The 52,960-nt window shown below is 57.6% G+C and carries 45 protein-coding genes and 1 pseudogene (1 of these 46 only partly in view); 15 read left to right on the top strand and 31 right to left on the bottom strand.

What is annotated here, in order from left to right; translation table 11 throughout:
• The 4 genes and pseudogenes from MDG893_RS20895 to pntB all read left to right on the top strand — a co-directional run.
• A pseudogene (locus MDG893_RS20895) lies at nt 1-109 on the top strand (AAA family ATPase); the annotation flags it as partial.
• Nucleotides 110-126: 17 nt separating this feature from the next.
• A complete protein-coding gene (locus MDG893_RS07150) occupies nt 127-759 on the top strand; it encodes a TetR family transcriptional regulator (protein WP_007153076.1) in 633 nt (210 codons plus the stop codon).
• 144 nt (nt 760-903) lie between these two features.
• A complete protein-coding gene (locus MDG893_RS07145) occupies nt 904-2,481 on the top strand; it encodes a Re/Si-specific NAD(P)(+) transhydrogenase subunit alpha (RefSeq protein WP_007153075.1) in 1,578 nt (525 codons plus the stop codon).
• A gap of 12 nt (nt 2,482-2,493) precedes the next feature.
• Complete coding sequence (gene pntB / locus MDG893_RS07140) at nt 2,494-3,885, top strand: Re/Si-specific NAD(P)(+) transhydrogenase subunit beta (RefSeq protein WP_007153074.1); 1,392 nt, start codon at nt 2,494-2,496, stop codon at nt 3,883-3,885.
• On the opposite strand, the gene MDG893_RS07135 is transcribed toward pntB, so the two are convergent.
• The 4 genes from MDG893_RS07135 to MDG893_RS07120 form a co-directional block, all read right to left on the bottom strand.
• Nucleotides 3,874-5,025 (bottom strand): patatin-like phospholipase family protein, encoded by a 1,152-nt coding sequence (locus MDG893_RS07135; protein WP_007153073.1) that lies wholly within the window; start codon nt 5,023-5,025, stop codon nt 3,874-3,876. The two genes, pntB and MDG893_RS07135, sit on opposite strands and share 12 nt — an antisense overlap.
• 31 nt (nt 5,026-5,056) lie before the next feature.
• Complete coding sequence (locus tag MDG893_RS07130; protein ID WP_007153072.1) at nt 5,057-5,599, bottom strand: hypothetical protein; 543 nt, start codon at nt 5,597-5,599, stop codon at nt 5,057-5,059.
• Nucleotides 5,600-5,727: 128 nt separating this feature from the next.
• Nucleotides 5,728-6,039, bottom strand: a complete 312-nt coding sequence (gene bamE, locus MDG893_RS07125) for an outer membrane protein assembly factor BamE domain-containing protein (protein ID WP_007153071.1) — start codon at nt 6,037-6,039, stop codon at nt 5,728-5,730.
• A 129-nt stretch (nt 6,040-6,168) separates the two neighbouring features.
• Complete coding sequence (locus MDG893_RS07120) at nt 6,169-7,281, bottom strand: NADH:flavin oxidoreductase (protein WP_040474384.1); 1,113 nt, start codon at nt 7,279-7,281, stop codon at nt 6,169-6,171.
• A 90-nt stretch (nt 7,282-7,371) separates the two neighbouring features.
• Here MDG893_RS07120 and MDG893_RS07115 point away from each other — a divergent pair, with 90 nt between their 5' ends.
• Nucleotides 7,372-7,860, top strand: a complete 489-nt coding sequence (locus tag MDG893_RS07115) for a winged helix-turn-helix transcriptional regulator (protein WP_007153069.1) — start codon at nt 7,372-7,374, stop codon at nt 7,858-7,860.
• 53 nt (nt 7,861-7,913) lie between these two features.
• Here the strand turns inward: MDG893_RS07115 and MDG893_RS07110 are convergent, their stop codons facing one another.
• The 4 genes from MDG893_RS07110 to MDG893_RS07095 all read right to left on the bottom strand — a co-directional run bounded on the left by MDG893_RS07110 (nt 7,914) and on the right by MDG893_RS07095 (nt 15,940).
• Entirely contained in the window at nt 7,914-9,239 is a 1,326-nt protein-coding gene (locus MDG893_RS07110; protein ID WP_007153068.1) for a DEAD/DEAH box helicase, read from the bottom strand.
• Between the two features lie 323 nt (nt 9,240-9,562).
• Entirely contained in the window at nt 9,563-10,924 is a 1,362-nt protein-coding gene (locus MDG893_RS07105) for a DUF1329 domain-containing protein (RefSeq protein WP_007153067.1), read from the bottom strand.
• A gap of 29 nt (nt 10,925-10,953) precedes the next feature.
• Complete coding sequence (locus tag MDG893_RS07100) at nt 10,954-12,843, bottom strand: DUF1302 domain-containing protein (protein ID WP_007153066.1); 1,890 nt, start codon at nt 12,841-12,843, stop codon at nt 10,954-10,956.
• A 130-nt stretch (nt 12,844-12,973) separates the two neighbouring features.
• The gene (locus MDG893_RS07095) at nt 12,974-15,940 is read right to left on the bottom strand and encodes an MECDP-synthase (protein WP_007153065.1); all 2,967 of its coding nucleotides are present in this window, start codon (nt 15,938-15,940) and stop codon (nt 12,974-12,976) included.
• 281 nt (nt 15,941-16,221) lie between these two features.
• Here MDG893_RS07095 and MDG893_RS07090 point away from each other — a divergent pair, with 281 nt between their 5' ends.
• The 4 genes from MDG893_RS07090 (at nt 16,222) to MDG893_RS07075 (ending at nt 19,377) form a co-directional block, all read left to right on the top strand.
• Nucleotides 16,222-16,800, top strand: coding sequence for an RNA polymerase sigma factor (locus MDG893_RS07090; protein ID WP_007153064.1), 579 nt, complete (start codon nt 16,222-16,224; stop codon nt 16,798-16,800).
• Nucleotides 16,801-16,813: 13 nt separating this feature from the next.
• Nucleotides 16,814-17,497, top strand: a complete 684-nt coding sequence (locus MDG893_RS07085; protein WP_040474395.1) for an anti-sigma factor family protein — start codon at nt 16,814-16,816, stop codon at nt 17,495-17,497.
• Nucleotides 17,494-17,958 carry a hypothetical protein gene (locus MDG893_RS07080; protein WP_007153062.1) on the top strand — a complete coding sequence of 155 codons (465 nt, stop codon included), beginning with the start codon at nt 17,494-17,496 and terminating at the stop codon, nt 17,956-17,958. The genes MDG893_RS07085 and MDG893_RS07080 overlap by 4 nt, the downstream gene beginning before the upstream one ends.
• A 102-nt stretch (nt 17,959-18,060) precedes the next feature.
• Nucleotides 18,061-19,377, top strand: a complete 1,317-nt coding sequence (locus tag MDG893_RS07075; protein WP_007153061.1) for a tetratricopeptide repeat protein — start codon at nt 18,061-18,063, stop codon at nt 19,375-19,377.
• Between the two features lie 43 nt (nt 19,378-19,420).
• Here the strand turns inward: MDG893_RS07075 and MDG893_RS07070 are convergent, their stop codons facing one another.
• Complete coding sequence (locus tag MDG893_RS07070) at nt 19,421-19,876, bottom strand: DUF302 domain-containing protein (RefSeq protein ID WP_007153060.1); 456 nt, start codon at nt 19,874-19,876, stop codon at nt 19,421-19,423.
• Nucleotides 19,877-20,022: 146 nt separating this feature from the next.
• On the opposite strand from MDG893_RS07070, the gene mltF reads away from it, so the two are divergent.
• Both mltF and MDG893_RS07060 read left to right on the top strand, forming a co-directional pair.
• Nucleotides 20,023-21,399, top strand: coding sequence for a membrane-bound lytic murein transglycosylase MltF (gene mltF / locus MDG893_RS07065; protein ID WP_083797672.1), 1,377 nt, complete (start codon nt 20,023-20,025; stop codon nt 21,397-21,399).
• A 24-nt stretch (nt 21,400-21,423) separates the two neighbouring features.
• A complete protein-coding gene (locus MDG893_RS07060; protein WP_007153058.1) occupies nt 21,424-22,491 on the top strand; it encodes a transporter substrate-binding domain-containing protein in 1,068 nt (355 codons plus the stop codon).
• Nucleotides 22,492-22,512: 21 nt separating this feature from the next.
• On the opposite strand, the gene MDG893_RS07055 is transcribed toward MDG893_RS07060, so the two are convergent.
• The 13 genes from MDG893_RS07055 to urtA all read right to left on the bottom strand — a co-directional run bounded on the left by MDG893_RS07055 (nt 22,513) and on the right by urtA (nt 37,306).
• The gene (locus MDG893_RS07055; RefSeq protein ID WP_007153057.1) at nt 22,513-23,433 is read right to left on the bottom strand and encodes a lysophospholipid acyltransferase family protein; all 921 of its coding nucleotides are present in this window, start codon (nt 23,431-23,433) and stop codon (nt 22,513-22,515) included.
• A 93-nt stretch (nt 23,434-23,526) separates the two neighbouring features.
• Nucleotides 23,527-25,053: a flavin-containing monooxygenase gene (locus MDG893_RS07050; RefSeq protein WP_007153056.1), complete on the bottom strand. Its 1,527-nt coding sequence runs from the start codon at nt 25,051-25,053 to the stop codon at nt 23,527-23,529.
• Between the two features lie 170 nt (nt 25,054-25,223).
• Complete coding sequence (locus tag MDG893_RS07045) at nt 25,224-25,841, bottom strand: flavin reductase family protein (protein WP_007153055.1); 618 nt, start codon at nt 25,839-25,841, stop codon at nt 25,224-25,226.
• A 269-nt stretch (nt 25,842-26,110) separates the two neighbouring features.
• Nucleotides 26,111-28,258, bottom strand: coding sequence for a methyl-accepting chemotaxis protein (locus MDG893_RS07040; RefSeq protein ID WP_007153054.1), 2,148 nt, complete (start codon nt 28,256-28,258; stop codon nt 26,111-26,113).
• Between the two features lie 367 nt (nt 28,259-28,625).
• Nucleotides 28,626-28,979 carry a zinc ribbon domain-containing protein gene (locus MDG893_RS07035; protein WP_007153053.1) on the bottom strand — a complete coding sequence of 118 codons (354 nt, stop codon included), beginning with the start codon at nt 28,977-28,979 and terminating at the stop codon, nt 28,626-28,628.
• Between the two features lie 5 nt (nt 28,980-28,984).
• A complete protein-coding gene (gene fmdA / locus MDG893_RS07030) occupies nt 28,985-30,217 on the bottom strand; it encodes a formamidase (protein ID WP_007153052.1) in 1,233 nt (410 codons plus the stop codon).
• 101 nt (nt 30,218-30,318) lie between these two features.
• A complete protein-coding gene (locus tag MDG893_RS07025; protein WP_007153051.1) occupies nt 30,319-31,362 on the bottom strand; it encodes an AAA family ATPase in 1,044 nt (347 codons plus the stop codon).
• A 15-nt stretch (nt 31,363-31,377) separates the two neighbouring features.
• Nucleotides 31,378-32,424 carry an aliphatic amidase gene (locus MDG893_RS07020; RefSeq protein ID WP_007153050.1) on the bottom strand — a complete coding sequence of 349 codons (1,047 nt, stop codon included), beginning with the start codon at nt 32,422-32,424 and terminating at the stop codon, nt 31,378-31,380.
• 14 nt (nt 32,425-32,438) lie between these two features.
• Nucleotides 32,439-33,128, bottom strand: coding sequence for an urea ABC transporter ATP-binding subunit UrtE (gene urtE, locus MDG893_RS07015; protein WP_007153049.1), 690 nt, complete (start codon nt 33,126-33,128; stop codon nt 32,439-32,441).
• Nucleotides 33,129-33,130: 2 nt separating this feature from the next.
• Nucleotides 33,131-33,889 (bottom strand): urea ABC transporter ATP-binding protein UrtD, encoded by a 759-nt coding sequence (gene urtD, locus MDG893_RS07010; protein ID WP_007153048.1) that lies wholly within the window; start codon nt 33,887-33,889, stop codon nt 33,131-33,133.
• Entirely contained in the window at nt 33,889-35,088 is a 1,200-nt protein-coding gene (gene urtC, locus MDG893_RS07005) for an urea ABC transporter permease subunit UrtC (protein WP_007153047.1), read from the bottom strand. Before urtC ends, urtD begins: the two co-directional genes overlap by 1 nt.
• Before the next feature lie 9 nt (nt 35,089-35,097).
• The gene (gene urtB, locus MDG893_RS07000; RefSeq protein ID WP_007153046.1) at nt 35,098-36,024 is read right to left on the bottom strand and encodes an urea ABC transporter permease subunit UrtB; all 927 of its coding nucleotides are present in this window, start codon (nt 36,022-36,024) and stop codon (nt 35,098-35,100) included.
• 82 nt (nt 36,025-36,106) lie between these two features.
• Complete coding sequence (gene urtA, locus MDG893_RS06995) at nt 36,107-37,306, bottom strand: urea ABC transporter substrate-binding protein (protein WP_007153045.1); 1,200 nt, start codon at nt 37,304-37,306, stop codon at nt 36,107-36,109.
• 382 nt (nt 37,307-37,688) lie between these two features.
• On the opposite strand from urtA, the gene MDG893_RS06990 reads away from it, so the two are divergent.
• The 3 genes from MDG893_RS06990 to MDG893_RS06980 all read left to right on the top strand — a co-directional run bounded on the left by MDG893_RS06990 (nt 37,689) and on the right by MDG893_RS06980 (nt 42,947).
• On the top strand, nt 37,689-41,069 hold the full coding sequence (locus MDG893_RS06990) for a hybrid sensor histidine kinase/response regulator (protein ID WP_007153044.1): 3,381 nt from the start codon (nt 37,689-37,691) through the stop codon (nt 41,067-41,069).
• On the top strand, nt 41,056-41,961 hold the full coding sequence (locus MDG893_RS06985) for a response regulator transcription factor (protein ID WP_007153043.1): 906 nt from the start codon (nt 41,056-41,058) through the stop codon (nt 41,959-41,961). The genes MDG893_RS06990 and MDG893_RS06985 overlap by 14 nt, the downstream gene beginning before the upstream one ends.
• 95 nt (nt 41,962-42,056) lie before the next feature.
• Nucleotides 42,057-42,947: a carbohydrate kinase family protein gene (locus tag MDG893_RS06980; RefSeq protein WP_007153042.1), complete on the top strand. Its 891-nt coding sequence runs from the start codon at nt 42,057-42,059 to the stop codon at nt 42,945-42,947.
• On the opposite strand, the gene MDG893_RS06975 is transcribed toward MDG893_RS06980, so the two are convergent.
• Entirely contained in the window at nt 42,920-43,480 is a 561-nt protein-coding gene (locus MDG893_RS06975) for an LOG family protein (RefSeq protein ID WP_007153041.1), read from the bottom strand. The genes MDG893_RS06980 and MDG893_RS06975 overlap by 28 nt on opposite strands.
• 112 nt (nt 43,481-43,592) lie before the next feature.
• Here MDG893_RS06975 and MDG893_RS06970 point away from each other — a divergent pair, with 112 nt between their 5' ends.
• The gene (locus MDG893_RS06970; RefSeq protein ID WP_007153040.1) at nt 43,593-44,627 is read left to right on the top strand and encodes a histone deacetylase family protein; all 1,035 of its coding nucleotides are present in this window, start codon (nt 43,593-43,595) and stop codon (nt 44,625-44,627) included.
• On the opposite strand, the gene MDG893_RS06965 is transcribed toward MDG893_RS06970, so the two are convergent.
• From MDG893_RS06965 to ahpC, 8 genes are all read right to left on the bottom strand, one after another.
• Nucleotides 44,622-45,176, bottom strand: a complete 555-nt coding sequence (locus MDG893_RS06965) for a YgjV family protein (RefSeq protein WP_007153039.1) — start codon at nt 45,174-45,176, stop codon at nt 44,622-44,624. The two genes, MDG893_RS06970 and MDG893_RS06965, sit on opposite strands and share 6 nt — an antisense overlap.
• A 45-nt stretch (nt 45,177-45,221) precedes the next feature.
• Entirely contained in the window at nt 45,222-45,431 is a 210-nt protein-coding gene (locus MDG893_RS06960; protein ID WP_007153038.1) for a hypothetical protein, read from the bottom strand.
• A 40-nt stretch (nt 45,432-45,471) separates the two neighbouring features.
• The gene (locus tag MDG893_RS06955) at nt 45,472-46,689 is read right to left on the bottom strand and encodes a hypothetical protein (RefSeq protein WP_007153037.1); all 1,218 of its coding nucleotides are present in this window, start codon (nt 46,687-46,689) and stop codon (nt 45,472-45,474) included.
• 226 nt (nt 46,690-46,915) lie between these two features.
• Nucleotides 46,916-48,601, bottom strand: coding sequence for a choline dehydrogenase (gene betA, locus MDG893_RS06950; protein ID WP_007153036.1), 1,686 nt, complete (start codon nt 48,599-48,601; stop codon nt 46,916-46,918).
• Between the two features lie 21 nt (nt 48,602-48,622).
• The gene (betB, locus tag MDG893_RS06945) at nt 48,623-50,089 is read right to left on the bottom strand and encodes a betaine-aldehyde dehydrogenase (RefSeq protein ID WP_007153035.1); all 1,467 of its coding nucleotides are present in this window, start codon (nt 50,087-50,089) and stop codon (nt 48,623-48,625) included.
• A 31-nt stretch (nt 50,090-50,120) separates the two neighbouring features.
• Nucleotides 50,121-50,714: a transcriptional regulator BetI gene (gene betI / locus MDG893_RS06940; protein ID WP_007153034.1), complete on the bottom strand. Its 594-nt coding sequence runs from the start codon at nt 50,712-50,714 to the stop codon at nt 50,121-50,123.
• A gap of 197 nt (nt 50,715-50,911) precedes the next feature.
• Complete coding sequence (gene ahpF, locus MDG893_RS06935; protein WP_007153033.1) at nt 50,912-52,504, bottom strand: alkyl hydroperoxide reductase subunit F; 1,593 nt, start codon at nt 52,502-52,504, stop codon at nt 50,912-50,914.
• A 221-nt stretch (nt 52,505-52,725) separates the two neighbouring features.
• Nucleotides 52,726-52,960, bottom strand: the final stretch of a protein-coding gene (gene ahpC, locus MDG893_RS06930) for an alkyl hydroperoxide reductase subunit C (protein WP_007153032.1). 329 nt of this gene lie beyond the right edge of the window; only the last 235 of its 564 coding nucleotides appear in the window; its start codon lies beyond the right edge, outside the window; the stop codon is at nt 52,726-52,728.

Here is a 52,960-nt window from a genome sequence, read left to right as displayed (position 1 = left end):
CCTTTCGCCCCGGGCAGGCCTCGGCCTGGTCCGCGCTGCGCGGGCGTGGGCATTGAGGGACGGTCGCCGCCATGTCTTGCCGGACGACATCCAGCCAATTACCCCTTCGAACTTTGGTGATGCTTCATGAATGTTTTAAGTGGTGGAAAACTGAAGCTGATTCAGGCGGCGCTCAGGTTGATTACCCAGAGCCGCAGCCTGACATCTCTCGGTCTCCGGGAACTGGCCCGTGAGGCCGGACTGAATCCCAATACTTTTTATCGGCACTTCAGGAATCTGGACGAGTTCGGTCTGCAGGTACTTGGGTATATTGCCGAGGACATGAAATCTGGCGTGCGGGAGTTGCGGCGGATGGCGGAGTCGTCGGAGCAGGCGTCCCACGATACGGTAACGTTTGTTTACCATTACTTTCTGGCCAATCCGGCGGCAACTACCGTGGCGGTGCGGGAGCTTCACGGGCCGTCGGCTTTGTTGCGCAGGGCGCTTGAGGCGCAGTTGGACGCCAGCGCGCGGGAGATGGCGGAGGATATTATCGAGCGGCGGCTGGTCAGTGCTGTGCCGACGGAGACGATTCATGAGATCTCCCGAATGACCATTCGCTATATCCTGTTCCGGGCCATGGATTACATCGAGAAACCGGCGCAGCGGGCAATGATCCAGCATGAAACCGAGCGGTTTATCAACCGTCAATTTCGGGGGGCGATGCTGGATGGGATGGCCGAAAGTGAGGTACAGGCGCTGTTAGAGAAGGACCTCTAACGGGCTTATTATTTTTTTCGTTTTACCTTTCCGTTTTTTCGCTTTGTTCGTTTTTAGGAAAAACTTCGTAAATCTGTTAGCGTCTACCTATAAGTAAAAACCGAGATTTTCAGTGAATCGGTCATTCCGGAGGACGTACTTACAATGAAGATCGGTATCCCCAGGGAGATTTTCGAGGATGAACGACGGGTAGCGGCAACGCCGCCCTCGGTGCATAAGCTGATAGGCCTTGGCTATGAGGTGATGGTCGAAGCCGGTGCGGGTGAGGCCGCGAATTACACGGACGACGCCTACGAAAAAGTGGGCGCTACCATTGCGGCGGACACCAAATCGCTTTGGCAGGACGCGGATTTTATCCTCAAGGTCCGCGCGCCGATGAAGAACCCTTCGCTCAAAAAACACGAAGTGGATCTGATGAAGGAAGGGGCGTTCCTGGTCAGCTACCTGTGGCCAGCGCAGAATCCCGAGCTGTTGGAGAAGCTGGCGGCCAAAAAGATTACCTCCTTTGCCATCGATAGCCTGCCCCGCATCAGTCGCGCCCAGAAGATGGATGCGTTGAGCGCCATGGCTAATATTGCCGGCTACCGCGCCGTGATTGAGGCGGCCAACAACTTCGGGCGGTTCTTTACCGGCCAGGTGACGGCGGCTGGCAAGGTGCCGCCGGCGAAGATCATGGTGATTGGGGCCGGTGTCGCAGGTCTCGCCGCGATCGGTGCCGCGAACAGCATGGGCGCCATTGTGCGGGCCTTTGATACCCGTCTGGAAGTGAAAGAACAGGTTGAAAGCATGGGCGCCGAGTTCCTGGTGCTGGATTTTGACGACGAGGACGGCAGCGGTGGCGGCGGCTACGCCAAGCAGATGAGCGACGAGTTCATCAAGGCCGAAATGGCGCTGTTTGCGGAACAGGCCGAAGAGGTGGATATCATCATCACCACCGCCCTGATTCCCGGCAAGCCCGCGCCCAAACTGATCACCGCCGACATGGTGAAATCCATGAAACCCGGCAGTGTGATTGTCGATCTGGCGTCGGAACGCGGAGGCAACTGCGAGCTGACAGAGCCCGGCAAGGTCGCTCACCATCATGGCGTGACGCTTATTGGCTACACCGACCTGCCCAGCCGTATGGCCAAGGTGGCAAGTGATCTCTATGCCACCAACCTGGTACACCTGATCACTGAACTGACACCAGAGAAAGACGGCCAGCCCCAGGTCAACATGGAAGACGATGTGATCCGTGGCCTGACGGTGGTGCGGGAGAACGACGTTACCTGGCCACCACCTCAACCAGAAGCGCCGGTCAGCCCCAAGCCGGCGCCCGGCACTGAAGAACCCACGGCTGCCGATAAGGAAGCGGCGAGGCAAGACGCCAAACGCCGCAGCCTGTTCGGCAAGGTCGCGTTGCTGGTGGTGACAGCCCTGGCGCTCTATGGCGTTGGTGCCCACGCGCCAGAAAGCTTCCTGCAGCACTTCACGGTTTTTGTGCTGTCCTGCTTTATCGGCTGGCAGGTCATCTGGAACGTGACCCCGTCCCTGCATACGCCTCTGATGAGTGTGACCAACGCCATCAGCGGCATCATTGTGATCGGTGCCATTCTTCATCTGGCCCAGGCGGAGAATCTGGCCGTTGGCATTATGGCCTTTTTCGCGGTGCTGATCGCCAGCATCAACGTGGGGGGCGGCTTTCGGGTCACCCATCGCATGCTCAAAATGTTTCGCAAGTAGGAGGCGCCCGATATGAGCACAGGATTGGTGAGCGTGGCCTACGTGGTCGCAAGTATCTGTTTTATTCTCAGCCTGGGTGGCCTTAGCCATCAGGAATCCGCCCGGCGCGGCAACCTTTATGGTGTCGCCGGCATCATCATCGCTGTTGGCGCCACCCTGGCCAGCGTGGACGGTGGTGTTATCGCGATTGTGATTGCGGTGCTGCTGGGCGCCGGTATTGGTATCCCCCTTGCCAACAAGGTGGAAATGACCCAGATGCCGCAACTGGTGGCCCTGCTGCACAGTTTCGTGGGCCTGGCGGCGGTGCTGGTCGGCTTCTCAGGCTATATTGAGCCCCTGGTAGCCACCACGGGTGCCGAACACACCATCAAACTGGTGGAAGTGTTTGTCGGTATCTTTATTGGCGCCGTGACCTTCACCGGGTCGCTGGTGGCCTGCGGCAAACTGGATGGCCGCATCGACAGCAAAGCCCTGACCCTGCCAGGCCGGCACCTGATGAATCTGGTGGCCATCATTGCCTGCGTATTGCTGGGCGCCTGGTTCCTCGGCACCGACAGCATGGCGCTGGGGCTGATTTCCCTGGTCATCATGACGGTCATTGCCTCGGTGCTCGGCATTCACCTGATCATGGCCATCGGCGGCGCCGATATGCCGGTGGTGGTGTCGATGCTCAACAGTTATTCCGGTTGGGCCGCGGCCTCCATCGGGTTCATGCTGGGTAATGACCTGCTGATTGTGGTGGGTGCCCTGGTAGGCAGCAGCGGTGCCATCCTCAGCTACATCATGTGCAAGGCTATGAACCGGTCATTTATCAGCGTCATCCTGGGTGGCTTCGGCCAGACCACCAGCAGCTCAAGCGCGGCCGATACCGATCAGTCCGTCTACGAATCCTCCGCGGATGATGTGTGCGAGGAACTGCGCAATGCCGATTCAGTGATCATCGTGCCGGGTTACGGCATGGCTGTGGCGCAAGCCCAGAACGGCGTCAGCGAAATGACGAAAATCCTGCGGGACCGTGGCGTCAACGTGCGTTTCGGCATTCATCCGGTGGCTGGTCGCCTGCCCGGACACATGAATGTGCTGCTCGCCGAGGCCCACGTGCCCTATGACATCGTGCTGGAGATGGACGAGATCAACGACGATTTCCCAAGTACCGATGTAGTGCTGGTTATCGGTGCCAATGACACCGTAAACCCGGCCGCCGCCGAAGACCCGGGCAGCCCGATTGCCGGCATGCCGGTTCTGGAAGTGTGGAAAGCGCGCCAGGTGGTTGTCCTCAAGCGGGGCATGGCCACGGGTTATTCCGGCGTGGAAAACCCGCTGTTCTTCAAAGACAACACCCGCATGCTGTTTGGCGATGCCAAGGAAAGCATCGACAAACTGGTTGGTGGTTTAAGGGGCTGATTCTTCAGCCCCGGATTCCTTCGCAAAAAACCGCTCAATCTGCCGGGACTGGCTCTGGCCGTCCCGGTAGCCCAGTTCAATCAAATCGCGACAGAAGCGTTTGTCGAACAGCAGGAAACTGGCGAGGTTGGCGCTGGAAAAAGGCGCGTTGTCTGAAGCACCGGTCAACCGACGCAACACCAGCGGCATGGCGTCAATGTATTTCATGGCGATTTCATTGATGGGCTCGGAGGGAGAGATTTCCAGAATATCCACCGGGTTCAGGTCCAGCCCGGATTCCTTCAGTTTCTTCTCGGGAATCAGTTCCAGCAACTGGTTGATCAACCGCGAGCGATCGATGTCGTAATCCAGCGTATCCAGAAACATGCCATTAAACACATGGGCCAGTACCTGGGTCAGCGTTGGCATCCCGGGCTTTTCCGGACGTCTGGACGGGCACATGGCATTGGCACTAACCCCGATCACCAGTACCTTGCGCGCACCCAGTCGCAATGCCGGGCTGATGTGGGCCATCTGACGAGTCACGCCGTCACCGAAGTACTCGCGGTTGATCCTCACCGGCGCAAACAGGGTGGGAATAGCCGCAGACGCCATGATGTGGTCCACTGCCAGCTCTGTACGGGTGCCGCCACGCTGTCCGACTGACCAGCCTTGCAATCCCTCAATCCCTTCAAAGAAACAGACATTCTGGCCAGTCGCGTAACCGCAGGCATTCAGGCCTACAGCGTCGATGTGGCCCTCCTGGATCGTTTGCCGAATGCTCTGCAGGTCAATCTCCCGCTCCAGCAGTTCCCGCAGTGGCGAATTATCCAGAAAGGAAACCGGCCCGCTCTCAATGGGGCGGCTGATCATCTTACGGGCGATGGCGCTGAAGCTGCGCATCAGGCTAATGGTATCCGCCCTGAATACCCGGTCCATGGTCAGTTCCGACCAGACTTTATCGAGATGATCAATACTGTGGCGAAACAGCCCCCGGTTACCGGCAAGCGCCATGGCATTGATCGCCCCGGCCGAGGTACCGATAATGACATTGAACGGGTGACTCCAGTCCGGATACATGTCAGCGATAGCGCGAAGGACGCCGACCTGATACGCCGCCCGCGCGCCACCTCCGGTGAGAATGACACCGTTCTTTGTCATAAAGCCATTCCGTTATGAACAATGCCCCTCATCAGGCCTGTTTGATCTTATGCCGACGCCGGCCGGCAAACGGATTGTTAATGCTGGAATCCTTGCCCTGCAACTTGGCTTCGGGGTGGTTCTTCGCCATCAGTTCCTTGACCTTCGGAATGTGGTCCTTCGGCGCGTCTACCATGATCAGGTACTTCCCTGCCTCAATGTCATGATGGAACGGCTCGATACGGTAGTTTTCGTTCTGGATACCACCAAAGCCACCAACCCAGGCGCCCGCTACCACCACAAAGATGAACAAGGCAATCCAGGCGGCCGCTGGCATGTTCAGAACCTCCAGCAAGGCCAGGGGCACAAGGAAGGCCAGCGCCAGCACAAAGCCGGCTATGGCGCCACGCTCCACATACCTGGGCAGATCCGTTCGATCCAGGATGGACGCAGTGTGTAGCTGGTGGGTGTAGAGGCCGGCCTCGTCCTTGCTGACAATGTGGAAGCGCCAGTCAGTGACGTCATGCTCGTGAAGGTCGTCGGAGATTTCTTTTGCACTGTCAATCGAAGATACCAGATAGAATAAACGTATCATGGCGTTTCTCCTCTTTCGCCTGTGAATGAGGCGTTCTTCTACTGACAATCTAGCTCAAATTTCACGATTTTACGTAGTATGACTCTCTTCCCGGTGCTTCCATTGAGGTTTATTTGCTGAGCCGAGCTTTACTCGGTGGTGTTGTAGACGTAGGAAGACACCGTGCCGTCTTCATTGAAGCGCACCACCAGATCCGTAGTTTCAGCTTCGCCAAAGGCCGACCAACGATATTTACCGTAGGTCCAGGTGCGCTTGCCATCTTCGATACCGGTGCGCCAGGGCTCGCCAAACATCTCCTGGATGTCCGAGCGGGTGGTGTCACCGATCTCGATCTGGTCAACGTTGTGGGTGGCAAAGTCCTGGCCGACCGTGGCACAACCGGCCATAACCATGGTCAATGCAAGTACAACAACGGCGGATAGTGAGGTAACAGACTTCATGGTGTAACCCTTCTGTTGTGAATCAGTACATCAATCATACGGGTTTTGGCAGAAGGTTAAATTACAGACCGGACAGACACAAAAAAGCCCCGGTGTGTCGCCGGGGCCTATCGTCAACGCCTTGTCTGATCAGTAGAGCTTTGCCAGCGATTTTTTCGCAAACGGCTCGACCTCACCGATACGGCCGTCCTTCACTTTCACCAGCCACTCAGGGTCCTGCAGCAGTGCACGGCCCACGGCAATCAGTTCGAACTCGTTGTTGTTCATGCGCTCAACCAGTTCGTCGATGCCGGACTGCTCCACCGCTTCTTTCTTGCTGGCAAAGGTGCCGCTGATGAAGTCCTCGGTCAGGCCCACACTGCCCACCGACATCGTCGGCTTGCCGGACAGCTTCTGGGTCCAACCCGCCAGGTTGAGGTTCGAGCCTTCGAATTCCGGCTCCCAGAAGCGACGCGTCGAGGCGTGGAAGATATCCACACCGGCATCCACCAACGGTTTCAGAAACCGCTCCAGTTCCTCGGGTGTATTCACCAGCTTCGCTTCGTAATCCTGCTGTTTCCATTGGGAAAAACGCAGCATGATGGGGAAGTCCGGGCCTACCTGATGGCGGACTGCCTCAACGATTTCAACCACGAAGCGCAGACGGTTCTCCATACTACCGCCGTATTCATCGTCACGCTGGTTGGTGCCTTCCCACAGGAACTGATCCAGCAAATAGCCATGGGCGCCGTGAATCTCCACACCATCAAAGCCCAACGCCTTGGCATCCTGAGCTCCGTCCGCGAACGCCTTGATGACGTCGTCAATGTCGTCCTTGCTCATCGCCTTGCCGTTGGGTTTGCCCGGTGCAAACAGGCCGGACGGGCTGTAACCGGGTACGGATGGGTCCGGCTCGGTGCCTTCCTTACGTACGGCACCCACGTGCCACAGCTGGGGGAAAATGGCCCCGCCAGCCTCGTGGACCGCATCGACCACGTCCTTCCAGCCGCCGAGGGCTGTGTCCCCATGAAAGAACGGCACGTTCGGATAACCGTTGGCGCCAGGATGATTCACGGTGGTGCCCTCGGTAATCAGCAAGCCAACGCCGCCTTCAGCACGGCGGCGATAATAGTCCACCACATCCTGGCTCGGGGCATTACCCGGCGAGAAGTTGCGGGTCATCGGCGCCATCGCCACGCGGTTGCGCAGGGTCAGGTTGTGGAGTTCAAAGGGTTCAAACAAAGGGCCAAGATTCATGCTCATGATAGATCGCAACCTCATTAATCTGGTTTCTTTAAGCAACCATATTGAATCTGGTTTTAAAATGCAACCCTATTAGGTACACTCCGTACCATGGCCAGAAAACGTTTTGATGACTCCAATTGCTCCGTCGCCCGCGCCCTTAATGAGGTGGGTGACTGGTGGTCCCTGCTGGTGGTGCTGCACGCGATGTATGGCATCCGCCGCTTTGTGGATTTCCAACAAGAGCTGGGTATTGCCCGCAACATTCTCTGCGACCGGTTGGCGAGGCTGGTAGACAACGAGGTATTGAAGAAGGTGGATGTGGGCGAGCACGGCTCACGATTCGAGTATCGGCTGACCGAAAAAGGCCGCGACCTGTTTCCGATTGTGATCGCCCTTCGCCAGTGGGGCGACAAATGGAATCCGGCGCCAGATCAGACCCCACTGGACCTTCGGGACCGGGAAACCGGGCGTGCCATTTTGCCGGTTGAAGTTCAGGATGCCGACGGCAAACCCCTCACCGTACGTGATGTGTTTGTGCCGGAAGGCTCCGACACCGGCATCGAGAAAAAGACACCGGACGGCAAAAAGTCAGCCTGAGCCAATCGCCAGAACGGGGCCCTGGAGCCCCGTTTTCTATGGAGTAGGCAGGATTACGCGTTTTCGCGTTGGGGTGAGCGCCTTGCCTGACCGCCGTTGCCATTCTGACTACGGCCACCGCTACGACCACCCGGCTTGCCACCAAAGCTGCGGCCATTGCCGCCTGGCTTGCCATTGCCACCACCTTTACCGCCCCGACCACGGGCCCGGCTCGGATCTGCCTTGGCTTTTGGCTTCAGCGGCAAATTGTTGGTGGGTTCAAACCCCTCAACAGACTTTCGCGGCAACTGCTTCTTGATCAGCCTCTCAATACCGGCCAGCATCTTGCCCTCATCGGCGCTGACCAGCGACAGTGCGTGGCCACTTTCACCGGCACGACCGGTACGGCCAATACGGTGAACGTAGTCTTCAGGCACGTTCGGCAATTCGAAGTTCACCACCTGGGGCAGCTGTTTGATGTCCAGGCCGCGGGCCGCGATGTCGGTTGCAACCAGCACGCGCACTTCACCCTGTTTGAAATCGGCCAGGGCGCGGGTACGAGCACCCTGTGACTTGTTGCCATGGATCGCAGCAGCGGTAATGCCGTCACGCTCCAGCTTCTGGGTCAGGCGGTTGGCGCCGTGTTTGGTGCGGGTGAACACCAGCACCTGCTCCCAGCCATTGTCCCGCACCAATTTACTCAACAGGGCGGTTTTCTGGCTCTGATCGACCGGGTAGACGGATTGCTTGATGCTTTCCGCAGCGGTGTTGCGGGCTGCCACTTCCACCTGCACCGGGTTATCCAGCAGGCCTTCGGCCAGGGTGCGGATCTCGTTGGAGAAGGTGGCGGAGAACAACAGGTTCTGGCGCTTGGCGGGCAACAGCGCAAGAATCTTGCGAATGTCGCGGATAAAGCCCATGTCCAGCATGCGGTCGGCTTCGTCCAGCACCAAAATTTCCACTTCGTTGAAGCGAACCGCGTTCTGCTGATACAGGTCCATCAGACGGCCAGGGGTCGCCACCAGCACGTCCAGACCTTTGCGCAGCTTCATCATCTGCGGATTAATTTTTACGCCACCAAAAACCACGGCAGACTTGGTAGGCATGTATCGGCTGTAAAGGGCCACACTGTCGTGCACCTGGGCCGCCAGCTCGCGGGTGGGCGCCAGAATTAGTACACGCGGGCCTTTGCCGGTGCGGGGATTTTCCGCCAGGCGTTGCAGCAATGGCAGGGTAAACCCTGCGGTTTTACCGGTGCCCGTCTGGGCAGCCGCCATCACGTCTCTGCCGGATAAAACAGCGGGAATAGCCTTGGCCTGGATGGGGGATGGTGTTTCGTAACCCTGGTCGGCTGTGGCACGGACCAGTTGCTCGGACAAACCGAGTGAAGAAAAACTCATAGTGGATCAACTCTTGATTAGTCTGCCTCCACGAACACCGTTCTCGGCGAATGCGGGCAGATGCCATGAAGATTCATGGAGTAAAAGACGACTACGGCCACACACCGTTAACGGGGTGACGTCCTCTGACAGGTCGTATGGATGGTTCGCACGGGCTTGAAGCCTTGAATTGCGGAAATCCCTAGAGGCAGGATGCTGGGCACACTAACAGAGTGATCCGGGAATAGCTATAAGGAACTTTCCCGGGCAGGAGTCTTTAACGCGGCTCCCGGTCGGGGATAACCCTGCCGGCTCAGGCAGGGTTATCGGTCCGTCGTTAACGATTAACGCACACCGTCCCGGCGTAACGCAGCCGGCGTGTATTCGCGGGAGCGACGTCCGGTGCCGTACTGGTATGGCTCATCTTCCTCGTTGGTCAGCCCCATCACCAGATAGCGCCCTGACAACAGGTCATACAGGGTTTCAAAGGCATAGGCTGGAATATTGGCATCGTAGATCTGCATCGCGTGCGCTTCGGCCACACGCCACAGGTTGCCACGTCCGTCGTAGTGGTCCACTGCTGCGATCTGCCAGGTATCCTCATCAATGTAGAAGTCCCGCTTGCCGTACACATGCCGCTCACCGTCCTTGAGTGTCGCAGTGACATGCCAGACCCGGTGCAGCTCGTAACGTGTGAGGCCCTGGTCGACATGACCGGGCTTTATGATGTCGCCATAGCTCAGGTTCTCGTCGGTCAAACGATAGGAGTTGTACGGAATGTACAGTTCTTTCTTGCCTTTGAGCTCCCAGTTGTAGCGGTCTGGCGCGCCATTGTAGAGATCCAGGTTATCCGACGTACGCTGACCATCCGCTGCGGTACCCGGCCCGTCGTATGCAACATTGGGTGCGCGGCGAACACGACGCTGCCCGGAGTTATACAGCCACGCGCGACGGGGCTCCTTAACCTGGTTGATGGTCTCGTGCACCAACAGTACGTTGCCGGCAAGTCGCGACGGTGCAGTGATGGCCTGCTTGAAATAGAACATCACGTTGGGATCTTCGCTCGGGTCGAAGTCTTCCAACGCCACCCGCTCGGTAAACGATTCGGTGAACCTGACCGGGCTGAAATCGCCGTTTGGCTGCGGTGTTACCTGCGCCACGTTGCGGGTAAAGGAACCACCGCGGTAGCGGGTAATATGGTTGAAGATCACCTCAAGACCATTTTGGGGCATTGGAAACGGGGTCGCTGTCTTGTAGTTCTTGAGGCCGTTGCCGCTTTCCACCAACTCTACTTCGGTCGCGTTGGCCTTGGTTTTCTCCAGCACCTCGGCAGGGTAGGTCGCCGTTCTCCGGGTCTGGTAGACCGGCATGAAATAATCGTCGTACGTCTTGATCATTGCAATCTGGCCAGGCGTCAGGTTGTCCGCGTACTGGTCAACGTTGCTCTGATCGATACGAAACAGCTCTTTGTCATTGGGAAACGGGTCCACGTATCGGCCATTGCCCTGGTACGCACCCGGCGCCTGAAGCAGCCCGCCGTCCCAGGCAGGAATTTCATCGCCGTTACCGGACTTGTCGGCGCCCATCGGCGTGAGTGTGTCTCCCAGCTTGGCAGCCTCCTGGGCCGACACCGCTGCGCCGGCTGACGCGGAATACAGCATCGAGCACGCTAATGCACTGTAAAGCAGGTTCTTTCGGTTCATCATGGCTTACTCCTCGGTTTTCAGACAATGGTTCAAAATGAATAGGACACTGAGGCCGACACGAAATCCCGGTCATTGATGACGTTGTAATCACCCCCGAAATAGTTGGTGTAACTCAGGTTGGCTTTGTAGGCGTTTTGATAGGTGGCTTCGACGGCCAGGCCCAGTGACTTGTTGCCTTCCTGGAAGTTGCCACCGGGATCTGGTGCGTAGCCCTTGACGTCGTGAGAGAAAAAGAGTCGGGGGCGCAAGTTGACGCCGGCGACGGCATCCGGATAGTCCCAGACAAACAACGTGCGATAGCCCCAGGAGAAGGACGTGGTAAACCCATCACCTCCACAGTTACTGGCATTGATATTCAACCGCGGGTCACTATCTGTGCCCTGGCTGCAGTAATCACCGGTAAAGCTGTCGCCTTCCAGCGGCACCGGCCCCACACCGTAGATACCCGACCGCCCGTAGCGGGCTTCCGAGGTGCTGGGCAGATCATGGATATAGGTGGCACCGACCTCACCTACAATAATGAAGCGGGCCGCACCCATTACCCGGTCGATAAAGTGAATAAAGGTCGCCTGGGCCTGGGAAACGTTGTAACGGTCATAGCCGTCAACCGCTTTGCCGGCGTAGTTGAAGTTGGGGTCCTTCTCACGCTGGCGCTGCTCCAGTTTACTCACCACCTGTCCATCCGGACCACGCTGTTGCAGGCCTCCGTATATCAGCTCAAACGTGTTCCACTGGATGGGAAGGTTTGGCCGGAAGCTGTACTCCGCCCCCAATGAAGTGCCCGTTGGCAACGTGGTATTGATACTGATGCCATAGAGATCAATGTCTTCCGGATACTCGATGAAATAACTGGGAAACCTGGAGTTAGGCAGGTTGGGGTCGCTTTTCTGGTTTGCCGATGGGTCCGAGGGGTTGTTGACCACACCGCTGATGTACGGAAGACGGCTGTGATAACGGGTGTAGTAGAACCCCAGCTCGGCCCCCAGGTCGGTCAGATACCAACGCAACGCGGCACCGAACTGATCCTTGTCCCCGGGCTCACGGTCGCCCAGGCGCGGAGACACGAATCCCTCTTCCAGCGCCTGGGAATCAGGCACCTGGCCCGCCAGCAGTACCGGGCCACAGCCATCGGCCGCCACGTCGGCGGAGGAGAAATAGGTGCCACAGTCGTCAATCCTGAAGCTTTCCCAGTCGGTCTGAACAAACGCCTCCATGGTGATTTCAGGCGTCAGGCCAACGGACGTATACAACATCTCGACGGGCAGGAGCACGTCTTTCAGCTCCGCACCCGGTGCCCGAAACGCAGGAACGTCGATCGGATTGACCGCGTTGATACCACCCAGGATGAACGTGCTTTCGCCCCAGTTCACCACTTGGCGGCCGTAACGGATCGACACCGGCGTATCGCCGAAGTACCAGTCCGTGAACACATAGGCGTCGAGAAGATCCACACCGGAGGCGTTATCTTTAGCCTCATCATTAAGTTCACGTCGCTGGCCGACCGGGTCCTTGGCGCGACGGTTGTCCTTCAGTTCGTGGTCGTAATAATAGGTGCCTCGCACCAGCGCCCCGACCCGTGTCAGCGTGTCACTGTCGGGGGTGTAGTCCAGGAAAAGTTCACTACGGCCACGCAGGATCTGGGAATACGGCTCGTTCTTTTCAAAGTTCAGGTTGCCGTCGTCGAAGTTGTTGGACGAGGCGCCCGTGTTACTGAATGCGAATTCCGGGCCCAGGTTGCCCTGGGAGATCAGATCTTTGTCCTGATCTTCCAACCGATAGGCAATCCCCGCCGTCAGTGTCGTTGAGAGCGAGGCGTCGATCTCATAGATGTCAAAATCGAATGCCATCGCCGGGGCTGTGGATACGATTGCGCCGATAGCCAGCGCCAGGCGTTTACGGTCTCGGTTTGTTGTTGTCATTGGTCTGTAGCTCCAGTTTTTCAGGCAAAGCTTCCCCATTGATGGAGAGAATCGCCATCGACATACACGTGTTTATCGGGAACGGGCGCTCCGGGATCTCCGGAGCGCGGGTTGTCTGGCCGTCGGGTTTCTAGATCAGGCCGCCACCAATCAGTCCGCCGTCACCCCCACCATCTCCGCCGCCGTCCGGCTCGCTGCCGGGATCGGTGTTGCCCTCAGCAGAGCAGTCCGTACCTGAGGTATCGGCATCCTGTACGACACAGGGGTTACTGACAGACACGGTGCCATCGCTGAACAGCTCCAGCATCTGCGCGATCATCTCGTCGAAAACCGCACGTGAAGAAAAGGCATCCGCCGCTTTCTGACCGGCAGACACGGGGTTGCCATGTGACCCCTCCAGATAGCGGGTTATGGCTGGGAGGCCACTTGCCAGCGGCGTTGACTCAGCGCCCATACCCGCCGCCAGGGGATCCGTGCCCGCCAGGGGTGCGCGCTCACTACTGATCACGAAACCGGTTTCCGGAACCGTGGTTTCAAGGGGCCCCATGGCGTAAAGCAGATCATCGGCGGCATTGGGAATCGTGTCGTCGGTGGGGCGCTCGGGATCACCATCAACACCAGCGATTTCAGTCAGCAACGTGCTGGTGTTCTGATAAAAGCCGGCATAGGCGACAGGGTCTGCCGAATCCAGCAGCGACTGGAACACATTGAAGTAGATGTTGAGCTCTGTACGTCCCTGCGCCAGCACACCATCGGAGGCGGAGTCCAGTACAGGCAGGAGCTGTGGCGCCAGAGACTGGGAGTTTTCGAACAGGCGGGTGAACTGACCGCCGGTGTTCAGCAGGTTCGAGGCCAGAACCGGGCTGAGACTGGTATTGCCTGCCGCACTGGCCGCGTTGTTAACCGGTGGGAAGGCCGCACCGCCCATGCCACTGAGCGAGTGGCTCAGGAAATAGACCCGGCTCGGATCAATGCTCAGGCCCTGGGCACAATCGCCGGCGGCCTGACACGCATTGATGGCGTCCTCGATCGCCTGCAACGAGGCGTTCACGTTAAGCAGGTCAAGGGCGCCCTGGCGCATGTTGTCACGGGTGTTGGCGTAGTTGGTGAAATTCAGGTACAGACTTCCCGATTCGGGCTCCTGCAGCTCACCCGCCGGTACCGGATTAAGGTCCTCGTCAGCGGCGAAGCCAAAGTGACGCTCGACGGCATCCGCCGAAGCACCATCCTGAGTGGTGATGGGATTAAGGCCAACCACGCCTTCTCCGAAAATACCGTGCAGCGGCTGGTCGATACCGATGGTGACGAAGCAGTCAAAGGTATTGCCAGGGTCTGCGCAGGATAATCCGGCGGCTGTTGCCAGAGGGAGGATCGCCGAACGGTCGGTGGTCACGGCATGCTGATAGATGATCACCGGAAAGCCATTTGCCGGAGTCTGCGGGGCAATCAAAGCCTGGTTGGTGTCGGGCGCGGCGACCACAATGGGAACCGTTGTTTCACCGGACTTTTCAGCAAACGGGAAGCGGTAGGTCACGCGGTTTGAGGGCGCCTGATCGAGTGACTCCTCGGCACTGAAGTCCGCCGGGAGCCAACTGGCTGAGCGTATGGCTGAGCCTTCGGTTTCTTCCGGCAGGCCCTGGAAATACGGCAGGGTAATCTCGCCCTCATAGACATGGATATTAAGAGGAGTGCCCTGAACTTCCTGAGCCAGCGCCGGATTTATCTCACCACCGTCGCGCTGGTTGAACATTCTTACCGGTCGCGGCTTCGGCGCATCAATAATGCTGTCAGCGGCCGTTGCAAGCGCTTGCGCGCCACCCTCGTTGTCGTCAACAGTGTCGACGGCCAATGCTGTGGCGGCCTGCAGAACATAGGCGACTCGGCGGTCCTCCTGATCATTGCTGACAAGGTCCTGATACTGCACGACCATACCGGCATCCCGAGCCTCCGTGAGCAGGCCGGCGAGCTCGGCGTCGTAGAGGCGGAAATTGGTGTCCGTCAGCGTTGTATAGATTTCATCGTTGATGTTCTGCTGTTCCGCTGTCGCGGCTCCCTCCAGCGGCTGTTGGGTGAGGTTGTAGAATCCGGAGATCAACTGCCGGAGCCCTTCCTGCCGGGCAGCAATACCCAGGCTGTTGCGGAAGAACGTCACAGGGGCTGTGTTTGCCAGCAGCACGTCGTCTACCGCCGTTGTGGTGATCGTTGTGGAAAACACAACGTCGTCAAACGTCTTTGGGAATCCAGCGACGGAAAATGCCTGCTTGAACTCAAAGTAATCGGAGGCGAGTCGGCGGGCAGGCAGCAACGCCTCACGGAACGGTTCGAACGCAGCATTGGAAAGCACCGCTTCCGGGTCCGCCACCGTCTGGTAGGTCGGCGCACCCACAAGCGGGTCGCCGTTGGTGTCCACAATGTCATCGGTGATGGCCACGGCGTACCGGGTTTTCTCAGCCAGTGGCTTGGCCGGCAAAATCCGGATCATATTGTTCTGGCCACCATCGATATCCAGCAGCTCAACCCTGAGCCTGTCCTCAACCAGCGTATCGAAAATCGCATCCGCTTCGGCGGTATTGCCGCTTTCCTCTAGCGCCAGGGCCCGCCGGTACTGAATCGCCGGCGAAATTCCAGCGACCTCTCCAGAGGCCTGACGAAGGCTGTCGCCACCGGCGTATTCCAGGGGAATCAGGAACACATTCTGATCCGGGTTGGGGACAACCTCGCCCTCCACGGAGACAAAGTCACGTGCATCCAGTGTCTGCTGGCTGTCGAGGCTGCCGCTGATCTTGATATCAACGGGTGCCAGTACTGAATTTCCATCGAGAAAGCCAATGCCCGTCGTCACTGGATTGGCCGGATCACTGCCGTTCAGCATAGTGCCGTCGTCGACGTCACTGAGGTAGAAAAGGGCATCGCTTGGAATCGGGAACTGGGTCGTCAGCGGATCGAATAACGGATGGGTTCCCCGCTCCACTCGTGGATTGGTAATCGTGTAATCGGGGTCCGCGTTTTTTGTTGTCTGGCTGCTGCTTTCGAAACAACCCGTCAGGCTGACCGACAAAATGACCAGCGACATCAGTCGCGTTTGGCGCATGAACATACTTGTTTACCTCTGTACGTTTTTTTGTAGTTCGAGACTCGTCCTGTGTCTTTCGGCCTAACACGGAAGTCTAATTGCGGTGGTTCCAAAAAAATTTTCCCGAATAAACGAGAAATCGCAAAAGGAAGGCCTAACTGGTTCTTGTAGCGAGAAATTTGTCTCGAACAAAAGGCAACAATGATGGTATGTTCAGAAACTGACATCCGAACACCTACAAGAATGGCCTGAGGACGGCACCCGCCAAACTGTGCCAACCACAGACCGAGGGAATCAGATTGGCTTTGCTCCCATTTCGTTCGTCGTCGTCAAAGCGATTTGACCGGCTGATTCTGCCTTATATGAAAGGCATGTATATTTTCGCCTACCGCCTGACTGGCCAGAAACAGGACGCAGAGGATCTGGTGCAGGATGTCGTGGTCAAGCTGTACCCCAAGCTGGACGAACTGGAAAACGTGCAGCAACCCCAGCCATGGCTCAACCGTGTGTTGTACCGGCATTTTGTGGATCTCACCCGCAAACAATCCAGCCAAAGAGAAATCAGCGTCAGCACACTGGTCGCCGCGGAAAGCCAGACCGCCTTTATCGAATCCCTCGGCGAGGCCAGTCCGGATGCGTCCGCCGGTATCGACCAAACGCGCATTGGCGATACCGTCAAGCGGTTACTGAATACCCTGCCACCAGATCAACGAACCCTGTTACTGCTTCACGACGCGGATGGCTGGCGCCAGGAGGACATCGCGATGGTTCTGGATGTGCCTGTCGGTACGATAAAGTCACGCCTGCATCGCAGCAGGGCGTTTATGCGAGAACGGCTGAAAAAACAAATGGAACCTTTCGAAAAGCAACAACGTGAAGGGTGAAGAGGTGAATGCCATGACGTGTCGTCAGTTCCATCGGGAGGTCGACAGCCTGGTTCGCGGCGATCTTCCGCCGCATGAACAGGAAGCACTCCAAGCTCATGCATCGACGTGTGTCAGTTGCTCAGAACTCTGGGAGGATGAACAGCGCCTGCAAGAAGGCATCATGGCCCAGACCGTTCCAGAACCCGACGACGATTTCGAGTCCCGCGTTCGTGCAATGGCATTGGCTGGCGAGACACCCCGGAATTCCATGTTACGCAAAACGTCTCTCTGGGCTTCATCCATTGCCGCCGTGCTGGCTCTCGGCATCTTTATCGGCATGCAGGTTGGCCCGGTAGATACCGGAATGCCCGACAGCGACATCGCGGACGCTTCCGGGCAGGCAGCAACAGACTCCGTTTCCGAACCAGGAAGTGGAACGGAACTGAAAACCGTCAGGCTGGCGTTCAATTCCCGCAAGGCGATGAACAACGTAACCCTGACCCTGGAACTACCGCCCAACGCAGAACTGGCACCTTTTCCGGGACGCCAGACCATCAGCTGGACGGTGGATCTCAAGCAAGGCGATAACGTACTGGCGTTGCCCATCAACGTACTGTTCCCGGGTTCCGGCAAACTGGTCGCACACCTGGACGATGGAACCCGGCGCAAAACGTTCAGCACCGCGATTCCAGGAAACACGGAGCCCTCATCATGAAACGATATATCCAAATACGCTGGCTTGCTCCGGCCATACTCGGACTTCTGCTTGCAACGCCGGCCCTGTCCTGGGCTCAGGACGATCTTGATGTGACCATGAGAATGGTCGCGGACGATCAGGAACTGGACGACTCCTTTGTGCAACAACTTGAGCTTCCGGAGTCCGTGGACGAGCCCACCGGCACAAACGGGTTCGGTGATATGCAGACGGATTCGGGCGACTTCGCTGCCGATACCCGGGAAGACATGCTGGAAATTGAGAGCACTCTCTCCGAACAGTCACGGGAGTCTCGTGACGCGCTCGGCGTCGAGCTGCCCGGCGAGATCATTCAAAACGAACCAGAACTGGATCTGCCGGGTATCGAGGACCCTGAACTGGACCTGCCAGGCACCGGTGATACGGATCTTGACCTGCTGAACGACAATGGCCTGAACCTAGAGGAGACCGGACAGCAGTAGATTAGATACAGGCATCACACCTGATCCCTTCAGGACTGGCGCTCGCCCGTCCAATGGCTGTTATACTCTGAGTCCGAGTTCAGACTATTCCGGAGAGAGTATTTGCGCCGTCTTCTGACCATCGCACTGATGTTGTGTCTCGCGCTGTCAACTGCCCATGCTCAGGAGGAGACATCCGAGGCCAAAGCGCTCTTCCGTGCGGGCATCCAGGCTTTCAAGGCCGGAGACATGGATGAAGCTCGCCGCTTACTTGAGTCCGCCGTCTCGAAGGGGTTGAGCTCCCGCTCACTCAATTACAACCTGGGGGTTGTCTATTACAAACTCGGGCTTTACGAGGACGCAGAGCAAACCTTCCGGACCCTTATCCCCACCCGTCAGAAAGCGCTTGCCTACTACAACATCGGGCTGACCGCCCTGGCCCGTGAAAATCAGGACGCCGCAACAGAAGCGTTCCAGAACGTGCTTGCGTCCGATCCTGACGACAACCTGATATCGCTCGCCACCCGTCAACTTGAACGCCTCGAGCCAACAATGCACACGGCGTCAACCCGAAAACGCTGGGCGGGCCTGATTTCCGTCGGTGGTGGCTATGAAGACAACGTTGCGTTGTTTCCGGATACCGCGCCCAAAAAGCTCGACAGCGGCTTTGTGGAAACCCTGGCGGCTGCCTCTTATTACCTCTATGGCGACGCTTCGGCGGGACTGCGTTCGGACATCAAGTTCTATTCGCGCCAGTACCCTTCCGAACACACGTTTGACCTGCAGGTGATCCAGGCGGGTGCAAAATGGATTCAGAAAACCGCACCGGGAGTGATCAGCGTCGGCCTTGGCGGCGACTATATCTGGCGGGACCGGCGATCAAGAGAACGTCGCGCTCGCCTGATGGCCGGCATAACCACCCTCGATTGCCCGGGCCCCGGCGCGAGATGTCTGGTCAGGGCAGAGGCCACCCAGATCTTTCCGTTGCCTGGATTCGAGGCCTATCGGGGCCAGATGTACCGGCTTGATGCCCATTACCGTCTCCGGCCCGGGAACTGGACAGCGGAACTCAAGTACCGGGCTGACTACAATGACCGGGACAATCTGGATACCGGAGACGAGTTCTTCAGTGTGTCGCCCGAACGACATGGCCTTGATGCGGACATTGCGTACGATCTGACCGACCACCTGAGTATTGAAGCCGGGGCCGGCTTTCGCTTCAGTTACTATCGCACGCCACACCAGTTGATTGTTCCCGTGGGCAGACAAACAATACGTCGTGAAGACAAGCGACATACTATGTCCGTTGGCACCACCTATCGTTTCTCCCGTCGAACGTCTCTCAGTCTGGATCTGGATCGTACCGACAACAACAGCAATATCGATCGCTACAGCTACGATCGCCATACCGTTACCGCCAGCCTGGCCGTCGGATTCTGACACCAGCCCAAAAGCAGACGTGAAAAACGGGAATCCGTAAACGTTATTCCGTTGCCGCTTTTGCAAAACCGGCCAGCGCCCCTCCTATTTTTTCGATGACTTGGTCACAGCCTTCAATATCGTGACGCCGCTTAAGATACTCCGGGTCGTTGTAGCCTAACCAGACAGCTCCCTCACTGTCTTCCCAGATCAGCGCTTTTTGCGGCAAATCGATGGCCACACTCTGGGCACATTGCATCAGAGGTGTCCCTACTTTCGGGTTGCCAAAAATCACCACCTCGGTTGGGCGTAATTCCAGCCCTGCCTTGCTGGCACCCTCCGTGTGGCTAATGCGGTTCATCACCGTCATACCCTTGCTCTTCAGGGTCGAGACCAGCTTGTCTGCCGTCATCGCAACGCTGTGATTGCTTTGCGTCGTTACCATCCCATCAGCACCGACCGCGGTCAGCGGCAGAATCAGCAAAACTGCAAGAATCGGGATTGTGGTCCAGACTTTCATCGTGCGTCTCCTTGGAAGGTTGAGAACTCAAGCATAGGCCAGCAAACCCAGGCCTGCACAGGCCACGCGAAATCAATGTGATACGATGCCATCAGAAGTACGTAAAAATACTTACAAAGCCATTGATACAAAATAACGAGGTCTTAATGACTCAAGCGCTGAAGGGAGCTGTGCTTCCACTGATATTCGTTTTAACTGGTTGTAGCCAGGGCGAGTCCGAGTCCACATCGACCGGAAAACCCACCGAACAACTCGCGCCGCCGCAAGAGACAGGCGTTTTGGAAGTGGCAACTCGCAACGGCGCCACCACCTACTATCTTGACCGCCACCAGAATCCCATTGGCCCGGAATTCAGCCTGGTGTCACGTTTCGCCGAAAGCAAAGGCTGGACCATCAACTGGACCATGCACGAGTCAACGGCCGAAGTTCTGCAGGCACTGGAAGCAGGCAACACACACTTGGCCGCCGCCGGGCTGACCCACCTGCCATCACGGACAGAACGATTCACACGCGGGCCCGCCCACACCGAAATCACTGAGCAATTGGTGTGTCATCGCGACATGCGCCCCATGCCCCGAAAGCCGGAAAGCATGCCGGAGGTAGGCATCACGGTCACCGCCGATTCCAGCTACGTGGAAACGCTGAGCAAACTCGCCAGCGAGCACGAAGGCATCACGTTCACCGAAGATGACAGCAGAACGACCGAAATTCTGCTTTCTGAAGTCGCTGAGCAGGACATTGACTGCACCGTCGCCGACTCCAACATTGTTCAGGTTATGCGCCGCCACTTCCCCCACCTGGAAGTGGCCATGAACCTCACCCAGGGTAATAACCTGGGCTGGTACCTGCCAGCCGGTTCCGACGACCTGGCCGGCACAACACGGGAATGGATGAACAGCACCGACGGTGATGAAGCCATCGGCTATGTCGAGAGCCGCTATTACGCCTACATCGGTGAGTTCGATTTCGTCGATCTGCGCGCCCTCAACCGCCGGATAGATGACCGCCTTCCCGACTTTATCGATCGCTTCGCCGAAGCCGAAACCACAACCGGCATGCCGGCGGACCTGCTGGCGGCGCTGTCTTACCAGGAATCGCACTGGGATCCGGCAGCCGTATCACCCACCGGCGTTCGGGGCATCATGATGCTGACCCGGAACACCGCCGAATCCCTTGGCGTGATGGACCGCCTCGATCCGGCCGCCGCCATTGATGGTGGCGCCCGCTACCTGGCTGATCGGCATCGCCGGTTACCCGAAACCATTCCTGAGCCAGACCGCACCTTCCTCGCCCTGGCCAGCTACAACATTGGCCGTGGTCACCTGTTGGATGCCCGCCAACTCGCGCGTGAATTGGGCAAAAACCCCGATTCCTGGGACGACATGAAAGAGGTCCTGCCTCTGAAAGCCGACAAACGCTACTACCCAAGTACCCGCTACGGCTACGCCCGTGGCTACGAACCGGTACACTATGTACAGCGCATCCGGAACTACCGTGATGTGATCAGCTCAGCGTTTGATTAACTTTCTGACAAAACGGACTTACCCATGAAACGATGGATCTCACTGCTTGCCCTGCCGCTCCTGCTGCTGCTTGCCAGTCAGGCGGCGGGGCAACCGGAGCCGATCAAAGTCGGCATTACCACTGTCCCGCCCTTTGTCATGGAAACAGACAGCGGTGAATGGGAAGGCATCAGTATCGACCTGTGGCGCCAGGTTGCCGATGGCCTGGACCAGGAATACACCTTCGTTCCCCTGGCCTTCAGTGATCTGCTGACGCAGGTCGAAAGCGGGCAGGTAGACGTGGCGGTGGGCGCCCTCACCATGACGGCCGAACGGGAAGCGGCCTTCGACTTCACTCATCCCTTCTACCAGACAGGCCTGTCCATCGCCGTACCTCCGGCACCGGAGCAGGGGCTGCTCGCCAGCCTTCGCGCGCTGATCAGTTGGCAGTTTATGAGCGTGGTTATCGCCCTGGGTGGCTTGCTGCTGGCGGTTGGATTCGTGCTTTGGCTGTTTGAGCGTCGGCGCAATCCGGAGCAGTTCGGCGGCACCGCGGTACAGGGAATAGGAGCGAGCTTCTGGTGGGCGGCTGTGACAATGACCACCGTTGGTTATGGTGACAAGGCTCCGGTGTCGCTGGCGGGCCGAATGGTTGCGTTGGTGTGGATGTTTGCCGGGTTGATCATGGTGGCGAGCTTTACCGCAGCGATTACCTCATCGCTCACCGTCAGCAACCTGCAATATCAGATTCAGGGCCCCGACGACCTCAACCGCGCCAATGTAGCGACCATCGCGAATACCGCCAGCGAGCAGTATCTGCAAGATCAGCGCATTCGGCACCAACTCTACCCCGACCTGACCAGCGCCATGCTCTCAGTCGCCAATGGTGAAACCGATGCTGTGGTCTACGACAGGGCCCTGCTGCAATACCGCAACCTGCAACTGGGGGATAAGAGGTTGACCCTGCTGCCCGGAGTTTTCCAGCAGCAACTCTATGGGTTGGCCCTGCCTTCAGGAAGCTCACTACGTGGGCCTGTGTCCGAGCAGATTCTTGAAGCCACGGAATCATCAGGCTGGAAGGACATTGTGCGGCGCTACCTGGGCCGCGATTAGTCCTGAAGACGGCCCGAGGCGTCAATAGACCTTGGCACACCCCTCGGGCCGGGTTTTGAAGCGCTTGTGCAGCCAGAGATACTGGTCCGGCTGTTCACGAACGGTGTCTTCGATGTAACGGCTCCAGGTTTCCGTATCACTCTGTTTGCAAACACCAAATCCCTCCTGGATTGGCGAGAAAATCACCCGGTAGCGACCATCAGGCATCCGCAGATGGCTCACACAGATGACTGAGGCACCGGACACTCGAGCAATGTAGCTGGGTGAGGTAATACACCCGGCCTCGGTGCCAAAAAACGGCACAAACAGCTCGGATTTCTTGCCAAAGTCCTGATCGCAGGCAAACCAGACTTCCCCGCCTTTTTTGAGGAACGACACCAGCGGCCTCAATTCGCGCTTGGTAAACGGGCGGATACCGAAGTGACGCCGGCGACCGTTTTCAATCATCCGATCAATCACCGGATTATTGTTGGGGCGATACATATACCCCGGCTTTTTCAGATGACAGGCAATCAGCGGAAGCGCAAAATCGAAAATACTGTAGTGGCCGCCAATTAACAGCACACCTTTATCCCTGGCCTGGGCTTCTCGCAGGTGCTCCAGCCCCTGCACCTCGGCGTCCTCGCAAAAACCCGACATATCCCGCCACCAGGCGTGGATACTCTCCAGGAAACCACGGGTACAAGCCACAAAGTTCTCCTGCACCAGTTGCTCACGGGCGGCGGCGTCAAGCTCCGGAAAACAGGTCGCTATATTGGTATTGGCCACTTTGGCCCGGGATCTCAGCTTACCTTCCAGAAAACAGCCCAGCCGCCGGCCAAAACGCTGTTTGGCCGACATTGGCAGCAGGGCAAGCAGATAAAGCGTGAAAACCAGAAGCCACGAAGGCCAGAGAACCGGGTGCCACAACGGCATATTTTTCTTGTTTTTACGGCCGGACATACATCATTGCCTGTTCGAAACGGGCAATGAGACTGCCATATTTTGCGGCAGTTTTGTAGTTGCATTCATCAATGATTGAGCTGTGTCACACCGTCAAGAGCCAAACAGCGCTGAACGCAATGGCCTCATGAACCCACGTCTCGGCTTGGTTTTCTGGACCGGCCGGCGACCATCGAACTCCAGGTAACCATCCTCGATAGGATCAAACCTGAGAGTTTTCACATCCTCCAGGTAATTCTGGCTGACCTTCCAGGGCCCATGGGTTCCCTGCCTCGGCAACTTGTCGTCGGCCCGGCGGATATAACCGGAATCCAGGCCGCCCATCATGGTGTCTTCGGCGCGGCTGTTGCCGGTATCACGGGGTACACAGACGCTCTGCCCCTTGCTGTCCATATGATTGAACAGTCGGCACAGGTACTCAGCCGCGATATCGGCTTTGAGGGTCCAGGAGATGTTGGTGTACCCGAAAATCATGCCGGCGTTGGGTATACCCTCCACCATCACGTTCTTGTAGATCACTTTGTCCCGTAGCGTGACTGGCTGACCGTCCACCGACAGGTCCATTCCGCCCAGCATCTGGATATCCAGCCCAGTCGCCGGAATGATGATGTCGGCCTCCAGTTCCTTGCCGGATTTCAGCAGAATGCCGTTCTCGGTGAAGCGTTCGATATGATCCGTCTCCACCGACGCCTTGCCCGCCTTGATCGACTCAAACAGATCACCATCCTTCACCACACACAGGCGCTGATCCCACGGGTTGTAGCTGGGCGAGAAATGTCGCATATCAACCTTGCCATCCAGTTGCCGGCGCACCATGGCCAGGAACAGCCGCCGCATGGCTTTGGGATTCTTGCGGGAACGATTGAACAGTAGCCGCGCAATGCTGACGTTACGGGCTCGGGTCAGCCGATAGGCAACATTGGCGGGCAGAACCTTCTGAAGGCTCTGCGCCACCGCATCCCGGGACGGCAGAGGCATCAGGTAGGTGGGTGAGCGCTGCAACATGGTTATGTGCGCGGTTTCCTCCGCCATCGTCGGCACCAGGGTGATCGCCGTGGCGCCACTGCCAATCACCACCACGCGTTTACCGGTATAGTCCAGATTCTCTGGCCAGTGCTGCGGGTGAACAATCTGCCCGCCAAAATCGGCCTCGCCAGGGAAGTCGGGCTTATAGCCGGCATCGTAGTTGTAATATCCGGTGCAGCCCACCAGAAAGCTGGCGGTAAAGGTAACGGTTTCGCCGGCGGCTTCCTTGCGGGCAGTCAGTGTCCAGCACTTGTCGGTGCCTGACCACTCAGCGGAAACAACCGCCAGGCCATACTGAATATGCTGTTCAACGTTGTTTTCCCTGGCCGTATCGTGAACGTACTGCTTGATCGACGGACCATCCGCCAGCACCTTGCCCCCGGTCCACGGGCGGAAGTTGTAGCCAAAGGTGTACATGTCGGAATCGGAACGGATGCCCGGGTAGCGGAACAGATCCCAGGTGCCGCCAAGGGACTCACGGCGCTCAATGATGGTGAAAGACTTGCCCGGGCACTCTCGCTTGAGGTGACAGGCCATGCCAATACCGGATACCCCGGCGCCGACAATCAGTACGTCTACATGTTGTTCGCTCATAACCACCCTGGCGGCCTCTGCCGTTGTTTTATCAACATTTCAGCGCGAGTCAACACGCCAACAAGGTGAGAATAGCCCAGGTAGGAAAACGCCGAAATTGGCCCCACACGATGAATTCGGCGCCGTTTCGGTCAGTTTTGTCCGCTCGTTTGAGCCTGTTGCAGAATGCCTCAGTCCGGGCGCGGCACATTGAGAATGTCGCCCAGGGTGCCGTACTCGCTGCCACCCAGCCGCGAAATCGGGTCGATGCCTTTGGCATCAATAATGTAACGCCCCTGGTCGTTAATGCTGGCAACCTGATCGTCCACAAATACCTTCTTGATATTGCCAAACACCAGCGACTGCGGGGTGTCGCCCATTTCGATAACCTCTCGCAGCTCGCAGTAAAGCGCCACCAGGCACCCTTCAACCCTGGGCATTGGCCAGCCTTCTTCCTGCACCAGCTTCATATCCAGCCGGTCCAGTTCAGACTGGCCGTGGTCCAGATGGCGGGACGACTCCGTCATGGCCTGAGCCTGATTACGGCTGCCAATGTGCACCACAAACTGCTTACGGGCCTCAATATTCACTCGCGTGTCCTTGAAGCTGCCATCGCTGGGCTTCTTGCCCACAGACACCATCAGGATCGGCGGCTTACCGGTGACCACGGTAAAGAACGAATACGGCGCCAGGTTGTAGTCATCCCCCGGATTCTGCGACAACACCCACGCCACTGGACGCGGAATTACGGTCTGGGCCAGGATGGGGTGGACGTGCTTTGCTTCGATCGACTCAAGGTCTATAAGCATTCGTGTTTCCTTCATGCAGTGAAAAGCAGGGAAAGGGGCCTACCGAATGAGCAATGTATTAGGCATGAGCCTCTCAAAGTGACACGCCGCGCTGGATAGCGCGAAACTCACAGCCGTGGCCAAGAATACACACCAATGATGCGCAGATGAATGAGATCACTGGTATTTGAGGGCAGCACTTGGGAAGCCTATAAAAGGATGCGAGAGATCTCAAGCCCTTCCCAGCGCCTGGTTCTTAGAATTGTTTGTCGCGGCCATCAACTTACCCGTCAGGCCACCTCGGCCGACACCTGAAATTGCCCAGTCAGTCTTTGCAGCTTGGTGGCTGAGGCTTGGGTGCGTTCGGAGCTGAGCATCAACTGCTCGACAACCCCATTCATGATGGCTGCACTTTCAGCCACACCCGCGGTTTGGCTACTTTGTTGATGATTGGTGTCCTCAATGCCCGAAATGGCTCGGAACAGCTTTTCCACCATGTCGTGCAGCGCCGAGTTATCGTCCGCTGCGGCCTCAACCTTGCGAAGTCGCTCCTCCATCTCCGACATGCCACCCTCCATCGTCACCACAGCCCGACGGGTTTCCTCCTGCACATTGTCCAACCGCTCGCCAATGTCTTTGGTGGCCTGGGCGGTTCGGCTAGCCAGCTGTCGGACCTCATCGGCAACCACAGCAAAGCCCCTGCCAGATTCTCCCGCACGGGCGGCCTCGATGGCGGCGTTCAACGCCAGAAGATTGGTCTGAGCCGCGATGTCATTGATCACCAGCGCCGTCTTGCTGATTTCCTCTGTGCGATCGTTGGCCGCCCGAATACATTCCGCCGAGCGATTGATAACATCCCGAATACTCTGGGTTTCCTTGCTAACCAGGGCAAACTGCTCCCGCGCCCGCTCCACCACGTTCTCCATTCCCGAGCGCATTTCCTGCGCCGTGGTAGAGGCGTTTCTGATCTCGTTTTCCTGTTCCGTGGCACCACGCACCATATCTTTGATGTGGGTCAGTACTTCACGAATCCGCTCGTCGGCCAGCTGATTCTGGTTCATCAACTGATCGCTGGCCTGTTGGGAATCCGCAGCCAGGGAGATTACCTGGCCCACCATACCATCAAGGCTGTCGATGAAACTGTTAATCCAGCGGGCCAGATCCCCGGTCTCGTCCCGGCGCATACGGGACAGGTCCATACGCTGGCGCAGGTTGCCGCCCCCTTCTGCAATGTTTCTGATCACATCCGCCATGGTGCCCAATTTTTCCGAGAGAGGTTTAGCCGAAGATACCCGAAACAGCATCACCGTGACCAAGGCGGCCAATGCATTCACGGTGCCTTCCAACCATAGGGGAACGCCACTCCAGGCGAGCCCAAAATTGATAGACCAGAGCAGCCCCATGAAGATGCTCAGGCGCGCTGACAGGCTCCAGGAGATAGAACGCCGGCGGTAGACCTCTTCGAGATCTCCCTCGCACATCATGCCCCACCGATCCGGTGAGCCAGGCATCTGAAACGTCACGCCCTTGCCGATTACCGGAATATGGCGATAATCCGAGTAGCCTGGGTACTTCACGTAGAGATTCTCGCCCCTGGCGATGGTTTCCCGAACACCGGGATGCAGTTGCCCCGTGGCGGGGTCGGTGAAGCGAATTTCGAATTCGGTGTGTTCACGTACACCCACCGTGCCGAACCCCGTGCGAATGCCATCTTTCAGGTTGTCACCGTGGCTGAACGTGGCGTCTTCGAAGCGGGACCGTGAAAGCGCAGTCCCAGTCAGGATGGTGGTATCGAACTTGCTGTCAATCATGAACAGGTAGTTGTCACCCGATTCCTCAAACACGTGCCCTGCTTCGCGCTGAATAAGGTCGCTCATCACGTCATTGGGAATACGTGCACAGATGGCCGCCTGACGCCCCTCGTTCAACGTCACGGGCTGGTAGAACATCAGAGTCACGGCATCATGGAAGCGAGAGGTCGTAGCCCCGAGAGCCAGGGTAACAGGGTCCTTGTGGGGGCCATGGAGAAAACGCGACCGGACCCCGGCCTCAACCGCTTTCTGGGGAAGGTCCCGTTTTCCGCGGCGCCCCGTTGCGGAGGACTCCAGCACGGCACCGTCCGCGTTCACCACGAAGAGTTCAGAGATCTCCCGGAGTCTGCCGGACGAGGCCTGGAGCAACTCCCTGACGCTCTCATCAGCCTGCCCGTCAAGCCGAGCTGCCAGTGTTTCTAGAAAGGACCACTTGTTATCCGCCCAGGCAATCAGAGCATCACGCCGTGTTCGGGCGATACTCTCGAAAATCTGTTCATTGGTGTCATACATATTCCTGTTCAGAAAACAGGACCAGCCCATGGCCAGCTTGCCCGTTGCGCCCCAAACCGGTAACCAGCTTCGCTCTGCACCGGTCAGTTTCATAGTTTCGCTTTTCAGGGTCATTTACGCCTCCTCCAATCCGTACACCAGGACCGCAAGGCACAATGCCGGTGCAGCCAATCCGGAACACAAGGGCTTGTAGCAAGGTTCAGGCCGAATCAACCTGATGGCGCTAGGAAACCAATTATTCCGCTGAATGCCTGGACTCGGAAGATAGAGTTGGAAATGGGAAAATCACAGAATTGCGCCCTGCGAACGCACGACGATCAATCACAGGACAAGATATGCACCGTTTTGGGGCGCTGAACGGCGGCCACACATTCTAGGCCAAGGGGTCGCCGGCGTTCGTAGTCCGCTGGGTTGAACGGGTATAAAAAAGCCCCCGAAGTGGGGGCAAACACGTGACAGTGACTGTCGGTTTGCTACAGCCTTAGTGGCTGATCATCCAGGGCCGCATGGAGGGGAACATTTTCTTCCCGTCCGCGGTGTAGAACAGCATCGACTTTCCGGGTTTTGGTGAGCCACAGCCACAGCTGCGGCTGTGCTCTGGGTCCTGCTCCCGGCGATCGGCGGTGGAGAACACCGGTTCGTGGCGGGACTTTTCGTTGCGGTCCTGGGCGGCGCGCCTGGCTGGGTCCATGTTTGCGATTTCCGGGGGCAGCACAATCACTCGTGGCGAAAGCACTTTGCAAGTGGGGCATGCCACCGGTTTTGCGCTGTCTTCCATCGTCGCCAGGGTGTTGAACAGGCCGTGTTCCCGGCATTTGTAGTCATATACGGGCATGATAACTACTCCTTGTCTTTCGACAGAGGTACGTCCATACCGCCACTGGTCATTTTCTTCGGTCCGTCTGCGGATGGGTTGATGTCAAAATCAAAGATACCTGTGGGCAGCCAAAGCGTGGCGCAGGCGTTTGGAATATCCACCACGCCACTGATGTGGCCCTCTACCGGTGCGCAACCAAGAATCGCGTAGGCCTGGGCCTTGGTGTAGCCGAACTTGGTCATGTATTCGATGGCATTCAGGCAGGCCTGGCGATAGGCCACATGCACGTCCAGGTAATGCTGGCCACCGTCTTCATCAACCGAGATCCCTTCAAAGATCACGTAATCGTCGTAACGGGGTTTGATCGGGCTGGGTTTGAACACCGGGTTCTTGATGCCGTATTTCTTAACGCCATCCTTGATCAGGTTCACCCGCAGGTGAATCCATCCAGCCATTTCGATGGCACCACAGAAGGTGATTTCACCATCGCCCTGGCTGAAGTGCAGGTCGCCAACCGACAGGCCTGCACCATCCACGTAGACCGGGAAGTAAACCTTGGAGCCGCGGGAAAGATCTTTTATATCGCAGTTACCACCATGTTCCCGGGGCGGTACGGTGCGAGCGCCCTCAGCGCCGGCCGCTCTGGCGGCGTCTCCTTTCAGCTGGCCCATGTGGGCGGTATCGCCGTTGGGCAAGGTGGCCAGTTCCGGCACCCGCTCCGGGTCTGTCGCTACCAGTCCTGCTTCACGTTTGTTCCAGGTATCCAGCAGGTCTTTAGAGGGCAGGCAACCTATCAGCCCCGGGTGAATCAGGCCGGCAAATTCCACGTTGGGAATATGGCGCGATTTGGTGAACATGCCGTTGAAATCCCAGATGCTCTTCTGGGCGTCCGGAAAGTGTTCGGTCAGGAAGCCGCCGCCGTTCTGCTTGGAGAAGAAGCCGTTGAACCCCCACTGGCTTTCTTCAAAGGTGCCGATGTCGAGAATATCCACTTCCAGCAAGTCACCCGGCTCGGCGCCTTCCACCCCGATCGGGCCAGACAGGAAGTGCACCTGGCTGAGGTCTACATCGCGCACATCGTCTGCGTTGTCGTCATTTTTGATCTGGCCACCGGTCCAGTCATAGCATTCCACGATGAAGTCATCACCGGGTTTAACGGTGGCCACCAGCGGAATATCCGGGTGCCAGCGGTTGTGGATTTTGTCGTTCTCGTAAGCCGACTTGTTCAGATCAATCTTGATAATGGTTTCAGCCATAACGGGCGCTCCTTGGTGTTGGCTTGCACAATTTGGTAACGGTTTTACTATCCGAGATCCCGCGCCCCGGAGGTATTCGCGAAATGCCCCCCACACCTACGTCATTCGACGTATTGGTGCACGGTGACCGCCCCATTCTGCGCATCGGCCTCAAACCGCTGACAGTCAGGATGCGCCAACAGTGCTCTGGCTACAGCGGGCTCCAGACGCTGGCGAAAAGCCCGCAACATCTCCCGGGCTCCATAACGGGCATCGTAGCCACAGCACAGTTCGCCCCTAAGCTTAGTTGACAGTGACAGCACTGCATGTTTTTTGCCCAGCCGCCGGTTGAGCCCCACCAACTCGATGTCCAACAGTGCTTCGAGCCAGTTATCAGCAAGGCTGTTGAAGGTAAGGATCTGATCAATACGGTTCAGGAATTCAGGGTCGAAATGCCGACGCAGAGCGACATCGCGCAAGTACCCACCCTCACCGGCCGACAACCTGAGCCAGCGGCGCCAACCTTTCTGATAACGCTGTTGGTGCGCCTCAGCATCCAGAGCTCCGGCATTACTGGTCATGAATATCAGAGTGTTGCTGAAATCGATTTCCCGGTTACCGGAGGGAAACATCAGCCGGCCGGTGTCCAGAACGTTCAACAGGGCGCGGACGACTTCCCGGCTGGCTTTCTCGATTTCATCAAACAACACAATGCCGGGCTTGCTGAACGAGCCCTGTACTTTGTCTAGATCAAACAGGCTGTGGCCTTCCTTACTGCCCACGTAGCCCGGCGGCGCGCCGGTAAGAGCGGCGGTATAGTGCTCCTGAGCCAGGGTGTTCATATCGATGCGGCACAGGCCATCCCGGCTGCCATGAATGGCTTCTGCAATCAGCCGAACGGTTTCGGTTTTACCCACACCTGTGGGCCCAAGGAACAGATGCACCGCGAGTGGCCGGTTTTCCTCGCCGATGTCGGCTTTCACTCGCACCAGCATGGATTCCATGGCTGTCAGGGCATCGTCCTGGCCAACGATGCTCTCCCGCAGGCGGGACATGACGGCATCTGGCTCAAAGCGAAACCGGGAAGCACGAACCGGGCCTGAGGCAGCCCGGTTTTGTTCTATGGACTCCCGGTTGGCTTCCAGCCGTTCGTTGATAAACGGCATCAGCAACTCCCGGCATTAAGCGCCTGCAGATTTTTCTTTACCGTCGAATGGCAGCTCACCCACCGGACATTCAGCGGTGCCCACGGTTTTGCGAGTCATTGCTTCAACGTTTTCCTGTGCCTTTTGAGCGTCCATCACCCAGGTGCGATAGAACTCAAACGGGCAGTCGGCTACGCCTTTGTCGCCATCGCCGGAGTTGTGAACACCGGTGTAGCCCCGGTGCAGCAGTTTGAACAGGTGGTTTTGTGACTGGTCATTCTGGCGTGCGTCGCGGATCTGACTGATCGAAAGCTGGGCATACTGAATTCCCATATCTTCCTCGCCACACTCTCCGAGAGTGCGGCCATCAAAGCCGATAATGGCGGAGTGGCCGAAGTAGGAATACACCCCATCAAAACCGGAGGCGTTGGCCACGGCCACATAACAGTTGTTGGCCCACGCCATGCTCTTGGACATCATCACCTGCTGCTCCTTGGCCGGATACATATAGCCCTGGCAGCGAACGATCAGCTCGGCACCTTTCATTGCACAGTCCCGCCATATTTCCGGGTAGTTGCCGTCATCGCAGATGATCAGGCTGATCTTCATACCCTTGGGGCCTTCGCTGACGTAAGTGGTGTCCCCCGGATACCAACCTTCAATCGGGCACCAGGGAATACATTTGCGGTATTTCTGGACGATCTCACCTTCATTGTTGATGAGAATCAGGGTGTTATAGGGTGCCTTACTGGGGTGATCCTCATGCCGTTCGCCGGTCAGTGAGAAGATACCCCAGGTATTGGCCTCACGGCAGGCGGCAGAGAAGATGGCGGTTTCGTCGCCGGGAATCGTGGCAGCCGTCTCCATCATCTCGTCATTGTCGTACATGATGCCCATAGTGCTGTATTCCGGAAACACCACCAGGTCCATGCCGGGCAGGCCCACTTTCATACCCTTGATCATGTTGGCAATCTGGCGGGCGTTGTCCAATACCTCGGATTTGGTATGCAACCGGGGCATCTTGTAGTTCACCACCGCCACACCGACGGTGTCGTTACTGCTGGAAATATCACCGTGTCTCATTAATTCGCTCCTCGTTAAACCGCCAGGTAACTGGCAATCTTTTCCTGGTCTGCTTCAGCCCTGTTCTCTTCGTGGACGATGACGCCCTTCTCGATCACCAGAATCCGGTCCGCCGCGTCCATCACAAAGCTCAGGACCTGCTCAGAGACAACTATCGACAAACCGCGCTCATCGCGGATACGCCGTAGGGTCTGAGCGATCTCTTTGATGATATTGGGCTGAATGCCTTCGGTGGGTTCGTCAAGCAACAGCACCTTGGGCCGCGTGGCCAGCGCGCGGGCAATGGCGAGCTGTTGCTGCTGACCACCAGACAGATTACCGCCGCGCCTGTTCTGCATTTCCTTCAGTACCGGAAACATCTCGTACAGATCCTCCGGTACCTTCTTTTCACCCACGGTGGACAGGGCCGTTTCAATGTTTTCCCTTACCGTAAGGGTTGGAAAAATCATCCGGCCCTGAGGCACAAAACCAATGCCAGCCCTTACCCGCTGGAAGCTCTTCAGGTTGGAAATGTTGGAACCATCCAGGCTGACCTCACCGCCTTTGGTAGGGGTCATGCCGACCAGGGATTTCATCAGCGTGGTCTTGCCCATGCCGTTGCGGCCCACCACGGCCACAATCTCGTTTTTTCCCACCTCAAGGTTCAGGTCCCCGATGATGGTGCTTTGGCCATAGGCCACCGAATGATGTTTGACGCTCAGCATGTTCAGTGCCCCAGATAGACTTCGATGACTTTCGGGTCCGACTTCACGTGCTCAATGGACCCTTCCGAAAGAACCTTGCCCTGGTGCATCACGGTCACCCGGTCGGCGATGTCACCAACGAACTGCATGTCATGCTCGATCACCAGTACCGTGTGGTCCCGGGTGATCACCCGGAGCAGTTCGGCGGTTTTCTTGCGCTCGGCCACCGACATTCCGGCCACCGGCTCATCCAGCATCAGCAGATCCGGCTTCTGGATCAGCAGCATGCCGATCTCCAGCCACTGTTTCTGACCGTGGCTGAGCGAGGCCGCCGGTTCGTTCAGGGCGTCCGTCAGGAAGATGGTTTCTGCCACCTCTTCCACAGCCTCAACTACCGCCCGGTCCCGCTTGAAGGCCAGCGCCCCCATCACGCTGTGGCCCTGCGGGTAGGACACCTCGAGGTTTTCAAACACAGTCAGATCTTCAAACACCGATGGTGTCTGAAACTTCCGGCCCACACCGGAATGAACGATCTGGTGTTCCTTGAGTTTGGTCAGCTCCTTGCCGGCAAACTTGATCGAACCGGCAGTCGCCTTGGTTTTGCCGCAGATCAGATCGAGAACGGTGGTTTTGCCAGCACCATTGGGGCCGATAATGACCCGGATTTCCTTGGGGTCGAGGTAGAAAGACAGGTCATCCACGGCCTTGAAGCCGTCGAATGATACGGTCAGGCCCTCAACCGCCAGCAGAAAATCCGTGCCTTTGCTTTTGGCTGCACTCATCAGGATTTCTCCGGGCTGTAGGTATTGATCATCGGATCGTAATCGTCGGTTTTTTCAGCACTCGCCGTGGTCGCTACAGGCTCGGCGGAGGTTTGAGCTTCAGCCTTTCCGCGTTTGAAGAGGCGATCTTCCAGGGGCATGACGTAGCTGCGGTAGAGCCCGGCCAAGCCGTTCGGGAATGCCAGCACTACCCCAATAAACAGCGCTCCCATGGCGAAAGGCCAAAGTTCAGGGAAGGATTCGGAGAAACCACTCTTGGCGGCATTGACCAGTAGTGCGCCGTAAACCGCACCAAGAATCGACAGCCGGCCGCCGAGGGCACAGAAGATAACCATTTCGATAGAAGCGACGATGCCAATGAACGATGGCGACATGAACCCCACAATCAGGGTGAACATTGCGCCACCGATTCCGGCAAAGGCCGCAGCCAGGCAAAACACGAAGATCTTGAAAGCGGCAACGTCATAGCCGGAGAACCGTACTCGCATCTCCTGGGCATTCATGGCCACCAGAATGCGGCCCAGTTTCCGGTTCTGGACAAGCCGTGCCACGAACAGACAAAGGAACAGCATTCCGACACAGACGAAGTACAGGGCGGTCCGTGCCTCATCGGTGCGGATATCCCAACCCTTCAGGGTCTGCAAATCGGTAATGCCGTTTACGCCACCGGTATAACCCTGTTGTCCGATAATCAGGATGGTCAGGATTGCCGCAATGGCTTGGGTGATGATGGCAAAGTACACGCCACCCACACGGCGGGTGAACATTGCAAAACCGATCACGAAAGCCAGCAGAACGGGCACGCCAATGACCGCGATCAACGTGAACGAGAAGCTGTGGAACGGTTCCCAGAACCACGGCAGCTCGGTGAGCTGATTCCAGTCCATGAAATCCGGAATGCCCGGGGTAGACTGGATCGCGGTGGCCTCCGGAGTGGAGGCTTCCAGCTTCAGGAACATCGCCATGCAATAGCCGCCCAGGCCAAAGAACACGCCCTGGCCCAGGCTGAGAATGCCGGCTTTACCCCAGCACATCACCAATCCGATCGCCACGAACGCGTAGGTCAGGTATTTACCCACCATGTTCAGCCGGAACGGGTCCAGAACCAGCGGCAGGATGACAGCCAGCAGAAACGCCAGCGCCAGGTAATACAGGCCCTCGCGGGAGCCGAACCATTTCAGGGGGGATGAACTCTTCATGACAATCTCCTAGCGACGGACCTTGAGGGCCATGAGTCCTTCCGGACGCAGCATCAGGATGCCGACGACAACCAACAGGGTGAGTACCTTTGCCATGGAACCACTCAGGAAAAACTCCATGGTGGACTGGGCCTGGGAAATGCCGAAGGCGGAAATAATGGTGCCAATCAGGCTTTGGGCGCCGCCGAAGACCACCACCAGGAAGGTATCGACGATGTAGGCCTGCCCGGACGACGGCCCGGTAGAACCAATCATGGTGAACGCCGCGCCAGCAATTCCGGCGATACCGCAGCCGAGGGCAAAGGTTGCGCGGTCGATACCAGCACTGTTGATGCCCACAGCCTCAGCCATAGGGCGGTTCTGAACCACAGCCCGCACGTTCTTGCCCCAGCCGGAGCGGTACATGAGCAAGTAAACGGCGACAGCAATGGAGAGCGCGATGATCATCACGAACAAGCCGTTGATCGGCAGTTCCACCAAATCGGTCACCTGGAAGGCGCCCATCATCCATTCTGGAAGATCAACGCCCACTTCGCGGGCACCAAAGATGGAGCGGTAGGCCTGCTGCATGATCAGGCTCAACCCCCAGGTGGCCAGCAAGGTATCGAGTGGTCGGTGGTAGAGATGCCGTATCATCAGCCACTCAACGAGTGCTCCCAAGGCAGCGCATATCAAAAAGGCCAGGATGATGGCGAAGAAGAAGTAACCGCCAAACAGTCCGGGCAGGTAGGACTGGAAAAAACTCGACGTCAGGTAGGTGGTGTAGGCACCTAGGATCATGAATTCCCCGTGGGCCATGTTGATCACGCCCATCTGACCAAAAATGATGGCCAGGCCCATTGCCATCAGTACGAACACTGAAAACAGGGAGAGTCCGGCAAACCCCTGCATGGCAAATATCGACATCAATTCACTGCTGGTGTAGCCATCGAACATGACCCTTCTCCCCTTCAAACCAACATGCTTTGCGTTGCGGAGGCGATGAAGGCCGGCGCACGGTGGCGCCGGCCATTCCGTTTTACTGGTAACCTTCCGGGAACGGGTCTGGCTCCATCAGCTCTTCTGTTTCGTGAACCACCTTGTACTGACCATCAAGCTGGGCCTGGCCAATCCGGGTCTTGGACCACAGGTGATGGTTTTCGTGGATGCGTACGTAACCTTCCGGTGCCTTGGTGAATTCGATGCCTGCGAACTCTTCGCGAATCTTATCGATGTCGAAAGAGCCGGCCTTTTCAACCGCCGCTTTCCACAACCAGGGACCGAGATACGCGGCCTGGGTAACGTCGCCGATCACCATGTCATCGCCGTAGGTTTCCTTGAAGGCCGCAACAAACTCCTTGTTGTTGGGGTTGTCCAGGCTCTGGAAGTACTTCATGGAGGCGTAGATACCTTCCACGTTGTCGCCGCCGATACCACGGATTTCGTCCTCGGTTACGGAGATCGTCAGCAGCAGCGGCTTCTCGTCGGTGAAATCAACACCAGCAGCTTTCATCTGCTTGTAGAAGGCCACGTTGGAACCGCCCACCACGGACGCGAAAATCACGTCGGGCTTCTTGAGCTTGATCTTGTTGATCACCGAGTTGAACTGGGTGTGGCCCAGTGGGTAATACTCTTCACCCACAACTTTCAGGCCCAGCTTATCGATGTGCTTGCGGGCGATCTTGTTGGAAGTTCGTGGCCAGATGTAGTCGGATCCGAGCAGATAGAAGCTCTTGGCGCCCTTTTCCTTTACCGCCCAGTCGATACCCGCAAGAATCTGCTGGGTAGCTTCCTGGCCGGTGTAAACCACGTTCGGGGACTGCTCAAGACCTTCATAGAAGGTAGGGTAATACAGCATGCCGTTGTACTGTTCGATCACCGGCAGGATGGCCTTGCGTGACGCGGAGGTCCACGCGCCAAAGATCGCGGCCACATTATCCTGACGCAGAAGCTTGCGGGACTTTTCGGCAAACGTTGGCCAGTCGCTGGCGCCGTCTTCCTGAACAAACTCTATCTGGCGACCCAGAACACCACCAGACGCATTTATCTGTTCAATCGCCAGCTTTTCCGCCTGCACCGAGCCAATCTCACTGATTGCCATGGTGCCGGTGATAGAGTGCAGTATGCCAACCGTAACGGTGTCATCCGTCACCGCCAGATCGGTTGTATTGACTTCTGCCGTACTGGGTGTCGCCGCTTGCGCGGAGGTAGCCAGCATAACGGACGCCGCCAGTGTCATCAGACTTTTTCTAAACCCTGGCCTCTTGCCAGGCGATCGTATGCTGGCGTTTTTATCTGTCGTACCCATGGTGATTCCTCGCAGTGTTTGAAATCCGGTACCGCGCTTTTCATCGAAAGCACAGCGTCCACATCAAACATTCTGCTTGCGCCCTTTAAGGGAGCCCATTCGGCAATCACCCCAGCACACTACGTCATTTGACGCATTCCTGATTCCGGCAATACAGGCTAAAACGCGGGTACACGATTTAAATGTGTCCGCTTTTTCTTGCGTTCCTGTCCATGGCACGAAAATTGTTGGTGTTTTCAGGTCCGGTGCACCGCGCCACGCAACCGCACTTATTTTCGGGCACTCCTTATCCAGCGACACAGGCAACACAACGATGGCCGCACGACAAAGCATTTTCCGTGTAAGGCGCAATTACAATCAGTGGGTGGCTAACCAGACGCTCGAAGACTACGCCTTGCGGTTTACCGCAAAGAGTGCCCGGCGCTGGTCCGCCGCCCGCGTTACTAATACGGCTCTGGGAGCGATTTCCTTTCTGGCGCTGGAAGCCATCGGTGGGGCCATCACTATCCACTACGGATTCAACAACGCAGTCGCGGCCATCTGCGCCGTAGCGCTGATCATTTTTCTGACCGCTATACCCATCAGCTACTACGCCGCTCGCTATGGTGTTGATATAGACCTGCTTACTCGAGGCGCCGGCTTCGGCTACATCGGCTCCACCATCACCTCGCTGATCTACGCCTCATTTACGTTTATCTTTTTCGCAATCGAAGCGGCGATCATGGCCATGGCGCTGGAGCTGCTGCTGGATATACCGTTGGTAATCGGTTACCTCATTTGTTCGGTGGTGATTATCCCCCTGGTCACCCACGGCATAACCGCCATCAGCAAGTTCCAGCTCTGGACCCAACCGGCGTGGATTGTGCTGCAGCTGCTGCCGTTTGTTTTCATCATCTACATGGACGCCGGCTCGGTGTCAGACTGGACGCAGTTTGAGGGCACTGCCCCCAATCAGGGCGGCGAGTTCAACCTGCTGCTTTTTGGGGCAGCGTCGGCCGTGGTGTTCTCGTTGATTGCACAGATTGGCGAACAGGTCGATTTCCTGCGTTTTGTGCCTGAGCCTGAGCAAGGGCAGCGTTTGCGGTGGTGGACGGCGGTGATGGCCGGTGGGCCTGGATGGATTGTCATTGGTGCGTTGAAAATCCTGGCGGGCTCGTTCCTGGCTGTACTGGCCCTGAACCATGGCGTGTCGGCACTGGATGCCTCCGACCCCACCCGCATGTACATGGTGGCATTCGGCTATCTCTCGTCGTCTCCGGAAGTGGCGCTGGCCATCGCGGGCATCTTTGTCATTCTTTGCCAGGTCAAGATCAACGTCACTAACGCCTATGCAGGCTCCATTGCCTGGTCGAATTTTTTCTCACGTCTGACGCACAGCCATCCGGGCCGTGTGGTGTGGCTGGTCTTCAACGTGACCATTGCCTTGCTGGTGATGGAGTTGGGTGTTTATCGCGCCCTAGAAGAGACTCTGGGCTTCTATGGCGTCGTAGCGGTGGCGTGGGTGGGCTCCCTGGTGGCCGACCTGGTGATCAACAAACCACTGGGCTTCAGCCCGAAGCACATCGAGTTCAAGCGGGCACACCTGTACGACATCAACCCCGTTGGTGTCGGTGCCATGATACTGGCCTCGGTCATTGGTATGGTGTGCCACGGTGGCGCCATTGGCGACGTACCCCAGGCGCTGTCACACTTCATTACCCTGGGTTCAGCATTGGTGATCGCGCCCGTCATTGCCTGGCGTACTCGTGGGCGCTTTTATACCGCACGCCCATTCGTGCCCATCGCCACTGACCGACAACTTGTCGCCTGCTGTATCTGCGAACACGAATTCGAGCCGGAAGACGTGACTGGCTGCCCGGCCTATGCCGGCAATATCTGCTCGTTGTGCTGCTCCCTCGATGCCCGCTGCGGCGATTTCTGTAAACCCGGTGCAGGTTATCGACATCAGCTGCAGCAGTTTTTTGGCCTGTTTATTCCCGAGTCAGTGCTCTCAAAACTACACTCGCGCATTGGCCACTTCCTGACGTTGTTGTTTCTGATCAACGGTCTGTCCGGGCTGCTTCTGGCACTGATATACGCTAAGACACCGGTGAACTCGCCCACCGAAGCCGCGCTGCTGTCGATCACCCTGTGGAAGGTGTTCTTCGTGCTGATCATTATCACTGGCGTGGTGTGCTGGCTGTTTGTGCTGGCCCATGAAAGCCGCGTGGTGGCCGAGGAGGAGTCCCAGCGACAGACCCGTCTTCTGACCGAGGAAATCGTGGCCCACGAGCGCACGGATCAGGCCCTGCAACAGGCCAAGGAGCACGCAGAAGCGGCCAACGGCGCAAAGAGCCGCTACCTGACTGGCATCAGCCACGAGCTGCGTTCACCGCTGAACGCAATCCTGGGTTACGCCCAGCTGATGGAGAACGACACCGCTATCCCCGACAACCGCAAGGACGCACTGGGTGTCATACGCCGCAGCGGTGAGTATCTGGCGGACCTGATCGAAGGCCTGCTGGACATCTCCAAGATCGAAGCCGGGCGGCTGGACCTGCACCGGGACGAGGTGCGTATCGACCTGCTGATGGAGCAACTGGTGCACATGTTCCGGCTGCAAGCGGAAGAGAAAGGGCTGGCTTTCAGTTACCACGGCCCTACCCGCTTACCCGAACTGGTGACCACGGATGAAAAGCGCCTGCGGCAGATACTCATCAACCTGCTGTCCAATGCGCTCAAATACACCGACAACGGCAGCATTTCGTTAACCCTGAAATATCGCAGCCAGGTGGCTGAGTTCACGATAAAGGACACCGGTGAAGGTATCGCCGAAGAAAACATCGAGCGCATATTCCGACCTTTCGAGCGTATACGCACCCCCGGACAAAGTCGCACCGGCACCGGGCTCGGGCTCACCATCACCCGGCTGTTGACCGAAATCATGGGCGGCGATCTCTCTGTAGAGAGCACGCCCGGGGAAGGCAGTACCTTCCGCGTCAGCCTGATGCTGTCCAGCCTGCATACCCCCCGCCCGGAATCCATGACATCTCCGGCCCGGCGCATTTATGGCTACAAAGGCCCGCGACGCAAGATCATGGTGGTGGATGACGAGTCCTCCCACCGCCAGGTGATCCGAGCCATGCTAGCTCCGCTGGGTTTTGAGATTGTCGACATCGGCAACTCCCTGGCGGTGGTGGATGCCATCGACAACAGCCATCCCGACTTGGTGTTACTCGATGTCTCCATGCCCGGTTACAGCGGCTGGGATATCCTTACGCAATTGCGAAGCAACAACCATCAGGTGCCCGTAGTCATGGTATCGGCCGACGCCAGCGAAGGACGCAACCGGCCGGAATCACCCACCCTGCACAACGGTTACATCATCAAGCCGGTGCGCTTGAACCTGCTGCTGGACCACATCGCCCGGCTGCTTACCCTCGACTGGCGCTTCGAGAAAAGCCCGGAACCGCTGGCAGCCACCATTACGCCCGAATCGGAAACGCTGATTCTGCCCGCGGCTGAACATCGCGCCGCGCTGGTGGGGCTGGCCACCATCGGCCACAAAAAAGGACTTCTTGAGGCACTGCACGGACTCCGTTACCGGAGCGAGGCCGATCCGGTGTTTGTAGAAGAACTTGTGAAGCTCACCAACGACTTCCAGTTCGAAAAAATCATCGATTTGATCAAGGTGACGGAACATGAGCACACCTGAAGCCCGAAAGACGGTCGTTATGGTGGTGGACGATGCAGTTGACTGCATTCGCATGATCAACGACGCCCTGGAAAGTGCCGGCATGACGGTATTGATTGCGCTGGAAGGCAGCCAGGCCCTGACCATCAGTCAGAACATCACCCCGGACATTGTGCTGATGGATGCCATCATGCCCAACATGGATGGCTTCGAAACCTGCCGTCGGCTGAAGCAGAATCCGGACTTCGCAAATACCCCCATCATTTTCATGACCGGCCTCAGCGACACTGAGCACGTGGTGATGGGGCTCAAATGCGGCGGCGTGGACTACATCACCAAACCCATTAACACCACCGAACTGATGGCCCGCATGCAGGTACATCTGACCAACGCCCGCATGGCACACAGCGCTCGGGCCGCTCTGGATACCGCCGGACAGAACCTGTTTGCCGTGGACCGTCACGGAGCCATTCTGTGGTCCACCCCCCAGGTTCATCAGCGGCTCACTGGCGGCGGCTCTAACAACCTTGAGCTACTGACCAATAACCTGGCCACCTGGTTGAGCCACAATCCGGAGAACGGCCACAGCCTTACGCTGGATTTCCTGCCCGAGCTCCACACGGTGGAATTCCTCACCCTGGTCGACGAAAGGGAATACCTGTTGCGCCTGCAAGAGGTGCAGAAGCCCAGCGAGGCCACGGGCGCTCTGCGGACGCGCTTCAGCCTGACCGGCCGGGAGTCCGATGTGCTGTTGTGGATAGCCAATGGCAAAACCAACCGCGAGATCGGACAGATTCTGGAAATGAGCCCGCGCACGGTGAACAAGCATCTGGAGCAGGTATTTCGCAAACTGGGTGTGGAAAACCGCACGTCGGCCGCCGCTGCGGCCATTAAATGTCTGGCGCGAACCTGACCACCACGGGCAACGAAAGGGGCGTAGCCGCAGGGAGGAGCCTTACCCGTTCCACACCGGATAAGATGGGCCAATCTTCCTGCCGAGGCCACCCCATGAACAAACCCATCGTCATCATCGGCGGCGCATCGCTGGATACCATTATCCAGCTCGATGCCCTGCCAACCCCAACGCCACAAACACTGTGGCCGCGAAGCAGTTACAAATCCGTGGGTAGTACCGGTGCCGGCAAGGCACTGAACCTAGCAGCGCTGGGGCGCCGCGTGGTCTTGCATTCGCTACTGGGGCAGGACACGGAGGCCGATCTGGTGCGCCACGCTCTGAATAAGCCCGGCATCGAACTGATTGCCGAGATCACCAACACGCCGACAGAACAGCACGTAAACCTGATGGACCCTCAAGGCGGGCGGGTTTCCCTGTTTGTACAGCCTCCGGCTGACCCAAGTGGCGTTGATTGGGCGCCGGTGACCTCCGCAATTTCAGGCTGCGAACTGGTGGTGATCAATATCCTGAGCTATGCGAAGCCGGCACTGGCCCTGGCAAAAAACGCGAACAAACCGGTGTGGACCGACCTGCATGACTATGACGGTCGGAACCCACATCATCAGCCGTTTATCGATGCGGCGACTGTCATTTTCCTGTCCAGCGACAATCTGCCGGACTATCGCCGTTTCATGAAAAGAATCATTGATGATGGCAAGGAGCTGGTGGTGTGCACCCATGGCAGTGACGGTGCCACCCTGCTTAGCCGGGACGGGCAATGGTTGGAGCAGCCCGCGTTTCCAGTCGGTCGGGTGCAGGACACCAACGGTGCGGGTGACGCCTTCTTCAGTGGTTTTCTGTGTGGCCACCTTAACGGTGAAAACCTGCAGACCTGCCTTCACCTTGGGGCGGTCTGCGGCGCACTCTGCGTGACCTCACAATCATTGGCAGCGGAAAACCTGAGCCTTCAGCGACTTCATGACCATTTGCGTGAGGGCGGCTGATAGCTTTTCAGCGCCGATACCAGTGCGGCGGGCTGGTCTTTCACGATGACCATCTCGGCGTATTCGGGTTTCAGGAATCCGGCGCCGGACATCTTGCGGATGAAGGCCAGCAACTCATCGAAGTAGCCATCCACGTTGTAAAACGCACAGGGTTTACTGTGATATCCAAGCTGGCCCCAGGTCCAGGCTTCGAAGATCTCGTCCATGGTACCCGGCCCACCGGGCAGGGCCACGAAGGCGTCGGCCATATCCGCCATCAGCGCCTTGCGCTCGTGCATGCTGCTCACCACATCCAGACGGGTCAGGCCCTGATGGGCCAGCTCGCGGTCGCGAAGAGACTCTGGGATAACGCCATATACCTCCCGGCCGCCGGCCAACACGGCATCGGCAACCACACCCATCAGGCCCACCTTGCCACCCCCGAACACAAGATCCATACCCTGGCTGGCCATATACTGGCCAAACGCTCCGGCGGCTTGGGCAAAACGTTCATCATTTCCCAGGCTGGAGCCACAGAAGACAGCGATTTTCATGACGGAGTCCTATAACGCGTTCGTGGTTTGATTGGAGGAGTAATATACTGTCAGATTGTGGCCAGGGAGCGCCAGCGACTGACACTACACAACCAAAACGGACTCGTTTTCCATGAAAACCGTTTTCTCCCCACTACACAATCGCCGTACCGCCACGACCGAGCTCGACGGCGGCGTATTGATCGCCCCCCACGAGAAGCCATCCCGGGCAGAGACCATACTGGGCCGGGTCAAACAGGAACAACTGGGAGATGTCCTTGCACCAGACGACTTCGGCCTTGAACCGGTTCTGCGCGTGCATACCCCGGATTACGTGAGTTTTCTCCAGGGCTGCTGGGAGGATTGGGAAGCCGAGGGCAAACCCGGCGAGGCCATTCCCGCCGTCTGGCCGGGCCGGGGGATGCGGGAAAGGCTGCCCAAAGACATCGATGGCCGCCTGGGTTACTACAGCTTTGCCGCCGAAACCTCGATCACCGAAGGCACCTGGGACGCCGCCTGCGCCTCGGCAAACGTCGCTCTGACCGCACAGGCTCTGGTGGCCAACGGGGAGCCTGCCGCGTTCGCACTATGCCGTCCACCTGGGCATCACGCCCATGCTGACCTGTTCGGAGGCTACTGCTTCTTCAATAACGCGGCTATTTCCGCCCAGGCATTTCGGGACCAGGGCGCCAAACGCGTGGCAATACTGGACGTCGACTTCCATCATGGCAACGGTACCCAGGCCATTTTCTACCAACGCAGCGATGTATTGACCATCAGCCTGCACGGCGACCCGGACCTGGTGTTCCCTCATTTCCTCGGGTTTGAGGATGAAACCGGCGAAGGCGACGGCAACGGCTATAACCAGAACCTGGTGTATCCACCCGGCACGCCCTTCAAGGTCTGGCGCGAAGGGCTGGAAACCGCTTGTCAGCGAATTGCGGAATATCACCCCGATGCACTGGTGATCGCCCTGGGGGTCGACACCTTCGAGGACGATCCGATTTCCTTCTTCAAACTGACGTCTGCGGACTACCTGCTGATGGGGGAGCGGCTGGCGGAACTGAACCTGCCGACCCTGTTCACCATGGAGGGCGGCTACGATGTGGATGCCATTGGCGTGAACGTGGTGAACGTACTGAAGGGTTTTGAATGCGGCCGGCTATGACTCCGGCTCGTTCAGTTTGGCGAAAGCCTCCGGGTAACGTCGCTTCATCCGCGCCAACCGGAAGATCGTGATGAAATTAGTCACCACCACCATACCCTCCGCCAGCGTACCGCCGACGGAACCAATCAGCAGGTTGTTCAACATCCAGCAGATCGCAGCGGCTGCAAGGGTTAACCGCATAGCAATGCCCCGCAACATGAACATGCCGACAGTGCCGAACATGGCCGCACCAATGGCGAAGAAATCGACGGGCGCACGCCAGGTCAGCGCCGCTGCCACCAGGTTTACCGCGAGCACCGCCAGCATGACTTTCCAGTTGCCCAGGTATCGCCGGGCCAGCACGATGCGGCCGATCACCAGCAAACTCAGCACCGCCGCCGTCCAACTGCCGAACAGGGCAAACTGAAGCGCAAAGGCCACATTCGCGGAGATCAGCAACACCATCAAACGGTCGTCCCGCTTGCTGGCAAAGCCGACAATGCAAAAACCCAATGCAATCAGACTGACCGCCTGGCCAGCCAACTCTGTCAGACTCATTCCCTCAAACATCGCGGGCAGCACGGCCTGGCATTTGATGGCTGCGGTTAACCCGGATCACCGCCTGCGGTAATCCGGGTCGATCCAGCACTGTGGCAGGGATTCCCCGGACGGGAAATTCAGGCCGGCCTTGTCAAAAAACTCCGGGTCCTGGGCTTCCTCACCAAAATGCAGGCTGCCCCTAACAGTAGATTCGTTAGGGTCGATCAGCATTTTGGTGTCCAACACCTCAATCATGTGTCCGGTCGATTTCTCGGCGAGAAACATAAAGCCCTCCCGGGTTTCCCCTGATGGTATGTGATGCTATCTAGCTCGCTAACTCAATCTTCCTGAAGTCGAGTGTATTCTCTTTGGGCGAACCTTCAATGCCCATCACCTCAGCGCGACGTTTCGTGACAATGTACACGAAGCAGCCGAAGTACAGCGCAATCACCAGCGCGCCCACCCATTGAATGCGCAGGAAGTCGAGCTGGAACAGCAGCGTCAGACCACACATTGCAATCAGGTTGCCAAAATAATACTTCCACTGGCCCAGCCGGCTTGCGGTCAGGTTGAGATTGTCGGTGTAAAGCCGGATCAGCGAGTCCAGTGAGTTGATCACCATCAGGATACCCACCGTGATCATGGCGATGTTGATGTAGCTGGCAATGTTCAGGCCTTCAGCGTGGTAGTGGTAAAGCACCGAGAACCAGATACCAATGGCGATAGACGGAAACACCAGCATGGAAATCATCAACTGCCAGGTGCGCAGGCCACTGACAAAACGCGCCGTGAACTGGCCGATCATGATGCTCCAGGAGAACCACCAGAACAGGTAAAACTCGTGGTAGTCGTTCAACGGCAACATGAAGTGATGCAGGTTGGTGAAGTACTCACCAATCAGCCCAGCCGTGCCGAAGAAGTCTCCCACGCTGCCGTTGCCCGTCAGGAAAGCACGGCCCCACATCACCGCAATCAGCGCGATGAACAACCAGCTGGAACCCAGGCTGAGTATGCGCACGTATTTGATTTTACTACTGGAGTAAACCGCAGCGGCAATCGCCGCGAAGACGATCAGGTAGAACGTGGGCACGACGGTTTCGCCATCACCAATTTCCGGCAGATACCAGGGCAGGTTGACCAGCAACAGGAACGCGGTAAAGGCGCAGGTGCCAATGATGACGACGTTGTTGACCACCTTCACCAGCGGTATGTCGAAGAACTTCACCCGCGGCTCGATTACACAGAAGTAGAAGCAGGTTAGGAAGTAGAATCCCCAGATCAGGAAGGCCCAGAACCCGAACTCAATCGCCAGTGGGTTGGCAAAGCCATATTCGGGGCTTTCCGTCAGGTTGCCGTATCCGGCAAATTCCGTCAGCGGAAACATGATCAGGCCGACGTCCAGGCCCGAGGTAAACAGAATGGCGATAAACGTGAAAGTACGTACCGGCGTCACGCCGATGACTTTCAGGTCCCACCATTTGAACAGGATCAGCGCGATAGCCGCGAACGTGAAAATCAGGCCTGTGGATAACCAGAGTGTCATACACACCTCCAGTTTCTGGCGTTACTTATTATATGGGACAACATGGGTGTTCCTCCTCTACTTTGAAGCACGTGTTCATTCGAATCGGACACAAACCCCCGCGTTGACGGGTCAACACTTAACTATCGCGCGCTCACAACGGCACGGTTATCGCGCCGCAGCGACGATAGGTAAGTCCTGATGGTTTGCATAACTACCGGCGGCCATTGCGCCGCCGGGAACTGTATCAGGCGATCCCGCGCGCGGCCCTTCCGGGGCGCTGGCGATCACGCCATTGCTCGTCCATCGCCACAGGGGCGTCAGACGGATTCAGTGGCGCCAGGCCACGAATAAGGTCAGCGGCACGCTCCGCCACCATGATGGTGGGAGCATTGAGGTTGCCGTTGGGAATAGTGGGGAAGATGGACGAGTCCACCACACGCAGACCGGTGAGGCCATGAACCCGTGTATCGGGCCCTACCACCGCCTGATCATCCACACCCATCTTGCACGTGCAGGAAGGGTGATAGGCGCTTTCCACCGCCTGGCGAACAAAGGCGTCTATTTCCTCGTCGCTCTGCACATCAACGCCGGGCTGGATTTCGGAGCCTCGATAGGCGTCCATCGCCGGCTGGCTGACAATCTCACGGGTCAGGCGCACGCAATCACGGAAGCCTTCGCGGTCATCCTCGTGCTGCAGGTAGTTGAACTGGATGCGCGGCGGCTGGCGCGGGTCGTCCGACTGCACAGTCACTGAGCCACGGCTCTTGGGCTTGTTATGACCGACGTGCAACTGGAAGCCATCGCCGTTGAAGGCTTCTTTACCGTCATACCGCATGGCCGCTGGCAAAAAGTGATATTGCAGGTCCGGCCATTCGACGCCCGCCTTGGAGCGGATAAATCCGCAGGACTCGAAGTGGTTGGTGGCGCCCAGGCCGTCTTTCTTAAGCAACCAGCGAACACCAATCTTGAGCTTGTTCCACCAGTCGAGCTTGCCATTGAGAGAGACCGGCTGCTTGCAACGGAACTGGAAGTAGAACTCCAAATGATCCTGCAGGTTGCCGCCCACACCGGGCAGTTCGTGATTGACGGGGATTTCGGCCTGCTCCAGTACGTCGCGGTTGCCAATGCCGGAAAGCTGCAAAAGATGGGGTGAACCAATAGAGCCGGCCGACAGGATCACTTCCTCTGACGCCGTCACATCCATCTGTTTGCCGTCTTTCTCGTATCGAACGCCGGTGGCCCGTGTTCCATCCAGCAACACCTTGTGCACCAGCGCGTGGGTGACTACGGTCAGATTGTCCCGCGCCATGGCCGGCCGCAGATAGGCGTTGGCGGTGGACCAACGGCGGCCATTTTTGACGGTCATGTGCATGGCGCCGAAACCTTCCTGGCGCTCGCCGTTGTAGTCGTCGGTGGCGAAATAGCCGGCATCCACGCCTGCGTCCACAAAGGCCTTGTAGAGCGGGTTCTGCATGTTATTGCCGTTGTTCACGCCCAGCGGGCCCTGGTCACCACGATAGTCATCAGCGCCAAAGGCCCAGGTTTCCGCCTTCTTGAAATACGGCAGGCAGTGGCGATAGTCCCAGCCTTCGGCACCCTGCTCCTGCCATTCATCAAAGTCACGGGCATGACCACGTACGTATACCATGCCGTTGATGGAGGAAGAGCCGCCCAGCACCTTGCCCCGGGGGCAGTGCATGCGGCGGTTATCCAGGTAGGGTTCCGGCTCGGTCTCAAACTGCCAGGCGTATTTTTTGGTGTTCATGGGGATGGACAGCGCCGTGGGCATCTGGATAAAGATGCTCTTGTCGCTGCCGCCGGTTTCCAGCAGCAGCACCCGGTGGCGGCCATCCTCGGTAAGCCGGTTGGCCAGCACACAGCCTGCAGACCCCGCGCCGACAATGATGTAATCGTAGTTCACTTCTTTCATACGCAACTCCGAACAGACCGCTTAGAACGGACTGTCTATGTCCTCCATGCCCACGTACACCGCCTTCAGTTGGGTGTAGTGATCGAGTGTGACGCGGCCGTTCTCGCGGCCAACACCGGAGAGCTTGTAGCCACCCACCGGCATTTCCGCAGGCGATGCTCCATAGCTGTTGATCCAGCAGATACCAGCCTGGATGCGGTGAATCACCCGGTGGGCGCGACGGATATCGTTGGTGAACACCCCCGCTGCCAGACCCGTATCCGTGCTGTTCGCACGGCCGATCACTTCCTCCTCGTCGGAGAAGGTCAGTACCGACATCACTGGCCCGAAGATTTCCTCGCGGCAGATGGTCATGTCATCGGTACAGTCGGTGAAGATGGTGGGCTCCACGAAGTAACCGCCAGGCGCGGAGGCCGGCTTCGCGGCCTTACCGCCGTGACTGAGGGTGGCGCCCTCGGCAATGCCTTTCTCGATGTAATCCAGCACCAGTTGCTGGTGCTTCAGCGAGATCAGCGCGCCGAAGTTGGTGTCCGGGTCGGTGGGATCACCCATGCGAATATTGTTCAGAGTGCGCTCGAGCAACCGGTCCATAAATTCGGAATAGATGTCCTGGTGCACGAACACGCGGGTGCCGTTGGTGCAGATCTCGCCCTGGGTGTAGAAGTTACCCAGCATGGCGGCAGAGACGGCGTTATCAATATCCGCATCGTCGAAAACAATCAGCGGTGATTTACCGCCAAGCTCCATGGTGACGTCTTTCAGGGTGGAGGCAGCAGCGGTCATTACCTTCCGGCCAGTGCCGACTTCCCCGGTGAACGACACCTTGGCGATATCGGGGTTGTGGGTCAGCCAGGCACCAACATCACCCGCGCCCTGGACCACGTTGAACACACCCGCCGGTACACCGGCTTCGACAAAGATCTCAGCCAGCTTGAGGGCGCCCATCGGAGTTTCCTCCGAGGGCTTGAAAATCATGCTGTTACCCGTTGCCAGGGCCGGAGCGGACTTCCAGCAGGCAATCTGCAGCGGATAGTTCCACGCACCGATACCGGCACACACACCCAGCGGTTCACGACGGGTGTAATAGAAATCCCCGCCAAGGTCCTGCTGGCCACCCTCAACGGACGCGGCCAGGCCGGCAAAATACTCCAGGGTGTCCGCACCGGTCACCACGTCTACCACCTGTGCTTCCTGCCAGGGTTTGCCGGTGTCCTGAACTTCCAGCGCAGCCAGTTCGTCATTACGTTCCCGCAGCAACGCCACGGCACGCTGGAGGATACGGCCACGCTGGGCACCGGTCATGGCAGACCAGACCTTGAAGCCGGCCTGGGCGCTGTCGATCGCGGCCTTCTGGACAGCCTCATCGGCGATTTCCATTTCATAGATCACCTCGCCCGTGGCCGGATTCACAACCGGGAAAGTTTCACCGGAGGCATTGGCCATGGGCTGGCCGTTGATAAAGTTCTGATAACGGGGCAATTCAGTCATGGGGTTCAAACCTGATCGTGTGAATTCGGGGTTAATTAAGGGTGGATTCGAGTGCGTTCAATGCAAATCGTTTACACAGCGTTTCCGCCGCCGAAAAGCCTTCCTGGGGATCGGTGCTCAGGGCACTTCGCAGCCAGAAGCCGTCGATCATCGACGCCAGCTGGCGGGCAGCTTCGGTGGCGGCCTGTTTTGGCAAACGCTGGGCGAAGGAATAACGCAGATTGCTGTACAGCCTGGCGTTGTTGATCTGCTGCAGGCGCTGCAAACCCGGCTCGTGCATCGAACGGGCCCAAAAACTGAGCCAGGTCTTTGCCGCCAGGTCGGTACGCTGAAACTCGGAAAAGTTAGCTTCCACGATGCACTGAAGGCGTTGTTCCGGCGATCCATCGGTACGGGCCATCCGCTCCCGCAATTCCTTTCCCAACTGGTCCAGCAAATAACGCAGTGCGGCTTCGATCAGCCCCTGCTTACCACCGAAATAGTGGCTGATGATGCCGGACGACATACCGGCACGACGGCTGATGGAGATGATGGTGGTGTTCTGCAGCCCCAGTTCGGCAATGGATGCCATGGTGGCATCAATCAGTTGCTGTTTTCGGGTGTCTTTCACGCCAACAATCGGCATCGCATTTCCTGTCCGTTTTATTAATTGAACGTTCAATTAAAATAAAATGTACAGAAAGTAATCGACTTGTACAACCTAACCGACCCACTCCCAAGAGACGCCCATAAAAAAGCCCCGCTATCCGGAAACCGGACAGCAGGGCTGAAAAACACGAACTGGTTAGGGGTCAGCCGTGTGTGAACCTGTTTAGCGGAGGTTCAGGCCGCCGCTTCGTCGCTCTCGTTCTCATCAACGGAGTTTCGAATCAGGAAGTCGAACGCGCTCAGGGCGGCCTTGGAACCTTCACCCATGGAGATCACGATCTGCTTATACGGAACGGTTGTCGCGTCACCGGCCGCAAACACGCCCGGAATGGAGGTTTCACCGCGCTCGTCAACAATGATCTCGCCATGCTGGCTTAGCTCGATGTCGCCTTTCAGCCACTCGGTGTTTGGCACCAGGCCGATCTGGACGAATACGCCTTCCAGCGATATATGGTGGCTCTCTCCGGTTGTGCGGTCGGTATACTGAAGCCCATTCACCTTACCGCTCTCGCCCGTAATCTCTGTGGTCTGGCCCGAGGTGATGATTTCCACATTCTTCAGGCTGCGCAGTTTCTTCTGCAGCACATCGTCCGCTCGCATGGCCGCACCGAACTCGATCAGAGTCACATGGCCAACAATACCCGCCAGGTCGATGGCCGCTTCCACGCCGGAGTTACCGCCACCGATCACCGCCACACGCTTGCCCTTGAACAGCGGGCCGTCGCAGTGCGGGCAATAGGCCACACCTTTATTGCGGTATTCCTCTTCACCCGGAACGCCCATCTGACGCCAGCGAGCACCTGTGGACAGGACCAGCGTGCGGCTCTTCAAAGAGGCACCATTGGCCAGACGTACTTCGTGGTAGCCACCCTTGCGAGCCGCCGGTATCAGCTTCTCCGCGCGTTGCAGGTTCATGATATCCACGTCGTATTCCTTGACGTGCTGCTCCATGGCCGCCACCAGCTTGGGGCCTTCGGTGTAGGGCACGGAGATCAGGTTCTCGATGCCCATGGTGTCCGCCACCTGTCCGCCGAAACGTTCAGCGGCAATACCGGTAGAGATGCCCTTGCGTGCCGCGTAGATAGCGGCTGAAGAACCCGCCGGGCCACCTCCAATGACCAACACCTCGAACGGGTCTTTTTGCTTGAGCTTCTCAGCGTCACGAGCCTCGGCACCGGTGTCTACCTTTGCGATAATCTGCTCCAGAGTCATGCGACCCTGGCCAAACGGCTTGCCATTGAGATAAACGCTGGGCACTGCCATGACTTCACGCTGCTCCACTTCGTCTTGGAACAGGGCACCGTCGATCGCCGTATGCTTGATCCTTGGATTGAGGACGCTCATCAGGTTCAGCGCCTGGACCACGTCCGGGCAGTTCTGGCACGACAGTGAGAAGTAGGTTTCAAACTCAAAGTCACCATCCAGGTTTTTGACCTGTTCAATCACGTCTTCGCTGGCCTTCGGCGGATGACCACCTACCTGCAACAACGCCAGCACGAGGGAAGTAAACTCATGACCCATCGGGATGCCGGCAAATCGCACACCGATATCGCTGCCAACACGGTTGATGGCAAATGACGGGCGACGTACTTGATCTGACTCTTCCGTGCGCAGGCTGATCTTGTCAGACATGGGTTCGAGCTCGTCCAGCAACTGTTTGAGTTCCTGGGACTTATTACTGTCATCATAAGCCGCCACCAGCTCAATCGGCTGCTGCAGCTTGTCCATGTAGGCGTTCAACTGTTCCTTGATACTGGCATCCAACATGCTCTCTTTTCCCCTTTGGATAGCGTAAAACTGAATGTCCGAACTCGATTTGAGTCGTGAATCGAATATGGGAGAACGATACGGACTGACCTGTCACAGCTCAAATTAATTGATCCAAAGTATTTGATAGGCCTTTGCTATTCGACTCGATAAATCAATTGGATAGAAACGAAAAAGGCCCGCAGAGCGGGCCTTTTACAGGTTTCACTGTTACCAAAACCTTAGATTTTGCCAACCAGGTCCAGTGACGGAGTCAGAGTCGCTTCGCCTTCTTTCCACTTGGCCGGGCAAACTTCGCCGGGGTTGTTACGAACGTACTGAGCCGCTTTTACCTTGCGCAGCAGGTCATCAGCGTCACGGCCGATGCCTTCGGCAGTGATTTCCATGGCCTGGATAACGCCATCCGGGTCGATCAGGAAGGTAGCGCGGTCTGCCAGGCCTTGGCCTTCACGCATC

The sequence above is a fragment of the Marinobacter algicola DG893 genome (assembly GCF_000170835.1).
Taxonomy (GTDB): Bacteria; Pseudomonadota; Gammaproteobacteria; order Pseudomonadales; family Oleiphilaceae; genus Marinobacter; species Marinobacter algicola.
Note: the sequence above shows the minus strand (reverse complement) of the source record. Positions and strands in the feature narration are given on the sequence as shown.

Coding starts and splice junctions, on each gene's coding strand:
- MDG893_RS07150 (WP_007153076.1), top strand. CDS start 127: ATGAATGTTTTAAGTGGTGGAAAACTGAAGCTGATTCAGGCGGCGCTC.
- MDG893_RS07145 (WP_007153075.1), top strand. CDS start 904: ATGAAGATCGGTATCCCCAGGGAGATTTTCGAGGATGAACGACGGGTA.
- pntB (WP_007153074.1), top strand. CDS start 2,494: ATGAGCACAGGATTGGTGAGCGTGGCCTACGTGGTCGCAAGTATCTGT.
- MDG893_RS07135 (WP_007153073.1), bottom strand. CDS start 5,025: ATGACAAAGAACGGTGTCATTCTCACCGGAGGTGGCGCGCGGGCGGCG.
- MDG893_RS07130 (WP_007153072.1), bottom strand. CDS start 5,599: ATGATACGTTTATTCTATCTGGTATCTTCGATTGACAGTGCAAAAGAA.
- bamE (WP_007153071.1), bottom strand. CDS start 6,039: ATGAAGTCTGTTACCTCACTATCCGCCGTTGTTGTACTTGCATTGACC.
- MDG893_RS07120 (WP_040474384.1), bottom strand. CDS start 7,281: ATGAGCATGAATCTTGGCCCTTTGTTTGAACCCTTTGAACTCCACAAC.
- MDG893_RS07115 (WP_007153069.1), top strand. CDS start 7,372: ATGGCCAGAAAACGTTTTGATGACTCCAATTGCTCCGTCGCCCGCGCC.
- MDG893_RS07110 (WP_007153068.1), bottom strand. CDS start 9,239: ATGAGTTTTTCTTCACTCGGTTTGTCCGAGCAACTGGTCCGTGCCACA.
- MDG893_RS07105 (WP_007153067.1), bottom strand. CDS start 10,924: ATGATGAACCGAAAGAACCTGCTTTACAGTGCATTAGCGTGCTCGATG.
- MDG893_RS07100 (WP_007153066.1), bottom strand. CDS start 12,843: ATGACAACAACAAACCGAGACCGTAAACGCCTGGCGCTGGCTATCGGC.
- MDG893_RS07095 (WP_007153065.1), bottom strand. CDS start 15,940: ATGTTCATGCGCCAAACGCGACTGATGTCGCTGGTCATTTTGTCGGTC.
- MDG893_RS07085 (WP_040474395.1), top strand. CDS start 16,814: ATGACGTGTCGTCAGTTCCATCGGGAGGTCGACAGCCTGGTTCGCGGC.
- MDG893_RS07080 (WP_007153062.1), top strand. CDS start 17,494: ATGAAACGATATATCCAAATACGCTGGCTTGCTCCGGCCATACTCGGA.
- MDG893_RS07070 (WP_007153060.1), bottom strand. CDS start 19,876: ATGAAAGTCTGGACCACAATCCCGATTCTTGCAGTTTTGCTGATTCTG.
- mltF (WP_083797672.1), top strand. CDS start 20,023: ATGACTCAAGCGCTGAAGGGAGCTGTGCTTCCACTGATATTCGTTTTA.
- MDG893_RS07060 (WP_007153058.1), top strand. CDS start 21,424: ATGAAACGATGGATCTCACTGCTTGCCCTGCCGCTCCTGCTGCTGCTT.
- MDG893_RS07055 (WP_007153057.1), bottom strand. CDS start 23,433: ATGTCCGGCCGTAAAAACAAGAAAAATATGCCGTTGTGGCACCCGGTT.
- MDG893_RS07050 (WP_007153056.1), bottom strand. CDS start 25,053: ATGAGCGAACAACATGTAGACGTACTGATTGTCGGCGCCGGGGTATCC.
- MDG893_RS07045 (WP_007153055.1), bottom strand. CDS start 25,841: ATGCTTATAGACCTTGAGTCGATCGAAGCAAAGCACGTCCACCCCATC.
- MDG893_RS07040 (WP_007153054.1), bottom strand. CDS start 28,258: ATGACCCTGAAAAGCGAAACTATGAAACTGACCGGTGCAGAGCGAAGC.
- MDG893_RS07035 (WP_007153053.1), bottom strand. CDS start 28,979: ATGCCCGTATATGACTACAAATGCCGGGAACACGGCCTGTTCAACACC.
- fmdA (WP_007153052.1), bottom strand. CDS start 30,217: ATGGCTGAAACCATTATCAAGATTGATCTGAACAAGTCGGCTTACGAG.
- MDG893_RS07025 (WP_007153051.1), bottom strand. CDS start 31,362: ATGCCGTTTATCAACGAACGGCTGGAAGCCAACCGGGAGTCCATAGAA.
- MDG893_RS07020 (WP_007153050.1), bottom strand. CDS start 32,424: ATGAGACACGGTGATATTTCCAGCAGTAACGACACCGTCGGTGTGGCG.
- urtE (WP_007153049.1), bottom strand. CDS start 33,128: ATGCTGAGCGTCAAACATCATTCGGTGGCCTATGGCCAAAGCACCATC.
- urtD (WP_007153048.1), bottom strand. CDS start 33,889: ATGAGTGCAGCCAAAAGCAAAGGCACGGATTTTCTGCTGGCGGTTGAG.
- urtC (WP_007153047.1), bottom strand. CDS start 35,088: ATGAAGAGTTCATCCCCCCTGAAATGGTTCGGCTCCCGCGAGGGCCTG.
- urtB (WP_007153046.1), bottom strand. CDS start 36,024: ATGTTCGATGGCTACACCAGCAGTGAATTGATGTCGATATTTGCCATG.
- urtA (WP_007153045.1), bottom strand. CDS start 37,306: ATGACACTGGCGGCGTCCGTTATGCTGGCTACCTCCGCGCAAGCGGCG.
- MDG893_RS06990 (WP_007153044.1), top strand. CDS start 37,689: ATGGCCGCACGACAAAGCATTTTCCGTGTAAGGCGCAATTACAATCAG.
- MDG893_RS06985 (WP_007153043.1), top strand. CDS start 41,056: ATGAGCACACCTGAAGCCCGAAAGACGGTCGTTATGGTGGTGGACGAT.
- MDG893_RS06980 (WP_007153042.1), top strand. CDS start 42,057: ATGAACAAACCCATCGTCATCATCGGCGGCGCATCGCTGGATACCATT.
- MDG893_RS06975 (WP_007153041.1), bottom strand. CDS start 43,480: ATGAAAATCGCTGTCTTCTGTGGCTCCAGCCTGGGAAATGATGAACGT.
- MDG893_RS06970 (WP_007153040.1), top strand. CDS start 43,593: ATGAAAACCGTTTTCTCCCCACTACACAATCGCCGTACCGCCACGACC.
- MDG893_RS06965 (WP_007153039.1), bottom strand. CDS start 45,176: ATGTTTGAGGGAATGAGTCTGACAGAGTTGGCTGGCCAGGCGGTCAGT.
- MDG893_RS06960 (WP_007153038.1), bottom strand. CDS start 45,431: ATGTTTCTCGCCGAGAAATCGACCGGACACATGATTGAGGTGTTGGAC.
- MDG893_RS06955 (WP_007153037.1), bottom strand. CDS start 46,689: ATGACACTCTGGTTATCCACAGGCCTGATTTTCACGTTCGCGGCTATC.
- betA (WP_007153036.1), bottom strand. CDS start 48,601: ATGAAAGAAGTGAACTACGATTACATCATTGTCGGCGCGGGGTCTGCA.
- betB (WP_007153035.1), bottom strand. CDS start 50,089: ATGACTGAATTGCCCCGTTATCAGAACTTTATCAACGGCCAGCCCATG.
- betI (WP_007153034.1), bottom strand. CDS start 50,714: ATGCCGATTGTTGGCGTGAAAGACACCCGAAAACAGCAACTGATTGAT.
- ahpF (WP_007153033.1), bottom strand. CDS start 52,504: ATGTTGGATGCCAGTATCAAGGAACAGTTGAACGCCTACATGGACAAG.